The sequence below is a fragment of the Methanobrevibacter sp. genome (assembly GCF_017940815.1).
In the GTDB taxonomy this organism is placed as follows: Archaea; Methanobacteriota; Methanobacteria; order Methanobacteriales; family Methanobacteriaceae; genus Methanocatella.
This window is the reverse complement of the sequence record NZ_JAGAXX010000025.1, coordinates 1-46,380: the sequence shown is the minus strand read 5'-3', so window position 1 is coordinate 46,380 and position 46,380 is coordinate 1. Positions and strand designations below refer to the sequence as shown.

General features: G+C 37.2%; 48 protein-coding genes, 1 tRNA gene and 1 pseudogene. 19 read left to right on the top strand and 31 right to left on the bottom strand.

Annotation, left to right across the window (positions count from 1 at the left end):
* Positions 1 to 971, bottom strand: a 971-nt coding sequence (locus ILA26_RS03650; RefSeq protein ID WP_292894164.1) for an SIS domain-containing protein, incomplete at its 3' end; no start/stop codon positions are given.
* Positions 972 to 1,045: 74 nt separating this feature from the next.
* Here ILA26_RS03650 and ILA26_RS03645 point away from each other — a divergent pair.
* Complete coding sequence (locus ILA26_RS03645; RefSeq protein WP_292894162.1) at positions 1,046 to 1,681, top strand: DUF447 domain-containing protein; 636 nt, start codon at positions 1,046 to 1,048, stop codon at positions 1,679 to 1,681.
* Here ILA26_RS03645 and ade read toward each other — a convergent pair.
* The 4 genes from ade to ILA26_RS03625 form a co-directional block, all read right to left on the bottom strand.
* Positions 1,678 to 3,393 carry an adenine deaminase gene (gene ade / locus ILA26_RS03640; protein ID WP_292894160.1) on the bottom strand — a complete coding sequence of 572 codons (1,716 nt, stop codon included), beginning with the start codon at positions 3,391 to 3,393 and terminating at the stop codon, positions 1,678 to 1,680. The two genes, ILA26_RS03645 and ade, sit on opposite strands and share 4 nt — an antisense overlap.
* Entirely contained in the window at positions 3,394 to 4,617 is a 1,224-nt protein-coding gene (locus ILA26_RS03635; protein ID WP_292894158.1) for a TIGR00300 family protein, read from the bottom strand.
* A 134-nt stretch (positions 4,618 to 4,751) separates the two neighbouring features.
* Complete coding sequence (locus tag ILA26_RS03630; protein WP_292894156.1) at positions 4,752 to 5,222, bottom strand: hypothetical protein; 471 nt, start codon at positions 5,220 to 5,222, stop codon at positions 4,752 to 4,754.
* Between the two features lie 42 nt (positions 5,223 to 5,264).
* Positions 5,265 to 5,717, bottom strand: coding sequence for a hypothetical protein (locus ILA26_RS03625; RefSeq protein ID WP_292894154.1), 453 nt, complete (start codon positions 5,715 to 5,717; stop codon positions 5,265 to 5,267).
* A 137-nt stretch (positions 5,718 to 5,854) separates the two neighbouring features.
* On the opposite strand from ILA26_RS03625, the gene ILA26_RS03620 reads away from it, so the two are divergent.
* The gene (locus tag ILA26_RS03620; protein ID WP_292894152.1) at positions 5,855 to 6,133 is read left to right on the top strand and encodes a winged helix-turn-helix domain-containing protein; all 279 of its coding nucleotides are present in this window, start codon (positions 5,855 to 5,857) and stop codon (positions 6,131 to 6,133) included.
* A 42-nt stretch (positions 6,134 to 6,175) separates the two neighbouring features.
* Here the strand turns inward: ILA26_RS03620 and ILA26_RS03615 are convergent, their stop codons facing one another.
* From ILA26_RS03615 to ILA26_RS03595, 5 genes are all read right to left on the bottom strand, one after another.
* Positions 6,176 to 7,513: an NCS2 family permease gene (locus ILA26_RS03615; RefSeq protein WP_292894150.1), complete on the bottom strand. Its 1,338-nt coding sequence runs from the start codon at positions 7,511 to 7,513 to the stop codon at positions 6,176 to 6,178.
* A gap of 324 nt (positions 7,514 to 7,837) precedes the next feature.
* Complete coding sequence (locus ILA26_RS03610) at positions 7,838 to 7,972, bottom strand: hypothetical protein (protein WP_292894148.1); 135 nt, start codon at positions 7,970 to 7,972, stop codon at positions 7,838 to 7,840.
* A 260-nt stretch (positions 7,973 to 8,232) separates the two neighbouring features.
* Positions 8,233 to 9,099, bottom strand: a complete 867-nt coding sequence (speB, locus tag ILA26_RS03605) for an agmatinase (protein WP_292894146.1) — start codon at positions 9,097 to 9,099, stop codon at positions 8,233 to 8,235.
* 38 nt (positions 9,100 to 9,137) lie between these two features.
* On the bottom strand, positions 9,138 to 9,533 hold the full coding sequence (locus ILA26_RS03600; RefSeq protein ID WP_116592239.1) for a translation initiation factor IF-5A: 396 nt from the start codon (positions 9,531 to 9,533) through the stop codon (positions 9,138 to 9,140).
* Between the two features lie 143 nt (positions 9,534 to 9,676).
* Entirely contained in the window at positions 9,677 to 10,027 is a 351-nt protein-coding gene (locus ILA26_RS03595; protein WP_292894144.1) for a hypothetical protein, read from the bottom strand.
* 102 nt (positions 10,028 to 10,129) lie between these two features.
* Here ILA26_RS03595 and ILA26_RS03590 point away from each other — a divergent pair, with 102 nt between their 5' ends.
* The 8 genes from ILA26_RS03590 to ILA26_RS03555 all read left to right on the top strand — a co-directional run bounded on the left by ILA26_RS03590 (position 10,130) and on the right by ILA26_RS03555 (position 17,864).
* The gene (locus tag ILA26_RS03590) at positions 10,130 to 10,588 is read left to right on the top strand and encodes an arginine decarboxylase, pyruvoyl-dependent (RefSeq protein ID WP_292894142.1); all 459 of its coding nucleotides are present in this window, start codon (positions 10,130 to 10,132) and stop codon (positions 10,586 to 10,588) included.
* 5 nt (positions 10,589 to 10,593) lie between these two features.
* A complete protein-coding gene (locus ILA26_RS03585; RefSeq protein ID WP_292894140.1) occupies positions 10,594 to 12,453 on the top strand; it encodes a bifunctional NADP phosphatase/NAD kinase in 1,860 nt (619 codons plus the stop codon).
* A complete protein-coding gene (gene cfbE / locus ILA26_RS03580; RefSeq protein WP_292894138.1) occupies positions 12,446 to 13,864 on the top strand; it encodes a coenzyme F430 synthase in 1,419 nt (472 codons plus the stop codon). Before ILA26_RS03585 ends, cfbE begins: the two co-directional genes overlap by 8 nt.
* A gap of 110 nt (positions 13,865 to 13,974) precedes the next feature.
* Entirely contained in the window at positions 13,975 to 14,844 is an 870-nt protein-coding gene (hemC, locus tag ILA26_RS03575; RefSeq protein ID WP_292894136.1) for a hydroxymethylbilane synthase, read from the top strand.
* Between the two features lie 14 nt (positions 14,845 to 14,858).
* Positions 14,859 to 15,815: a Gfo/Idh/MocA family oxidoreductase gene (locus ILA26_RS03570; protein ID WP_292894134.1), complete on the top strand. Its 957-nt coding sequence runs from the start codon at positions 14,859 to 14,861 to the stop codon at positions 15,813 to 15,815.
* A 9-nt stretch (positions 15,816 to 15,824) separates the two neighbouring features.
* A complete protein-coding gene (locus ILA26_RS03565; protein ID WP_292894132.1) occupies positions 15,825 to 16,436 on the top strand; it encodes an orotate phosphoribosyltransferase-like protein in 612 nt (203 codons plus the stop codon).
* Positions 16,437 to 16,535: 99 nt separating this feature from the next.
* Positions 16,536 to 16,907: an HIRAN domain-containing protein gene (locus tag ILA26_RS03560; protein ID WP_292894130.1), complete on the top strand. Its 372-nt coding sequence runs from the start codon at positions 16,536 to 16,538 to the stop codon at positions 16,905 to 16,907.
* A gap of 9 nt (positions 16,908 to 16,916) precedes the next feature.
* Positions 16,917 to 17,864, top strand: a complete 948-nt coding sequence (locus ILA26_RS03555; protein WP_292894128.1) for a DUF6569 family protein — start codon at positions 16,917 to 16,919, stop codon at positions 17,862 to 17,864.
* On the opposite strand, the gene ILA26_RS03550 is transcribed toward ILA26_RS03555, so the two are convergent.
* From ILA26_RS03550 to ILA26_RS03520, 7 genes and pseudogenes are all read right to left on the bottom strand, one after another.
* Positions 17,847 to 19,520, bottom strand: a complete 1,674-nt coding sequence (locus ILA26_RS03550; protein WP_292894126.1) for an N-6 DNA methylase — start codon at positions 19,518 to 19,520, stop codon at positions 17,847 to 17,849. The two genes, ILA26_RS03555 and ILA26_RS03550, sit on opposite strands and share 18 nt — an antisense overlap.
* Positions 19,510 to 20,079, bottom strand: coding sequence for a restriction endonuclease subunit S (locus tag ILA26_RS03545; protein ID WP_292894124.1), 570 nt, complete (start codon positions 20,077 to 20,079; stop codon positions 19,510 to 19,512). The genes ILA26_RS03550 and ILA26_RS03545 overlap by 11 nt, the downstream gene beginning before the upstream one ends.
* Positions 20,080 to 20,190: 111 nt before the next feature.
* Complete coding sequence (locus ILA26_RS03540; RefSeq protein ID WP_292894122.1) at positions 20,191 to 20,532, bottom strand: hypothetical protein; 342 nt, start codon at positions 20,530 to 20,532, stop codon at positions 20,191 to 20,193.
* Positions 20,533 to 20,940: 408 nt separating this feature from the next.
* Positions 20,941 to 21,468, bottom strand: a pseudogene (mtrA, locus tag ILA26_RS03535) (tetrahydromethanopterin S-methyltransferase subunit A); the annotation flags it as partial.
* Positions 21,469 to 21,528: 60 nt separating this feature from the next.
* Positions 21,529 to 21,819, bottom strand: a complete 291-nt coding sequence (locus tag ILA26_RS03530) for a hypothetical protein (RefSeq protein WP_292894120.1) — start codon at positions 21,817 to 21,819, stop codon at positions 21,529 to 21,531.
* An 85-nt stretch (positions 21,820 to 21,904) separates the two neighbouring features.
* Entirely contained in the window at positions 21,905 to 22,423 is a 519-nt protein-coding gene (locus ILA26_RS03525; protein ID WP_292894118.1) for a nitroreductase family protein, read from the bottom strand.
* A 194-nt stretch (positions 22,424 to 22,617) separates the two neighbouring features.
* Positions 22,618 to 23,037, bottom strand: coding sequence for a cupin domain-containing protein (locus ILA26_RS03520; RefSeq protein WP_292894116.1), 420 nt, complete (start codon positions 23,035 to 23,037; stop codon positions 22,618 to 22,620).
* Between the two features lie 254 nt (positions 23,038 to 23,291).
* Here ILA26_RS03520 and ILA26_RS03515 point away from each other — a divergent pair, with 254 nt between their 5' ends.
* Complete coding sequence (locus ILA26_RS03515; protein ID WP_292894114.1) at positions 23,292 to 24,056, top strand: 4Fe-4S binding protein; 765 nt, start codon at positions 23,292 to 23,294, stop codon at positions 24,054 to 24,056.
* Positions 24,057 to 24,194: 138 nt separating this feature from the next.
* A complete protein-coding gene (locus tag ILA26_RS03510) occupies positions 24,195 to 24,485 on the top strand; it encodes a hypothetical protein (RefSeq protein ID WP_292894112.1) in 291 nt (96 codons plus the stop codon).
* Positions 24,486 to 24,492: 7 nt separating this feature from the next.
* On the opposite strand, the gene ILA26_RS03505 is transcribed toward ILA26_RS03510, so the two are convergent.
* Positions 24,493 to 24,897, bottom strand: a complete 405-nt coding sequence (locus ILA26_RS03505) for a PaaI family thioesterase (RefSeq protein ID WP_292894110.1) — start codon at positions 24,895 to 24,897, stop codon at positions 24,493 to 24,495.
* Between the two features lie 104 nt (positions 24,898 to 25,001).
* Between ILA26_RS03505 and ILA26_RS03500 the strand changes: the two genes are divergently transcribed.
* Entirely contained in the window at positions 25,002 to 25,478 is a 477-nt protein-coding gene (locus ILA26_RS03500) for a GNAT family N-acetyltransferase (protein ID WP_292894108.1), read from the top strand.
* A 196-nt stretch (positions 25,479 to 25,674) separates the two neighbouring features.
* On the opposite strand, the gene ILA26_RS03495 is transcribed toward ILA26_RS03500, so the two are convergent.
* The 7 genes from ILA26_RS03495 to gdhA form a co-directional block, all read right to left on the bottom strand.
* On the bottom strand, positions 25,675 to 28,323 hold the full coding sequence (locus ILA26_RS03495) for a PEP/pyruvate-binding domain-containing protein (protein ID WP_292894106.1): 2,649 nt from the start codon (positions 28,321 to 28,323) through the stop codon (positions 25,675 to 25,677).
* Positions 28,324 to 28,369: 46 nt separating this feature from the next.
* Entirely contained in the window at positions 28,370 to 29,851 is a 1,482-nt protein-coding gene (locus tag ILA26_RS03490) for a glutamate synthase-related protein (RefSeq protein WP_292894104.1), read from the bottom strand.
* Entirely contained in the window at positions 29,852 to 30,925 is a 1,074-nt protein-coding gene (locus ILA26_RS03485; protein WP_292894102.1) for a Coenzyme F420 hydrogenase/dehydrogenase, beta subunit C-terminal domain, read from the bottom strand.
* 11 nt (positions 30,926 to 30,936) lie between these two features.
* On the bottom strand, positions 30,937 to 31,590 hold the full coding sequence (locus tag ILA26_RS03480; RefSeq protein ID WP_292894100.1) for a tributyrin esterase: 654 nt from the start codon (positions 31,588 to 31,590) through the stop codon (positions 30,937 to 30,939).
* 15 nt (positions 31,591 to 31,605) lie between these two features.
* Complete coding sequence (locus tag ILA26_RS03475; protein WP_292894099.1) at positions 31,606 to 32,523, bottom strand: glutamine amidotransferase; 918 nt, start codon at positions 32,521 to 32,523, stop codon at positions 31,606 to 31,608.
* A gap of 285 nt (positions 32,524 to 32,808) precedes the next feature.
* Positions 32,809 to 34,146 carry a type I glutamate--ammonia ligase gene (gene glnA, locus ILA26_RS03470; protein WP_292894097.1) on the bottom strand — a complete coding sequence of 446 codons (1,338 nt, stop codon included), beginning with the start codon at positions 34,144 to 34,146 and terminating at the stop codon, positions 32,809 to 32,811.
* Between the two features lie 375 nt (positions 34,147 to 34,521).
* Positions 34,522 to 35,856, bottom strand: coding sequence for an NADP-specific glutamate dehydrogenase (gene gdhA, locus ILA26_RS03465; RefSeq protein ID WP_292894095.1), 1,335 nt, complete (start codon positions 35,854 to 35,856; stop codon positions 34,522 to 34,524).
* A gap of 508 nt (positions 35,857 to 36,364) precedes the next feature.
* Here gdhA and ILA26_RS03460 point away from each other — a divergent pair.
* Positions 36,365 to 36,601, top strand: coding sequence for a hypothetical protein (locus ILA26_RS03460; protein WP_292894093.1), 237 nt, complete (start codon positions 36,365 to 36,367; stop codon positions 36,599 to 36,601).
* Here ILA26_RS03460 and prf1 read toward each other — a convergent pair.
* Complete coding sequence (prf1, locus tag ILA26_RS03455) at positions 36,598 to 37,842, bottom strand: peptide chain release factor aRF-1 (protein ID WP_292894091.1); 1,245 nt, start codon at positions 37,840 to 37,842, stop codon at positions 36,598 to 36,600. The two genes, ILA26_RS03460 and prf1, sit on opposite strands and share 4 nt — an antisense overlap.
* A 108-nt stretch (positions 37,843 to 37,950) precedes the next feature.
* Here prf1 and dusB point away from each other — a divergent pair, with 108 nt between their 5' ends.
* Positions 37,951 to 38,928 carry a tRNA dihydrouridine synthase DusB gene (gene dusB / locus ILA26_RS03450; RefSeq protein WP_292894089.1) on the top strand — a complete coding sequence of 326 codons (978 nt, stop codon included), beginning with the start codon at positions 37,951 to 37,953 and terminating at the stop codon, positions 38,926 to 38,928.
* Here the strand turns inward: dusB and ILA26_RS03445 are convergent.
* Positions 38,917 to 39,882, bottom strand: a complete 966-nt coding sequence (locus ILA26_RS03445; RefSeq protein WP_292894087.1) for a hypothetical protein — start codon at positions 39,880 to 39,882, stop codon at positions 38,917 to 38,919. The genes dusB and ILA26_RS03445 overlap by 12 nt on opposite strands.
* Before the next feature lie 102 nt (positions 39,883 to 39,984).
* Between ILA26_RS03445 and ILA26_RS03440 the strand changes: the two genes are divergently transcribed.
* A complete protein-coding gene (locus tag ILA26_RS03440; RefSeq protein WP_292894085.1) occupies positions 39,985 to 40,500 on the top strand; it encodes a zinc ribbon domain-containing protein in 516 nt (171 codons plus the stop codon).
* On the opposite strand, the gene rimI is transcribed toward ILA26_RS03440, so the two are convergent.
* Positions 40,474 to 40,926 (bottom strand): ribosomal protein S18-alanine N-acetyltransferase, encoded by a 453-nt coding sequence (gene rimI / locus ILA26_RS03435; protein WP_292894083.1) that lies wholly within the window; start codon positions 40,924 to 40,926, stop codon positions 40,474 to 40,476. The genes ILA26_RS03440 and rimI overlap by 27 nt on opposite strands.
* Before the next feature lie 111 nt (positions 40,927 to 41,037).
* Here rimI and ILA26_RS03430 point away from each other — a divergent pair, with 111 nt between their 5' ends.
* From ILA26_RS03430 to cobK, 3 genes are read left to right on the top strand one after another with little or no spacing between them, the layout of a single operon-like run.
* Positions 41,038 to 41,427, top strand: coding sequence for a UPF0146 family protein (locus ILA26_RS03430; RefSeq protein WP_292894081.1), 390 nt, complete (start codon positions 41,038 to 41,040; stop codon positions 41,425 to 41,427).
* 4 nt (positions 41,428 to 41,431) lie between these two features.
* The gene (locus ILA26_RS03425) at positions 41,432 to 43,840 is read left to right on the top strand and encodes a calcium-translocating P-type ATPase, PMCA-type (RefSeq protein WP_292894079.1); all 2,409 of its coding nucleotides are present in this window, start codon (positions 41,432 to 41,434) and stop codon (positions 43,838 to 43,840) included.
* Positions 43,837 to 44,622, top strand: a complete 786-nt coding sequence (gene cobK / locus ILA26_RS03420) for a precorrin-6A reductase (protein WP_292894077.1) — start codon at positions 43,837 to 43,839, stop codon at positions 44,620 to 44,622. The genes ILA26_RS03425 and cobK overlap by 4 nt, the downstream gene beginning before the upstream one ends.
* Before the next feature lie 18 nt (positions 44,623 to 44,640).
* On the opposite strand, the gene ILA26_RS03415 is transcribed toward cobK, so the two are convergent.
* The 3 genes from ILA26_RS03415 to tuf form a co-directional block, all read right to left on the bottom strand.
* A tRNA-Ser gene (locus ILA26_RS03415) sits at positions 44,641 to 44,724 on the bottom strand.
* A 35-nt stretch (positions 44,725 to 44,759) separates the two neighbouring features.
* Complete coding sequence (rpsJ, locus tag ILA26_RS03410; protein ID WP_042691424.1) at positions 44,760 to 45,068, bottom strand: 30S ribosomal protein S10; 309 nt, start codon at positions 45,066 to 45,068, stop codon at positions 44,760 to 44,762.
* 66 nt (positions 45,069 to 45,134) lie between these two features.
* Positions 45,135 to 46,376: a translation elongation factor EF-1 subunit alpha gene (gene tuf, locus ILA26_RS03405; RefSeq protein ID WP_292894166.1), complete on the bottom strand. Its 1,242-nt coding sequence runs from the start codon at positions 46,374 to 46,376 to the stop codon at positions 45,135 to 45,137.
* Positions 46,377 to 46,380: the final 4 nt, after the last annotated feature.

Sequence of the window (46,380 nt, the reverse complement as noted above, 5' to 3'; positions counted from 1 at the left end):
TCTTCACCATTGAAATGTGCTAGATAATATACAAACCATTCAAGAGGAACCACCAATACGAATGGAGATAAGAGATTATCCACATCAGCATAGTCTTTCAATTCATAAATGATTGATTTCAATTCCAGATTTTCAGAAAAGTCAATTGCCTTATCAGTAATTTCATCTGATTCAAACCCTGATTTTAAAATAATAATCGGAACATCCTTTTCTGCCCTTTCAATCAAACCATGTCTGAATTCAGCAGAATATTCAGGACAAGCATGCTTGATTGCACCTTCCATGAGCATGGTCATTGCCAACTTGTAAGCAAGACCGAAGTTAGGGCCGCTTCCTAAGCAGTAGAAAATGTCCTCTTTTTTAAAGTTCTCTGCAAGAAGCCTGTTGTCAAATTCAGTGGTTTTTAATAGCTCTTCAATAATGTCAGGCAGTTCAGACAATTGCTTCAATAAGTTGTCCTTTCTTTCATAATCTGAAGCTGCAAATAATATCTGATATAAGCTTGCAAGTTGAGTGATGTATGTTTTGGTTCCTAAAATAGCTGTTTCTGTTTCACATCTTGTAACAATTGGAGTTTTAGCTTCTTTAATCATTGAACTTTCAGGTTCATTTGAAATGGAAACAGTGTGAATATTAAATTCGTTAGCTTTTCTAAGTGCTGCAAGAGTATCTGCAGTTTCACCGGATTGTGAGGTGAAAATTGCGATTGAATTTTCATTTTCAACCAATTTCTTGTTGTAGTAGAATTCATAACCTGCATAGACTTCAATGTCTATATTAGTACTGGACATCCTAATTGCATCCCTAACACTGTAACAGGTTGAAATAGAACTTCCACAACCTACCAAATAAACTTTAGAAACATCTGAGACTAATTTTGACACTTCATCCATAGTGGCTTTTTCACTTTCAAAAGTTTTTCTTAATGAATCCGGTTGCTCCATCATTTCATCATACATTTTGTACTTCATAAGCTTAAACTCCTTAAAATTAAATATTATAATTTATATATTGTTAATTAATATATAAAAAGGTTTTTTAAATAATGATTAAAATGAATGAGGATTTAACATTAATTGGAATGGAAAAAGGTAGACAATACGAGACAATCATTTCCACCAAAAATGAAGATGGCAGTAAAAATGCCGCACCAATTGGCGTGATTTATGCAGGCAATGACAAGATAATCATCAGAATTTTTAAGGGAAGTCACACCTTGGACAATATCATTCGTGAAAAAGAGTTTATAGTCAATATCACCCATGATCCCGAGCTTTACACCATATCAACCCTTGGAAACCTACCACAAGATTACTTTGAAGATGACGGTTCAATAAAATGCATGAAGGCATTTTTCAAATGCGAGGTAATCCGCTTAACTGAAGCAGTCAAGCAAAGCGACCCCATTAAAAAGAAGGATGAAGCTATTGTCATAAAAGCAAAAGTTACTGATATGACCGTGAAAGAGGATGTTCATGCATTGAACAGAGGATTCGGATATGTCATTGAAACATTGGCCAATTACACCCGCTTTGACATAGTTGGCGATGATCAAAAAGAAGAATACATAAAAAAATTTAAAGAAGCAAATAGAGTTGTCCTCAAAGTCGGAACTAAAGAAGATATAAAATCCATGCAAATAATAAAAAAAGAATTGATGAAAAAAGGGTACGAACCCTAATTTCTTATAACATCCATAAATTCAAAACTGTCGCCGTCAAACAGTCCCTTATCTGAAATCTTGATTGATGGAATGACCAATAACGCCATGAACGCCATTGTCATGAATGGCGCTTCAAGCTGACAACCCAATGCCTTAACCATCTCATGCAAATCGCCCAGCTTTTCAGCAACTTCATATGCATCCTCATTTGACATGAGCCCCGCAATAGGAAGAGGCAGTGAATCTTCAAAGTCAACACTGTAAATGGCAATTCCACCCTTATTTTCAATTACCTTATTGACTGCTTTCGCCATCCTGTCCGAATTATATCCAACAACGATTATGTTATGTGAATCGTGAGCAATTGATGAAGCAATGGCTCCCTTTTTCATTCCAAATCCTTTGATGAATCCATTTGCAACAGTATTTCCACCATAACGTTCAACTACCGCGATCTTTAAGACGTCATGGCGAATATCAGTTTGAACCACACCATCCTTAACAGGGAGTTTTGCAGTGGTCTTTTTGGTCAGCAAATCACCGTCAGTGCACTCGATTACATTGACTTCGCATTCATCGCCATCATAATATATCTCAAAATCCTCAGGTGTTTTTTTAGACACGTTCATTGTATTTTTAGATTCAAATTCAGGGACATCAAATAAAACATTTTCACCGTCGAAGACACATTCCCCACCGACATATGTTGCAAGGATATTGCAGTCGTAAATGCTGTCAACTATTACATAGTCCGCCTGAGCACCCTCGACAATGGCTCCGCAGTTTAAATTATAATGGTATCCCGGATTGATTGTCACCATATGAATGGCTTTTAAAATGTCTATTCCTAAACTAACTGCTTTTTTAACGGAAGCATTCAGATGGCCTTTAATCAAATCATTTGGATGTTTATCATCACTGACTATGAAATCAAACAGTGGGGAGTAAATCTTATTTTCAAAAATATCCCTGAACAGGAGATTCAATGCCCCCTCATATTCAAGTGCTCGACGACCATCATCTATATTGAAAAGACCTTCCATATCCATGGCAGATGAACCGTCACGGACCATAATTTTCATACCTTTTACCTTTTTCTCAAGAGCTTCGAGAATATTGCTGCATTCGTGGTCAGTGGATATACCTTGAGCAAGATATTTATCCAAATCTTCGCGTGAAACCAATGGTGCATGACCGTCAATCGGCTTTCCGTATTTTTTTGCTAGGTCCAGTTTCCTAATTACTTCCTCATCACCATTTATAACGCCAGGATAATTCATCATCTCTCCCAACGCCACGATTTCATCCTTTTGAAGCAAATATTCAATATCATCCGGACCCAATGTTGCTCCTGAAGTCTCAAATGGTGTGGCAGGCACACATGAAGGTGCTGCGAAATAGAAATTGAAAGGAACCTTGTTTGCATTGTCAATCATTGCCTCAATTCCTTCAATCCCCAATACATTACCTATTTCATGAGGGTCGCAAACAACAGCAGTGGTACCATGGCGAACGGCAATTTTGGCAAACTGTGCCGGTGTAATCATACTGCTTTCAATGTGAATATGTGAATCAATGAATCCAGGAATCATAAGTCCCTTAACATCCAAAGTGGAATTTTCATTAATGGTAATTGGAGTGACTTTCTTATACAATCCATTTTCTATAGTGATTCTTGCCGGATAAATGGTGTCTGTCACCACATCAAGAATAAAAGCAGTAAATGACATCTAATCATCCTCATTTAAAGCATTGTAGAGAAGCGGTAAGAATGTACCGATATCTGTAACGATACCTACCACTTGAGCGCTTCCCCTATCGGATAATTTGGTTACAGTTGATGGGTTGATATCTACACAAATACTTTTAACTCTTGAAGGGAGCAAGTTACCAGTTGCAATTGAATGAAGCATAGTGGCAATCATGATAACCATGTCAACCTCTTGAGCGTAGTGTCTCATCAATTTTTGCGCTTCCACAGTGTCTGTAATGACATCAGGCAAAGGGCCGTCGTCACGAATTGATCCTGCTAGAACAAATGGAACATCGTTTTTGACACACTCATACATGATACCTCCAGTCAGAGTACCGTCTTCAACCGCCTTTTTAATGGAACCTGAATTGTTGATTCTGTTGATTGCCCTCATGTGGTGTGTGTGGCCGTGAGCTACAATCTTACCTGTTTCAACCTCAATACCCAATGAAGTTCCGAACAGGTTTGATTCAATGTCGTGGGTGGCCAATGCATTACCTGCCATGATGACATCAATGTAACCCTCCTTGACAAGTTGCGCCAAGTATTTACCTGAACCGGTGTGGACAATAGCTGGTCCTCCGACAATACCTATTTTTCCACCTTTAGCCTTGATTTCCTTCATCTCATCAGCAATACCATTGATGAGATTCATTAAAGGCTTTTCAGATGAAACCTCACTGTTCATGAACTCAAACACTTGCTGCTCATCACGTGACCTTTGAGGAGGTGTTACCCTGACACCGTCAAGCCCTACAACGATTTTATCGCCTGCTTTGACATCAGCAATAGGCTTTACAAAAGCCCTTTTAGCTTCCTCATCAACAACTACCAAACAGTCCATTTCAATCTCTTCAACAGGTATCCAGTTCCCACCGTAAAAAATATGGGTGACGTGATTGGATGATGAATAAAAACCTTCAGGAGCAACCTTATCCTTGGTTGATGCAACAAGATTTACCTCTTTAATTTCATCAATAGCTGCACCAAGCACTGACAATTCATCCAAAATTGATTCTAACAATTCGGGAGAATCAGCAGAAACTTCGATTTTAGCGTGACTTATGTCTGATTTTTTACGTCCAACATCGATTTCTAAAATATCAAATTCTCCGCCTTTATCCATAATAATACCCATTGTTTTGGTTAAGGTCAATGAGTCAATAATATGGCCTGAAAGCTCAATAGTTCGTTTATTCATAACAATATGCTCCATTTTTAGTTAATATTATAACTATATTTTCGGTGATATTTAATGGTATTGTTATGGTTAAAAAAGAGAAAAAAATATAAAAATAGATTTATAAATAGAATTAATTTAAAAATTGCTTTCCCTTATCTTATTATTTCCTCAAGCAGTTGATTATATTTCATAAAATTATCCCCATATTTGTCATAAACATATGGAACAACAATAGAAACAACTTTGCCATCTGCAATATAAACGAATTCCACATTCTTGTTTAGGTCCATTTTATAGAATCCATCTTTGCCAGCTATATTTTGTTGTTGATATCCTTTTTTAATTAAATTATTATTTATTATTGAATCCTCAACTACTTTATTATCCACTGCAATATCAACGGTATCTCCAATCTCAGTATTTTTATAAACCATATTCGCATATGTTTCATCAATGTCCGCCTTTACAGGATTATCAACATCAAATCCATCAGGCAAATGGAAATTAACCCCATTAACAGTAACATCATTTCCTCCACCAAATATCCACCAAGCACTGACACATGATACAGATGCAATAACTATAACAGACATCATAATGATGAAAATAATCTTTTTATTCATTATCCCACCTTAAAAAAGTAAATTAAGTAAGCAATTGCTCACTTATTTAAATTCAACACTATTTATCGCTTCTTTGATATTAACATCAGAACTCTGAACAATTAATACTTGTGTGTCATCTTCTGAGGATACCAAGTATCCATGATCAGTAGTACCCTCATAAATCCAAGTAGGAATGCCCTCTTCAACTGAAACTGTGTTATTTTCTTTTATTAAATTTAAAGCAAAATCAGTGGTGTTATTATTCCCATTTGTATGAGTAGTATTCAAATAGTCCAAATAAGCAAAAAGTGATCCGTCTGGATTTGGAATTGCATATATAGTATGATTTACACTAATTCCACCTTGCTGTTCAGCAATTTCACCATTTTGAGCATCAGGCACATCCATTTTGAATTGACCAAAATCATGAGATACAAAATCTTGTGCAGACACGCCAGCAACGGTAAAAACTGCTATTAAGACGATTAAAAAAGCGAATATTTTTTTATTCATATCTTTTCCTCCATACTTTTTTACAAAATCAAAAATTTTGTAATAATAAGTTTATTAAACACATAATATAAACATTGCTATTAGCATGCTAATATCATATACATATCTATTAAATAGCCAAAACTAAATTCTTAATCATGAGTAAAAAGGACGATATGAGTATTGTATCTCTACTAGCACGTTCCAAAAAAAGAATTAAAGTGCTAAAATCACTGGAAAAAGAAGATAAAATTCCCTCAAAAATCAGCAAAGACATTAACGATAACAGCAACCATGTTTCCAAATACCTAAAAACACTTAAGGACGCAGAGCTGGTTGAATGTCTAAATGAAGATGACAAGAGATACAGATTTTACAGCATCACAGAAAAAGGCAAATATTATCTTAATAAGGTAGAAAAAGATTATAACGACTAATTTAAAAAAAATAAAAAAAGAGATAGACTCATTGTTATGAGTCTAAAGTCCGAAGAACAGGTAGATTATAAATACAATAACCATCAACCAGATAGCCCAACCTAACTCTTTTGCTTTTCCACTAGCTAAGCTTGCAACTGCGTAAACTACGAATCCCCAAGCGATACCTAATGAAATGGAGTAGGTTAAAAGCATCATAACAATGGTCATGAATACTGAAGATGCAACAATTAAGTTATCCCATTCAACTTCTTTTAATTGTCCGATCATCAAGATACCGACAATAACTAATGCTGCACAAGTAACAGGAGAAGTGAATAATCCTAATACTAATGGAGCGAAGAATATTGATAAAATAAATAGGATACCAGTGATTACAGCGGTTAATCCAGTTTTACCACCTAAACCGATACCGGTTGCACTTTCAACGAATGCAGTTACTGTACTTGTACCGAATATTGCACCGACAATACCCCCGACAGCGTCAGCCAAGAATGCATTTTCAATACCGACAGCCTGACCGTCTTCATCCATAAATCCACATTGTCTACCTAAAGCCATTAAAGTTCCTGTTGTATCGAAGAATGTTACGAATACAAGTGAGAACAGCATCATGATCAAGTTTGGAATGTTATTGAATAATGATCCGAATCCTTTGAAACATGCAGCGAATAATGACAAGTCGAAACTAGTGGTAATGAATTGTGCAGGAACGGTAGGCATTAACATGTCTCCAGTTCCGAATCCAACTGCAGTGAATATTACACCTATGATAGCGGTGATAACCAATCCAAGGAACACTGCTGCAGGCACTTTTTTCACATATAAGACCAAGGTAATGATGATACCAAGCAATGCGAGAAATGCTGGAGCGTATGTGAGTGCTCCCATGGTAACGAAAGTAGAAGGATCAGATACAATAATTCCTGCACCTTTAAGACCTAAGAATGCCAAGAAACAACCGATAGCTGCACCGATACCTAATTTCAAATCAAGAGGAATAGCATTCAGGATAGCTTCCCTTAATCCTGAAATTGTAATAATTAAAAAGATTACACTTGAGAGCAATACAGCTGAAAGAGCAGTTTCAATACTGTTTCCCATTCCCAAAATGATGGTGTATGTAAACAGTGCGTTCAGTCCCATACCTGGAGCTAATCCGACTGGATATTTAGCAACTAGCCCCATGATTATACAAGCAACACCAGAAGCAACTGCTGTTGCGAAAAATACTCCTGTAACAGGCAATCCACCATCACCCAATATGACTGGGTTTACACCTAAAATGTAAGCCATAGCAAGGAATGTTGTGATACCTGCAAGGATTTCAGTTTTAAAATCAGTTCCATTTTCCTTAAATTTAAAAAAATTGTCCAACATATAACACCTCTTACGAAATAATAAATTTCGTTAGATAGTACCATATTTGTATAATATAACTATTAAATTTGTCTAAATTCCATTTAAAATAAAAGAATATTACCTTACAAAACGAGCCGAGAATTAATGAAAAAAGAAACAAAATATACAAAAATTAATAAATAAACTACAAAACAGTCATGAAATTCATTAATAAATGTAAAATAAGTAAAACATCAATACACAATTTCCGATATTGGCATATTGGAAAATAATCCAAGCCCAGACAAGATTATTTCCATATGGAAAAAATGGCAATAAAATACAAAATGGTAAAGAATCTAGTTATTCTTTATCATCATCATTATTGAGGTCTAGAATGTCTTTAACCATATATGCACCTACAAATGCTTGTGTCAATCCTTTATAGGCAATTCTTTCAATAGGGTTTAAAGTCCATACTTTCTTATCATCAGTCATGATTTTACCTCAAATAATTATTTAAAATAAGTTATATATAAATCTAAGCATTTTAAAATTAGTTTAACCTAAAAAAAGTCATAAAATTTAGTTAAACCTAAATCAAATGAAAAAAGAATAGAATGAACGGATATGAATTGACAGGAATACTATTTGTAAAAAAAGAATAGTTCGTCGAAAATAAAATTAATTGATTGAAATGAAACAATATTTCAGCAAAAACAATCAAAAAACACATTATTTAAATTGAAGTTTAACAATTATTCAATCAATGTTAAGAAATCATAAATTATTTTGGCAGCAACGACTGCAGTATGGTCTCCCAACCTATCGCTAGCGGTTTCAACAACATCAAAACCAACGACATTTTTATGACATAATGTCTCAAGGATTGTTTCAATTTCGGATATGAACAAGCCCCCAGGAGTAGGATTTCCAACGCTTGGAGCAATAGCTGGGTCTATTACATCCATATCAATTGAGATATAAATCGGACCGTCAATGTTTGTCAAATAATACTCAATCGCATCCATATGCTTGTGGACATCCTTATTCTTGAATGTCTGAATGTTATAGGTTGACTTTACGAATTCCTCCTCATCAGCGGATGATGACCTTATTCCAATTTGAACAAGATTCACACCAGCCTCATGAGCCCTCCTCATGACTGCGGCGTGAGAGTATTTCTCACCGATGAATTCGAATGCAAGATCCCTATGAGCATCCAAATGAATGACCGTTAACTTTTCATGTCTTTTTGATAATGCTTCAATAGCTCCGATTGAAGCGGAATGCTCACCACCAATTATTATTGGCCTAAGATTCATATCAAGCAATTCATTAACTGTGTCTTCGATTATGCCACATGTTTTTTCACAGTTTCCAGGAACAACATTGACATCGCCAAAGTCATAAAAAATAGTGTTCAATTCTTTATTAAAAACAGTATTGTATTTTTCAAACCCAAATGATGCCTCTCGAACAACAATTGGTCCTAAACGTGAACCGGAATGATAAGAAGTAGTGCTGTCAAATGGAACTCCGATTATCCCAAATGAATTTTCAATTATTTCATCATTTTCATGAGAAAATGCAAATTTCCATGGTTCATAAGTATTTAAAAGCATAATTAATCTAAAAAAAAAGGAAAATAAAAAAAGAGAACTTATGATCCTCTAGTTCTCATTATTTTCATATTTCCCATTGCAACAATGTATTCAACTTCTCTACCTTCAGTGATTTCATCTTTTAAGTCTTCAGGCATTGGTAAGTCGATGGTGTCATAGTTTTCCATGTCCATGATTTGTACATTGTCACCTTGGATGGAGATAACTTGTCCTAATCTTTTGTCGATAATAGGAATATCTACTTTGTTATCTACAGGTTTAACTAAACTTCTTTTTTGATTATCGAATACACCAACTGCTTCGATTCTTGCTTTAGCAGCTCCGTGTTTACCAGGAGATGAAGTGGTGTAACTGATAATTTTACAAGCTTCTCCTCCTAAAACGATATATTTTCCAACTTTTAATGTTTTAATTTCTACAACTTTTGTTGACATTAATTTTCCTCCATTTTAATAAAAACCGGTTTTTAATCATATAATAAGGAATATTATAGATTAATATAAACTATCTTTTCCATTTTATATAAAGTATTCGTTTAGAGGAAAAAGTGGAAAAAAAGAAAAAAAGAAGTTATTAATTAAACTAATGTTGCACCAGTGTTGTATGAGTAAAGCCATAATGACACGGCAGCCAAAACCAAAATGACCAGCATCCAAACAACAATGAAAATTTTTTTGCCGTCTCTTTCGCCTTTTATCAAATAGCTTTCTCCCTTCATGTCACTGGAATGATTTTTATTGTTCTTGTAAAAATCATCATTCCTCAAGTAGGAATAGAACATACGGGCCACGAAATAGAACACTACAACAAATATCAGTCCGATGTATGGAATTGAACCAAACATCGCAATAATTGAAGATACAATCAGCATTAAAAGCATGAACATACATGCAGATAGAATTAATGAAATTGGTTTATTGAAAATCATTATGTACACCTAAATTTATTTAACATTTTATTATTTAAATAGATGATGCATTCATGAATAATTTAATTTAATATAACAACCAAATTTAAGATTAGTGATAAAATGAAAATAGCGATTGTATCCGGAAAAGATGAAGGACCTACAAAATTAAATGCATTTGACAATGCCCTAAGCAATGCAGGAATAGGGGATGTCAACCTAATAAAGGTATCCAGCATGCTTGCAGGAAATGCAGAAATTAAACAATTGCCAAAACTTAAAGCAGGAGCTATGGTGAACTGTGTCTTATCTGAAGTCACTTCAGACAATCCAGGTGATGAAATTACCGCAGTCATAGCTGCCGCCATTGGAGAGGAATTAGGTTGTGTTGTTGAAACATCCGGAATTAATGAAAACTACGAAGATTTGGTTGATGAAGCCCAAATGATGGTCAAATACATGATGAACAAACGAAATGTTGAAATCAAAGACATAATTATTGAATCATCCACAACAACCGTTGAAAACATCGCATCCGTTGTTGCATCAGTAGTTTATCTAAACGATGAAATAATTGAGTGATAATCATGAATGCTCGTGACAAACAAATAGCAACAGACTTATCTTATGAGATTATACGAGAAGTAAGCAGAGCAATTCGCCCGTATGTCGGAAAACCAGAATCTGCCGAAAAGGTGAAAATAGGTGCAGACGGTACCCCAACCTCATTAATCGACATAATTGCAGAAGAAAAGATTATAAACATCCTGAAAAATGCGCCAGTGCTTTCATACATTGTTAGTGAGGAAATTGGTGAATTGAAACTTGGTAAGGGAACAAAAAGAAGCATTGTCCTAACTCATGAATTGAGACGCCAGGATTTGGAGGAAGATGAGATTCCAAAATTCATATTTCTAATCGATCCGGTTGATGGAACAAACAATGCTATCAAGGAGATTCCGGCATTCGGAATATCAGTGGCAGTTGCAAACGTTTGTCAAGGAAGATTATCTACATTGAATGATGTTGAACTTGGATTCATAAGCAGTTTTGCAAACGGCAATTTCTTTGAGGCTGAAAAGGGAAAAGGATGCTGGCTGAATAATAAAGAGGTCAAACCGAGCGACATCATAAACATCAGCGACATGACTCTTGGAGGATTTACCAAAAGTGGAACATCACAGGCTTCCAAACTAGTAGATAACGCTCGTCGTATGCGTGTTTTAGGCAGTGTAGTTTTAGAATTGTCATACGTTGCAAGCGGAAGATATGATGCATTTCTTGATTTGAGGGGAAGCAGAATAATAGACATTGCAGCATCAAAATTGATTCTTGAGGAAGCGGGATGTATCATCACCAACAAATACGGCCAAAAGCTCAACAATCCATTAAGCATTTATGAAAAGACAATCGTGGTTGCCGCAAACAACAAGATATTGCACAAGCAGATGATTGACATCCTAAATGACAACCAGACAGATTTCATCGGAAAGGTTGGAGTCATATCAAGAATCGACCAAACAAGACCCATAATATTCTCCGCAAAGATTATCGATTACCTTTTAACCAACGGACGAGAAGTTTGCATTGAAAACAGATTGGCTCACAAATTGACAGAATTAAAGGAAAATCCTGAACTGAACAAAATAATAGAAAATACAAAAGTAGATTATCCGGAAATTGCACATCTGCTTGACGATGTAAATTTCAATATTGATTTCAAACAACTTGCTGAGCCAGTATTCGACTTTGACTGCGACATGGCAGTGATTCTTGGAGGGGATGGAACACTCCTAAGGGCTCAAGGCAAGATGAAACCTGAAATACCTATATTTGGAATAAATATGGGAACCGTTGGATTTTTAACAGAAATTGAAGCAAAACATACCTTTGAGGCATTGGATGAAATCCTTAAAGGAAATTACTATAAGGAAAAAAGGACCCGTCTTGTAGTGTCACACGAAAACAACCAGTTCACTGCAATGAATGAGGTTGTTGTCATGACAGACAAGCCTGCAAAGATGCTGCACTTTGAAATACAGGTGGATGGAGAGACTATTGAGGAAGTTCGAGCTGATGGACTGATTATTTCAACACCAAGCGGGTCAACAGCCTATGCAATGTCTGCTGGAGGACCTATCGTTGATCCTAAAGTTGCAGGATTCATCATAATACCTATATGTCCATACAAGCTTGGAGCAAGGCCGTTTGTTGTATCTGACAATAGTGAAATAACAGTGAAACAGCTGAAAAAGGGTAAAACTGCAGTGTTTGTAATGGATGGCCAAATAAGCGAAGAAGCCGAATATGAAGAGGAAATCAAATTCAAAAAATACGACAAGGATGCCTACTTCATAAGAACCTCAACAAAATATTTCTATGAAAAAGTTAAGGACAAGTTGAAAGAAGGCGGAATAAATCCAAGTCCACGGTGCAATAATGAATAATCTGGTTATCGATTTAACACATGGCGGAGTGAAAATAGCCACCAGTTTAGCCAAACAAGGAAAAAGTGTCTTAGCATATGACATCTACAATACCTTGAAGGATGATGACGCTGAAATGCTTAAAAGATACAACATCAAATTAATCCGATTAAGCGACTTGAAGGATTTTGAGGGAGATATGACCGTGATCTATCCCATCCATTTGCCTTTGAGCACAGACGAAATTGCATCATACAATCCCGATTTAGATTACACTTTCAAGACACATCACGAATGCATCAGGGACATTCTGGAAGGTTGGGGAGAGGACATCCCAAAAATTGAAGTGACCGGAGTCAAGGGAAAGACAACCTCAGTCTTTATGCTAAAAGAGATATTGATTGATAAAAATCCGCTGATCCTATCCAGCTTAGGCGCATTATTATATGAAAACAAAAGGGAAATCATTTTAAAAAAGAACATTTCGATAACCCCTGCCAACATCAAGGAAAGCGTTGACCTTGCCTATAAAATTGCAAATCCTATTTGCGAAATTGCAGATGGAATTGTCGAAAGTGAAAACCTGAGGAAATATGAATCCACCATTTTCGAATCATCCCTTGGAGTCAGCGGAATTGGAGATGTGGGACTTCTTTTAAATATCGTTGAAAATTATCCGATTGCAAAGTCAAGAAGCGATGCTGCAACCGCTAAAAAGCAGATTTTCAGATGCAAGTGCGTTTGCATTCAAAAGGAGGCACTTGATGAATATTACAGTGATGTAATTCATGACAAGACCAACAGCTTTTCAACCAATGACCCATCAGCAAATCTTTTCGCAAAAAGCGTTGATTACAATCTGGACAAAACCAATGTGGAGATGGAGTACAACAATGTAAAAACCATCAATGACAAAACAGTCAGCGGAGAAATTTCACTGAAAACATTTGCGCCAGGACCGCATCACATTAACAACGTCTTGGGAGTGGTCTTGACCTGCATCAGTCTAGAAATCCCAAAAGAAAAAATCATTGAAAATATTGAAAATTATAAGGGCATTCCAGGCAGAACCAATAAAAAAACAATGAAAAATTCAATAATTATAGAAGAAATTAATCCTGGATTGAATACGGAAGCCATCAAAGAATCCATAAACATGATCAGTAATCTAGATGATTATTATGTCTCCATAGGAGGAGATTACGGAATAACCTGTGAAGAAATCGATGAAGAAAAATTAACCGCCTTTTTAAATACGCTTGACAAGGAAATCATATTAACCGGCGATTTGGGATTGTCAATTTCATCAAGATTAGATAAAAAATATGATTTTATTGAAAATGCTTCTGAAATTTATGATATGGCCATAAACAATAATAAAAACCTTCTTTTCATATACCGGTCAGATTATCGTAAAGTTTCACAAAGATGAATTTTTGTAAAAATTGAAACATTTAATAAATATTAATTGCAAAAATTAAAAATGTAGCAAAATATTGTAAGTCGACTTACGATATAATTTTGAAAACCTGGAGATAATACATGATTGTAGGAACACGCGGAAGTCAATTGGCACTAGCTCAAACAAATCAAGTTTGTGCAGCTTTATCCAAAATTACTGGCGAATCTATTGATGTTGAAGTTATTAAGACAAAGGGAGATAAAATTACAACATCCCAATTGTATAATATGGACTCAAAAGGCCTGTTCACCAAGGAATTGGATATTGCCCTTTTAGATGAGGAAGTTGATTTCACAGTGCACAGTTTTAAGGACTTGCCTACTGAACTGGATGAGGACTTGGAAATTGTTGCAGTTCCAAAACGTGAGTCTCCAAATGAAGTTTTAATCTCCAAAAAAGGCTGGGACGAATTAGGTCCAGGTTCCAAACTTGGAACAAGCAGTCTTAGACGAGAGGCTTTTTGTAATCATTACAATAAGGAATTTGAACTTAAACCAATCAGAGGAAATATTGAAACTAGAATCAAGAAAGCCCTGGAAACTGATTTGGATGCTACCATTATGGCACAGGCAGGTCTTAAAAGATTAAACCTAACACAATACATCAAAAATGTATTCCCTGTGGATTATATCACTCCCCCTGCAGGTCAGGGAGCATTGGCAATCATTACAAGGTGCGACTCTGATGTAAAAAACTCAATATCCAAATTAAATGATTATATCTCAATGCAAGAGGTACTTGCTGAGAAAAAAGTGCTTGAAGAACTTGGAGTTGGATGCCAATGGCCAATTGGAGCCATAGCACAAATGAAAGATAAAGAATTTAATATTTATTCAATATTATTAACTAAAGAAGGAGAAATCCTTAAAGAGCAAACCGAAAAGGGATCTGTTAAAAATGCGATTGAACTTGGCGGTCGCATTGGAAGACTTTTCGAGGATTATGTTTAAACGGAGGAATTAGATTGAAAACTGTTAACGTAGGAGTTATTGGAGTAGGTGCGATGGGTGAGAACCATGTTCGTGTCTACCACAAAATGGAAGAAGCAAATTTAGTTGCTGTAAGTGATGTAAGTGAAAGAGCACTTAAAAGAATCGAAAAGAAATATGGTGCTAAAGGTTTCACAGAATACAGTGAATTACTTTCAAACCCGGAAATTGAAGCTGTAAGCGTATGTGTACCAACCACATTCCACCATGCAGTAGTGATGGAAGCCATCAAACATGGAAAACATGTTTTAGTTGAAAAACCAATTGCATTTACATTAAATGAAGCAGAAGAAATGATTGCAGCTGCTAAAGAAGCTGGAGTTTTACTCGCTACTGGACATGTTGAAAGATTCAACCCTGCTGTTCAAAAAGCTAAAGAACTCATTGAGGACGGAGTTATTGGAGACATCGTTTCCGCATTCGCAAAAAGGGTAGGTCCACTCCCACCTAGAATTAAAGACGTAGGTGTATCAATCGATTTAGCTATTCACGATTTAGACATCATGAACTATTTATTTGAAGAGGAAGTCACACAAGTTTACGGAACCATGAACTGCAGTTTTGATGACAGTGAATTTGAAGACCACGCAGAAATCATGGTCAGTTTTGACAATGAGTCTACCGGAATAATTGAAGTAAACTGGTTGACCCCATACAAACGTAGAGAATTGGAACTCACAGGTACTGCAGGAATCATATCTGTTGACTACATCAAGCAAAGTATTGAAGTGTATGGTAAATTTGCTCAAGATATCCAAATTAAACATGAAGAACCTCTTAAAAGTGAATTAAAATCATTCTTAAACGCAGTGATGAATGGTGAAGAACCAGAAATTACCGGTGAAGATGGACTTAAGGCTCTCAAGATGGTTATTGCTGCTAATAGATCATCCAATGAACATAAACCAATCAGTTTTGAAGAACTCGAATAAGGTGATAATGTGAAACAAAAATTAATTGCAAAGGCTCAAGAACTCAGACAACATGGATTCACCACTGGAGAAATCGCTGACGAATTGAACGTCAGTATGGACACAGCCAGATGGTTAACACTTCAAAAAGCTACTGAAGAAAAAATCGATGCCCCTGTTGATTTTGCTATTAACTGGAAAAGCATCGGAGGAAACTCAACTCGTTTAAGTTATGTTTCAGGCGCTTTAAGTGACATGGCATTATCACATGGAGACGCCGACACCGTTGTTGGAATTGCAGTTAGTGGAATTCCATTTGCAACCGTAATGGCTGACTTTATGGAAGACATGACTGGATTAGATACTTCATTAGCTATTTTCCACCCAAACAAACACAGAAAAGACGCTGATTCAACTGACGATGAAGGTACAATAAGTACCAACTTCGGAAGCGTTGAAGGCAAAAAAGTGGTTATTGTCGATGACGTAATCACCAGTGGAAAAACCGCAAAAGAAGTCATCCACACCGTAAAGGATCTTGGTGGAGAACCAACTTGCGTTACCGTATTAATCGACAAAACAGGACTTTCCGAAATTGAAGGAATTCCTGTAGAATCCCTAATTAAAGTTAGTAGATTATAATTCTACTACTAATTTCTCTTTTTATTTTTAAACCTAAACTACATTTAATCACATATTTTTATATAGTTTAACACACAATATATTCACAAGGTGATAATTTTGTACATAACTGTAATTGCATTTGAAGACATGCATGGGGCAAAACCCCTCAAATTAGAAGGGATTATCAAATTAGTAAAAGAACCTGACAACAAATATGACGCTGAAGCGATATCCTGTGAAATGAGACACTTCGGAAAAATAGGATACCTTGCAAACAGTACACATAGCGTTATTAAAGGAACAATGAGTTCAGGCAGATTATATGATAAGATAACTGATGAATACTTTGCTAAAATCAAATTTATAAACGGCAAGCTTGCAATAGCAAAGGTATTGGATTCCGATGAATACATCGCAGAAATTGAAAATCCTGAAAGCGATGTCCATTACCTAAGCGAAAATCCATCAGAATTGGAACTGAAATACTAGATGATAAAAATGATAAGCATTGGAAATGACATTAGCATAAATCCTCAAATAGAATTCCTGGAACCCCAAGTAAACAATAACATCGCAATAATCCCACTGAAAACCGAAAGGAATTATATTGACATCCTAACACTCAAGAAAGGTTTTGAATTGGGCCTTGTTGAAGTCAAGGAATGTGAAACCTCACAGGTGAACACCCTAATCGTCAAAAACAAATCAGTGACCCCCTTGATTTTAATCGATGGTGAAGAGGTTGTTGGAGGAGATCAGAACAGAATAGTCAACTCAACCATACTGATTGACGCCAAAAGCGAGATGAAGGTCCCAGTCAGCTGTACCGAAAAAAACAGATGGGGATATAAAAGCGAATTCAAGCAATCAAACTATATTGCAAACTACAGGACAAGAGTGGCAAAGGAATGTGCATCAAGGGACTCCAATCATTTCCAGGATGTAATCTGGTCATCCATCGACGAGCTGGAACATGCAAATTCATTCTCTTCAAGTACCGCAGCAATGGAAGAGAGCTATGAAAACCTTAAGGTGAACCATAACCAGATTGTCGAAGGATTCAAAATCGTTGATGGGCAAAATGGTGTTGTGATCATCATAGACGGTGAAATCAAGGGTTTTGAAATATTCCTAAACTCAGAGATATACAAGGAATTCCATGCAAAGATTTTGAAAAGCTATATTATTGATGCAGACATTAACGAAAAGGCATTTCCAATAGATGTTGACGCCGCCGAATATGTAATCAACAATGCCTGCAATTCATCATTTACAAAAAAAGAAAGCGAAGGGCTTGAGGAAGGATACATCTTTGAAAATCAGGAAGGGATTGGAACAATGTATCTTTTTAAGAATAAAGTCATACACTGGTCCTACTTCAAGAAAATAGAGGATAAAATAAATGATGAATTAATTGAGGATACCATATTAGAATCTGATATCTAACTCATCCATCATTTTTTCTATTTTTAAATTTAATTTTTTGACGTTTTCATCAATTTCCCTTTTTTCTGAGGCAAGGTTTTCAAGCTTTATGAAATCCCCCTCAAAAGTGTCGACATATCTTGAAACGGACAGGTTGAAGTTGTTTTTAATTACCTCATCGATTTTTACAACATTGGAAAACTTTTCAATTGTCAGCTTATTGGTGAAAACATCCTTCATCTTATTTATTGTTTCATTTGCCAAAATCAGATTTCTTCTAAACAGTCCCGGGAACAGCCTATCGCCTTTCTGTGTCTTGAACTCTTTTGACATGTCTATGAACAGGACATCATCGTTTGATCTGTTTTTCTTAAACACAATCACGACTTCAGGCTTTCTCCTTCCCAACTCTTCGGGAATGCTTATTATGGTGTCAATGTAATTTTTTTCATAAACTAGATATTTTCTAAGTATCTGGAGGGAATTTTTGTACAAAAAGTTCTGTGAAATGGATATTGCCATTATTCCATCATCATTTAGGGCATCTATGAGATTGATTAGGAATAAAAACTCATTATCCTTCAATGATTCATACTCCCCAACGAGGTCATCCTTGGAGTCCTTTTCGACATCAATCTTTTCAAGGAGGTTTTCCAGAGCACTGTTCAATGCCGAATCCTTTGAGAATGAGTCGCTGTTCATGCCGAACTTCTCAAGCAGCATGTCCTCAAGTTCATTGCGCTTGTTCCTTTTTGCCATTTCGAAACTCTGATTCTTGTTGGCGGAATAATAATTCTTGATGGATACTGGAATTTCTGAGAGAATAACATCAAATGATGCGCCTTCAATATCAATTGACTGCTTTGCATCCTCATTTTTGAACACAACATGGTCCAGATAAAAGATATTGATAAAGAACCTTGCTATCGTATAATAATAGGTTAGCTTATCCTCTTCCTTACCGAAATATGTCACTCCTGTTTCACACAAGTCTGAAAGACTCATCAGAGAGGATCCGTCTTTCATGAATGGATCGTAAGCTGTCCTGATGGATGTTTTTTCACAGGCAATCAGTGTTGATAAGATTTGTGAGATGTATTGTGGATTTGAATCTATATGCATTAGTCTGGAGGCTGAAATCAAATCGAACACTTTTCTAAACTCGAATGCATTTTCAAACAAATCAAGTTTTGAAATTGCATAGATGACTTCCTTGATTGCCAAATCCATTTCGTTATCGAATTCATATTCCTTAACGCTCAATTCATCTTTTAATGTTTTAAATAATGATTCAAAATATTGCTTGTCCTTGCTGTTTTCATCGAATTCAATGTTTTCGGAAAATACTCTAAAGAACATTGAAAGGAAGAATCTGTCAGAATAGTTATTGTTTATTACCTCATCGATGAACGCTTCAGGCCTTTTGATGTGATATCCAAAGAGGTGCATGGCATCCTCCTTAAGCATCTCATGCTGATATTCATCACCGTACGCCTCATCAAGAGTCATTTCCTTATCCTGAAGCACCATCATAAAATGGTCCTTTAGGTTATCTGAGCAATATTTGTATAAGAATGTGTATATTATGATATAGTCGATTTCAGAAGGCAGGTTGAATCTTCTTGACTTGGATATGAGGTTTTTCAGGATTTTATAGTTTTTTGATTTATATCTCATCGTCATCTCCCCACAGTTCGTTCAATATTGCCTCTTTTAGATTGCGGTCATATGTGACCTGGCGAAGGTCCTCATGGATCTTGTCATTGATGGTGTTCAAAAGCATCCCATATTTCAATTGGGTGTCATAGTCAGGCACAATCAGTTCCAGTTGCTTGATTTCCTTAAGTGATGTGTGAGGAATCTTTTCGCTGCTTCCCAAATCATGAAGCTGCTTTCTTATATGGGCATTAGTGAGCAAGTGTGCTATAAAATCAGGATCATAATCTTTTTTTAGCCTTATGATAGCAATCCTATCGCTTACAACCAGTCCCTCTTCTTTAACACATACTACATCATATGGATGGGGCATTTTCATCAGAACATCGTTCTCTCTTGTGAAGTATCTTTCCTTAATGTTGCTCTTAAGGCTCAATTCATCAAAGTCAGATAGCTCCCCATCCTTTTTGATGGACCTTTGAACGATGACCCGGAAGTTATCTCCAGTCTCATCCAAGTAACGTCTATAGGACAATCCTGAGAATATTTCTGCCATATCTTCTAGTTTTACTTTTTTCATTTTAATCCCTTTTAAAATGAGTTATTAGCTTTCAGTGAAAGCTAATGTTCAATTGTTATGTAATGGTGGGGTGGAATGAGCATTAGTTTTTGGTGGTGGGCCAAAAACTAACTATTGGTACAGTGGATTTGAATCTTCAATGAGTGGTGTTTCATCAGAAATTTCTGATGGCTCTACTTTTTCGGCAGAAACTCCTCCGATTACTCCAACACTTTGGATGTTGTCTTTCAACACGGCAGTGGAAGTTAATCCGGAACCTTGTGGAGACAATACGAATAAATCGAGGAATGTATCATCTTCTCCAACGATGAAAGCAGGTTCAATAGGTTCGGAGGATTTGGTTTGCACCTTAATTAAGATGTGTTTTGCCTCATTTTCTCCTTCAAGGCCAATTTCATTTCTGATGTTCTGATCTAAATCTCTTACTTTTTCGCTCCAATTAATCACGTTCATATTATTACCTCTTTATTTTTTTATTTCACCTTAAAATACAATGGTGTGGATTTTTTAGAAATTATATTTCTTGGTTGATGCATTTTTTTAAAGATTATGCATTGTTGCAATCATATTTAATTATTCATAGTATTTAAACTTAACTGTTTATATTGTATTTTTTTAAAAATTACATTTTTTCGACTGCAAATTATAATATATTTTAAGTAGTATATAAATGTTTTGCATTTTTTAAAAAAATGCAAAAAAGCACATGTGCAAAAGGGTAGTGCCTACAAAAAAATGACAATGCAAATTAAAATAACGATGAAAAAATTCACCTAAAAAATAGTAAAATAAATAAAAATATAAAAAATAGATTAATCTGAGACACTATGCCTCAGATTCAGCTTTTTCCTTTTTCTTATCGACAATCTTTAATTTTTGCTCTTCCTCGTCAACTTCCATGACAATCGGTTCAGCTTCAAGAGCCCCAGGGTCCTTTTCAACACACTCATTGATTTTAGATTGGATGGTTCCAATGTCTTCTGTGTCGATTAAGTCCACAATCTCCAGTTGTTGCTGGAATCTTTCAACACCTTCGAGAGGAACGTTTTCAACGAAGGGAATCGCACCGGTTGCACCGATGATTTTCTTTTTCTCAGGGTCCGCACCGTTTTCATGCAAAGCCTTGAAACTTTGACCTGTGATGTGACCTTGCACTTCCGCACCTGCCAAAATCAGGAATCTGATGTTCGGATTGGAAATGATATTCGCAACTACCTTTTCTATTCCCAGATTTTCTGTTTTACATGGTCCTGCAATAGCAGCTCCTGACAATTCCGCCTCAATATGGGAAGCTAAAGTAGTGACTGCAACAGGACTTTCCGGATCTCCAACAATATAGTCGCCACTGATTACAGGCCAACCATCTGCAGGAGCTTTTTTATCAACCATACCTAAATCCTCCTAATTTCTAATTGAGTTTATATTTGAAAGAATATTTAAATATTGTTATCAGTAGTATAATTCGGAAGGTTTTCCTATGTATTCGAAGTCATCCTTGTTGTCGAGGTACTTAACACCTATGACCTTTTCGTCGGGGAATCTTGTGACAACACTCATTCCGTCATTTACGTCAATGACAATGACTTTTGTGTTCTTTTCGCCGACAGCCTGAATCCTGATAATGTCATCGTTTTGCAAAAGTTCAGGATTTTCAAAATCATTGCTTATGTCGGTTGAATACCAGTGTTGTGGCAATTTTACTCTTATTCCTAAATCATCTAATAAATCTTTAACGTGCATTTTCATTCCCTCTCAATAATTTCTATATAAAAATAGATAAAGAATGTATTTAAATATTTTGTCACTATTCAAGGGTGCAAAGTGACTAAACCAGAAAGTGGACTTTGGACTTGTCCACATCATCCATGGAATGTGCCTTTGGAATGTCATCAGAATGGCCCAATGCTAATATTCCAACAACCCTATAGTGATCATCTATTTTTATTATGTCCCTAACAACTTCCTCGGCATCCCTGCCTTCCCTGCTGCGCAGGTGTATCTGGACCCAGCAGCTACCCAATCCCAACTCAGTGGCCATCAAGTGCATGTGAGTCAATGCGATTGAGGAGTCTTCAATCCATGTGTCTGCTATCAATGTGTCTGCAACAACGACAATAGCCTTGTCGGCACCTCTGATTAAATCAGCGCCATGGTCCTTTGATTTTGACAATTCATCCAAGGTTTCCCTTCTCTCGACAACCATGAAGTTGCATGGCTTGCGGTTCATGCTTGTTGGGGCAAGAAGTGCAGATGTTAGAATCTTATCCAGTTCATCCTTTGTCACCGGTTCACCATTGAATTTCCTTGTGCTCCTTCTCTTGAGCATAACATCTAAAAGTTCCATAGATATAGTATGTTTCATCAAATATTTAAAAAAATAGTATTGTAATGTAGATTGCCATAAAAATATATTTTGAAAATCAAAAGAGCATGAAAATATTGAATTGAGAATAAAAGAAAAATGATAGTTTTAGGTTAAGATATCATTTTAATTAATTGGATTATTAAAATAAATAATGGAAAAAATATAGTGAAAAATTATAATTTTTCATAGTATTCATCACTGACCTCTTCCAGCCATTCGTTTGAAGTCTCTTCACCTGAAACCTCAATGGCAATGTGGCTGAACCAGGAGTCCTTTTGAGCGCCGTGCCAATGCTTTACATTAGGCTTGATTTCAACGACCATACCCGGCTTTAGCTCTACCGGGTCACAGCCCTCTTCCTGATACCATCCGTTTCCAGCAACACAGATGAGAATTTGTCCACCGCCACTTTTTGCATGATGGATGTGCCAGTTGTTTCTGCATCCTGGCTCAAAAGTGACATTTGCTATGAATAATATGTTATCCTCAAAATCTACCAAAGGATTCAAGTATGATTGGCCAATGAAGTATTGTGTGAACGCATCATTAGGCATTCCCTTTCCAAAAATATTTTTGCTATCAAAATCAGACATGATAATTCACCATAAATGTTGAGTTATGCAACAATCAATGTTGTATAAAAAAAATTCGAAGCTACGGCAGTGCAACTTCGAATCAAGATTTTTCACGACTTGTTAATTAGTCACTTAATACTTATTATATTCATACCTTATAAATTAAATGGTTTTGAAAAAATTTCAAAAAAGAATATATGAAACGTAAAGTAACCATTCACTCACCAAATCATTAAATACTCAAAAAATAATGCTAATTCAAGGTGATTAATATGATGAACTTTGAAAAACTATCAAAAATATATTTCAGTCCCTCAGGAACCACTGAAAAAATAGTGAATGAAGTCGCAAAGAACTTCAACATGAACCGAGAGAACTACGACCTGTTGAGTTTTGATGAGTCAAAAACATTCACAGATGAACTTGTAATCATTGGAATTCCGGTTTTTGACGGAAGAATTCCAAAGCTTGCATGCAAAAGGCTTTCCAAAATCAAAGGAACAGATACAAAAGCCATTGTTGTTCTGAACTATGGAAACATCAACTACGGTGACGCACTCCTTGAGCTAGTGGAACTTTTAAAAGAAAACGATTTCCATATTGTCGGCGTTGCAACAACAGTCAGCCAGCACTCCCAATTCAATGAGGTGGGAAGCAACCGTCCCGATGCCAGCGACATGGAAAGAATCAACGAGTTTTCACGAAAGGTCATTGAGAAGCTAAACAGCAACACCCAAAACGAGATCTTTGTAAGCGGATACAAGCCATTTCCAGATTACAAGACTCCTGATTTCAGCGTGTTGTGTGATGAGAACCTCTGCATCGAGTGCATGGACTGCGTTTACACATGCCCCGAGGAGGCAATATCCGAGCTAACTCCGACCGAAACAAATCTTGACGACTGCACAAGATGCACAACATGCATCAATGTCTGTCCGGAAAATGCAAGATCCTTTGGCGGAGACACCTATCAGTCAGAACTTGAAAATGCAATTTCAAACAGCCTCGAGAGAAACGAGGTGGAATTTTTCCTGTAAAGCACAACACGTGCTTTACAATATTATTTTTTGATTAAAATTGTTAATACCAATATTAAATTGTTTTAAACGTATAATGAATAAATTTAAAAGATATGAACTCAATAAAATCTAATTGCAAGAATAATTGGTGAAAATATGCAAATTAAAAGCAATATTGATATTGGAAACATTGGCAGAATGGCAGAAATAGCTGAAATATATGAAACCACCAGACAGACAGAAAAATCAGAAAAATACCATGAACTCATAATACATATATGCGACAGGCATCCGAAAAATGAAAGAATGCTGGAATTTAAGATAAACTCCCTCAATCACTTAAAAAAACAGTATAAATCCCTTGAAACCACAAGGGAATTGCTAAACTTAAACTCCTCAAACATTTATGCTCTAATAAACATTTCAGAATATACTATGAGCAATTAAAGAGTTTTTAAACTTGTAACTTAAAACCGGTTCCAATAAACTGGGCAACGTCACGACCGGTGTCATCTGAGATATCCACATTGACAATGGATGATGTCCTTCCGCTTTTGCGGCATGTTGCCTTAGCTATCAGCTTGTCCCCTTTCGGAGCGGACAGGTAATGGATGTCAACTTGCTGAGCAACAGTCAATTGGTGAATCTGGTTTGAAAGAACTGCGAAAGCGAAGTCGCCTAAGGTAAATATAACTCCACCCATAACTCCACCGTAAGCGTTTCTGTGCTCATCGGTTAAAACCAAGCTGCAAATAGCTTCATCTTCAGTAATCTCATCCAATGTGATGCCTGTATTTACAGCATATTTGTCCTTGTAGAAAAATTCTCTTGCCTCTTCTAGTGAATTGAAATTAGCCATATTTTTACACCCAATATTAATTTAGATTGTGTGAATAATTAAAATTTTTGATGATTGTTCAACCAACACAACAAATATTTAAGAAAATATCAATAATTAATTACATGGCAGAATTAACATTTAAGATAGCTGAAAGAGATGAATCTGAGTTAATATTAGAATACATTAAAAAGCTTGCAGATTATGAAAAAAGACTTGACGAGGTAATTGCAACACCTGATGATATTGAAAAATGGGTTTTTGACGAAAAACAGGCAGAGGTAACCTTTGCACTTTTAGATGGTGAAGTAATAGGCTTTGCATTATACTTCTTAAGCTTTTCAACATACATAGGAAACGTGAACATGCACCTTGAGGACCTCTTCATCGAACCGGAATATCGAGGAAACGGTTATGGCAAGGCACTTCTAAAGGAATTGGGAAAAATAGTTCTTGAAAGAGGCTACGGTCGCTTTGAATGGACATGCCTATCCTGGAACAAGCCAAGCATTGACTTTTACCTGAGCATCGGTGCCGAGCTGAAGGATTGGGAACTGTTCCACTTCAAGGGTGAGGCCCTGGAAAAATTCGTTAATGAGTAATCTCATTATTTAATTTTATTTTATTAAAAAAAAATGTGAAAAACAACCCTATCGCAAAATAAACTCAAAAACACAATAGGGCCATCTATCACATCGGAATTTTGTCATACTTGCTTTTATTTGAAAAATCTTTTTTAAAAAAAGAAATATTGCAAATAAAAAGGCATATGTCCCACCCAACCCAACCTAAATATTTTCAATCATTGAAAATACACATTGTTTCATCCTTGTTCATGTCATGATAGAATTCCGCATTGCTTCCGTTGAAATCTATCACCTGAACCATATCATATATCTCCTCATCCAGATTCGGATCAATTTCCTTCAGGATATTCTGATAATCAAAGACCATATCCCTGTTGAATTCTATTTTTTTCTCGTTTTCAAATAATGCCCCGTAGTATATTTCCGCTTCGACCAGATCCTGGAACATGTGGCTTCCGAAAGACAGTTCAGGCATATATCCAACTTCACTGTACGATTCTTCCAGAATTGCAGAAAAATGACTGATGTCCGCAAAGACAACTGGAATTCCCAATTCGGGAGATGATGTGCCTATTCTTCCAGGAACAATTAAGATAGCCGTTTTGTCATTGTTTTTACAGTAGCTATTTACGTTATTTATTACGCGAGATATTGAACTCTTCTGGGCATAGGGATACTCATAATACTTGTGAGGGTCAACATAACAGATTGCATCAATCTTATTTTTACGTGACATCCCCATGGAGGATTCCTTGATATGGAAGAAGACATTTTTATCTTCAGGCATTTCAATAGCCTCATTGTTTGTTGAAACCTGAAGAGGGCGGCACTGCAACAGGTTTATGTTGAAGGAATTGTCCTCAGCAACATTAATTGTATACTCTATGTCAACAGGATAGTCATATGCAGTTTCCAGAGTACTTAAAATTTCTTTCATCACTTCAATGAACTGCTGATTTCTTACAAGACCCTCACAGTTGACAAAGACAATTTCACGGCGCTGTCCCCGTTCGCGAAACATGCTTTCGGCTTCACGGTCATGTTCTATGAGAACCTTTTTTGCATATCTCGGAAGGACATCCAATCCGTCATCAATGCGAATGTCATGCAGGCTCCTGTTTTCCAAATCGATGACGTCCAAATAGTGTTGGGAATATCTGTGCTTTTCCTTAATGTCTTTCATCATGGTCAATTCAGGCTTATCAAGATTGACAATTCTAGGATAATCCTTTTTTGTCCTGTCCACAGCCTTTGTACCAAGACCCATTACAAGCCTCAACATTCCCTTGCCGTTATCCATATCAGGAAGCGGGGAATACGGGCTGTATGAAAATCCAACACCTGCAGCAGTAGGGAAAAGATAATCGCCGCAATATGAACCTGAAACCCTCTGAACCAGAAGGGCCATCTGCTCATCGGCGTCATCCAAATCATTTAATTTCCTGTACTCCAATGCTGAAATGTTCATGGTACTTGCATAAACCACTTTCACAGCATCCTCAAAAGCGGTAAGACGCTCCTCAAGACTTCCCCGGTTTACACAGAACACTGACTCATATTTGCCTGCAAACGCATTTCCATATCCGTCCTCAAGAAAACTACTTGACCTAACTATAATCGGATTTTGTCCGAAATAATCAAGGATATGAATGAATTCCTTTTTGATTTCCTCTGAAAAGACACCATTTTTAAGGCCTTCCTCCAGCTTTTTGCCGTATTCATAATATCCCTCTTCAGTTCTCTGCTTTACCCTGAGGTCCCACAAGTCATTTGACACTATATAAGTATAAAACAAATCAGAACCTATATAAAACGAATCATCAGGTTCAAATACATTGTTATATAATTCCGGACAGTTTTTTTCAATGATCTTTCTTGCAAGAAGCATTCCGCAGGATTTACCGCCGACCAAACCACTTCCTACACGGCGATCGTAAATGGTAGTGTAATCCTCAAATGTGAAATATTCCTTGATTTTGGAAAGCATCTTCTCATCCTTGGTCATCATGAGCTCGCAAATCTTGTCACATTCTTCATCGACATTTTCACCTTCGCCATGCTTCATCCTGACCTGAAGCATATATCTTTCCCAACTGTCCAAAATCTGACCGTTCTGATATTTGTCAGAATCATTGACGGTCTTATAATACTTGCTGACTTCATGGCCATCCTGCAGAACCTTGACGGAACCGGTTTGGGGGTTGAACTTATGTCCCAGAAACATGGTCTGGGAGTATCTGTTCCACACCTTCAATGGAGAAACATAAACCTCATCAGCGGAATTTGAATATACATTCAAAAACAGCTGTGTTGTTTCACGTATTTTTGCTATGGCATCATAGGAGTGTCTTCCCCTAATGATTGGGAAAAACGCCACAGTATCAAGCTGGAAAAGAAACGGACATGTCACCCTAAAGAAATTACCCATCATCAAATCGGTTGACCATACAGCCTGAAGGTCGCTTAGGCAGTCAAATACATAAAATGCATCAAAGCCTTCCTTTTCTATAATCCTATGAACTTCCAGCGTGAATGTCTCGAATTGGTTATATGGATTAACCTGATATATCTTAATCCCATCACGTTCAATCATGCAAAACTCCTTATCAGAGTCATTTTGCTCAATTTCAAGTAAATCAAAATCCTCCTCGGTCATTTCTATCAATGGAGGGTGATTAGCAAATCGAATATATATCAAGTTTCTGTTGTCCTCTTTTGCTTGCTTTATATAGGGATCGGCAAAGTAGGAAAATTCATTTAGATTAGTGACATTCCACACTACATTATCTCCTAAACGGATATTATCCAAAGCATTGTCCAGTCCCGGAATTCCTGATTTAATTCTATCGAATGCTGCCATAACAATATCTCCTAATCATTAATTAACTTTAACATGAATCTAAATATTAACCTCTAACCATAGGCACACCTGTCAGTTGTGAAGCCTCAACAGTCAATGCCACGAGGTCCTGACGCTCAAGCTTTTCTATGTCAGTGTTTCCTGCCTGTTGAGTTAAGGAGGTAACTTCCTGAGTCATTGCTTCAATGTAATTTGCAACTTGCTGACCTTTTCTTATAGGATCCAATCTTCTTCTAAGCATCCTGTCCTGTGTTGCAATTCCTTTCGGACAGATTCCCTCAGAACAGCTTTGGCAAACCTTACAACCTATAGAGATCAATGCAGAAGTAGCTATATATACTGCATCTGCACCTAAAGCGATTGCCTTTGCAACATCGGCTCCAGACCTTATCCCTCCTGCAGCTACAAGGCTCACCTCACTTCTCAAATTAATGTCCTTTAGGGCACCATCAGCTTTTACAATAGCTTCAATGGTAGGGATTCCTGCATGTTCAGTAACCACTTCAGGGCCTGCACCAGTTCCCCCTTGCATACCGTCAACCACAATAATGTCCGCACCGGCCTTAGCAGCAATCTTTACATCCTGCTCAACCCTACCGGCTGCGAACTTAACGATGATTGGGACTTTCCAATCAGTGATTTCCCTTAGCTGGTCGATTTTCATGCCCAAATCCTCAGGACCGACAATATCCATGTGTCTTGCCGGACTTAATGCGGATGTTCCTTCAGGGATGTTTCTAACCCTGGCAACTTCAGCGGTTACCTTATGGGCAAGCAAGTGACCTCCCATACCGGATTTTGCACCCTGACCTATTTTGATTTCAACAGCTTCAGCATTGTTCAGATAGCTTGCAGAGACTCCAAAACGGCCTGATGCATATTGGGCTATCAACTTATCGGCGAAATGCCTTTCTTCAGGAAGCATTCCTCCTTCACCAGTATTTGCTATTGAACCCACTTTACTGCTTCCAATGGCCAACGCTATTTTTGCCTCCTTGCTCAATGCACCAAATGACATTGCCCCGATCATTATAGGAGTGTCAATCTCAATCGGATTTTCAGCAAAACGGTCACCCAGAACAACTGAAGTCTTGCAGGGTTCCCTGTATGAATCGATTGGAGGTCTTGATACCTGCGCAGGCAATATGCTCAAGTCATCAAATGTAGGTATCTTACGGGTCAAACCGCAACCTCTAACCTTATATGAACCGGTTTGGCTTTTGCGTTTAATTTCAACCATGGTAGAATTTGACCATACCCCTCGCCCTTCATCTGCAAGAGGCCTGACATATATCGCATGTGTCGGACACATTTCCTCACATATCTTGCACCCTACACAATTTTCCTGACGTATCGGAAGAGGCTCGTCATTGATTACCTCATAAACATCATGAGGACAATTCGAATAGCAGCTGTAACAGTTCTTACATGCTGACTGTTTAGGATTGTCACAAAGATACCAGCAGCAACCTGGGCGATTGTTGTTCTGTTTGCATATTTCTATCTTACGCTCAACAGTGAATGACATTTAATTCACCCCCTCTTCCATGTTTCTCAATGGCTTGAATACAGGGCAGACCGAATATTTTGTTCCCCCTGATTTTACGACCTCATCAATGGCACTTGTTATCTTTGCATATGGTTTCCATGCAAGGTGGTCCTGCTTGTCGACAATGAGCGCTTCGGTTACGATTTTATTTGACAATAGATAGTCCAGCAATGTTGTTACAATGGATCCGTCCTGACCTTGGGTATGTTTTAGTGATTTGACTGAAAGCACTTTGATGAACTCCCCTATTGGCTTTGAATTGTCATTTCTCAAATCTTCATGAATGAAAGTTCTCGGACAGACCCTGAAGCATAAATGACAATTTTGAGGGCAGTTTCCTTTCATTATCGGTTTGGTGTCGTCAATTGTAATCAGATTGTCCGGACATACATATTCGCATGCTCCACAAAGCACACATGCACCAACATCAATGACATTGGATTTCAAATCTGAGAAGTCGGACTCCAAAATGTCCTTGTTGATTGAACTGTCTGACTTGTCCCTCTGATACAGAACAGGACGTGCCAAAAATTCCCTTCTCTCAATATTTTCAAGATTTTTAGCAATCTTGTTTCCTGCAAGTCTGTTCAATAGATTGAATTGTGATTCATTGAGGTCTTTAGCTTTTATGAATTCCTGCTTTATTGCCCCGTTGACTATTTCCTCACCTTTTTCAGTTCTGATAATTAATGTTGACCAGCCATCCTCCGAACCTATGGAACCTATGGAAATGTCTGATGTTTCAGAAGTTAGTTCAACACAGATATTGCAGTTTTTCCTGATTATCCGTTTGGCCACAGACAGGGGAATTTTAACTGTTTCTTTAGTTTTCAATAATAGGAATACGAATCCTTTTTCAATTTGAAATTTTTCAATATCATCCATTTTCAAGCCATATTCACTCAAGAGACTTTCAAAGTATTTATATGAAAAGTTCTCCATACAAAATAATCCCAGCTTAACGTCAATAGGACTGTCAGTGTAATATTGCAGTTTGGATGCAGCCATAATTTCACAGGGTGTTCCAACCATTGCTATTTTGTGTTTGCTCATATTTTCAGCTCCTATTGCATATTAACAATTTTTTTAAAGTTTGTATAATCTATGTCTGTAAGTTCAAAACCGTATTTGGTTAGAATTTCCTTCAGCTCTTTTTGATCTTTAAGTGTGGTCTTTTCCATGACAGCATTTTTTCCTAAACTTTTAACGTCACCAAGGACATATATGGTTCCCCTCATGATTGATTCGCCAACGTCGTCAGTCACATCGCCAAGTATTATGAGTTTACCTCCCATCATGAGCAATCCGGTCATGTATCCACTGTTTCCACCAATTATAACGGTTCCTCCTTTCATGATTTCTCCGGTTCTTGAACCTGTGCTTCCTTTCACTATTACTGTTCCGCCATAGATTCCTTGTCCTGCACCATCACCTGCAGTGCCTTCTATAATCAATTCTCCTTTGGCCATGTTGTCTCCAGCAAACCAACCTGCATTTCCGGTTACGTGAATTTTTGGCCCATTAACCATTGTTCCCGCAAAATAACCTGCAGAACCATTGATTTCCACACATATGTCCTCAGTCAAACCTGCACACACATTGTGTCTTGACTCAGGATTGTTAATAATGAGCTTATCATGAAATGCAGCCTGTTTTTTTATGGTACGATTTAATTCCTTTGAATCCATATCCTTTGCATCAATAACATATTCTTTCATGGATAAACCCCCTCATTAAATTGTGTAAGCCCTAGTTTCACCTGGAGCGATTTGCTCTATCTGGTCTGAATCTATGACATCGTGCAATGCCATTTCCTCTGATGCTATGGCAAAAATTTCATCAGTTTCAGCCATGACCCCTGGCCTGAGGCCAAGCTTGTCCTTTGCAATACCTATGCCGTTAGGTGTTCCCACAAGTATTGAAAAAGGACCGTCCAAATCAACAACCGCATCATCCAAAGCTTCTTCCAGCTTATATCCTTGGTTAAGTTTGTCAGCCATATAATGAACAATGCATTCTGTATCGTTGAATGATTCAAATATATGGCCTTTTCTCTCCAATGGATCCCTTATTTTCCAGTAGTTTGTGATTTGCCCATTATGCACCACAGTTATGTCTGGAATTATATAACTTTGATATGGGTGTGCATGATACCTGTCCACACCACTTTCTGTTGCAAAGCGGGTGTGTCCGATTCCATGGGTCCCCATCCTGGAGGGAACGTCGAATCTTTCTGCAATGTCCTTTACCTTTCCGATATCCTTTATCATTTCAAATGAATGGGAACCGTTGATTACCCTTACGTTTTCGAGTTCATCTATTTCCCGTATACACGGTTTTAAAAGAGAATACTCATCCAATGCTATTTTACATTTATATACATCAGAATCACCAACGGACTCGATTAACTGTTCTTCATAAATCTGACTAAACTGAGTCAGAAGTGATTTTAAATTGTCTAATGTTCCTTTTCTCCTATTTACTTGAATGTTTAATTGATAATAATTTTCAGAAAAATTTAAACCCCCATAGATTGCATAACCTGCTGAATCCGGCCCCCTGTGCTGTAAAGATTCAAGCATTGAAGTTAATGCTTCCCCTACGTGGTGAGTTTTTTTATCCTTGTATATTACACCTGCTATTCCACACATCCTTATACCTCCATTTTAAATAATCGGAGAATACATGTAGATTAACTAAAAAAATAATTCCGATAATTCCTCATATGCCTTGAAAAAAATAATCATGAATTGCTAATCCTACATATGCCTTATAAATACTCCCAATACTAAATATGCCTTAAAACAATGTTTCAAAATTCCTAAAAAAAACATCATATATAAAAATAATTTAAAACTTAAAACCTCCGAAATTTATTGGCTGGCGACCACGGCAAAATCGGCATGGCCGCCAAGATATTCCGACAATATAATAACTTATACGTTCAAATATTCATCACGTTCATAATCAAATACCTGTATTCTGTAAGCATCCCATTCAGCCCTTTTTATGTTATAGAACTGATTGAATACTTTTTCCCCAAGTGCATTCTTGATTACGTCATTTTCATCCAATGCATGATATGCTTCCCATAGACTTGTTGGAAGACTGCTGATTCCTTTTTCGACTATTTCATCTTCGGAAAATGCAAAGAGGTTTTCTTCAGTAGGTTCACCAGGATCAATCTTATTGTCCATACCATCCAAACCTGCTTCAAGCAATACTGCAAATGCTAGGTAAGGATTACATGAAGGGTCAGCAGACCTGCATTCGATTCTTGTACCTAATCCTCTTGATGCTGGAATCCTTAACAGGGTTGACCTGTTTTTAAAACCGTAAGCTATGTAACATGGTGCTTCATAACCCGGAACCAAACGTTTGTAAGAGTTGACTGTAGGAGATAAGATTGATGACAATGCAGGTGCATGTTTCAGCAATCCTCCAATGAAGTACAATGCCTCCTGAGAGATTTGAGTTTCAGTGTTAGGGTCGTAGAAAATGTTTTCCCCATCCTTGAACAGACTTTGATTACAGTGCATTCCACTACCGTTGATTCCCAAGAACGGTTTTGGCATGAATGTTGCTTTGAAACCTAAATTATTGACCAATGCTTTGACTGCTTCCTTAAATGTTATGACAGCATCAGCTGTTTTCAAAGCGTCTGCATATTTGAAGTCCACTTCATGCTGACCTGCTGCAACTTCGTGGTGGCTCACCTCAACATCAAAATCAAGCTTTTCAAGACCCAGTACGATTTCCCTTCTGATATCAGTACCTTGGTCTAGTGGTTCCACATCAAAGTATTCAGCTTCATCCGCAGGTATGTAATTTCCATTTTCATCCTCAGTTATGATGAAGAATTCAGGTTCTGGACCCATATTAAATTGATATCCTCTTTTTTCTGCTAATTTTAAGGATTTTTTAAGTACTCCCCTTGGATCACCGTCATATGGTTTCCCATCAGTTGTGAAAATATCACATATGAATCTACTGGTACCTTTTGATTCAGGCCTCCATGGGATTGTTGAGAATGTGTTGATGTCCGGTTTTGCGAGAAGGTCACTGTCATTGATTGAAGCCAATCCTGCTACTGAAGAACCATCAAACAATAATCCATCATTTACTATATCTTCAACATCATCCGCCTTTTTAAGAGGCACCGCCATGCTTTTAGGTAATCCATGTATATCTGAAAATTGCAATTTCAGAAATTTTATGTCGTTTGCGTCGATTGTCTTTATAATTTGATCTAATGTTTTATCTTTTTCTGACATTTTTTCACTTCATTTGAATATCTTCTCCATTTAGTTGAGTTAATATGGAAAAATGGAAAACCATTTTGACTAAATGAATTTAATTAAATACTTCACCGGAAGGAAACTTCCTTCCGACTAATAGTATATAATCAAAGATATATAAATGTTTTGAAAAAAACATCTAAATGTAATTTAAATTATACATAACACGTACTTAATCTTCTAATGTCAGTTATTTTTTGCATATAATGAATTAAAATAAATAAAATCAAATCTAATAAGATTTAAATTAAAACAATGAAATAAAAAGTAAATTATCAAAAATGTGAATAGGTTATCTAAAAAAAATAATTAGCAAATAAATGATTAAAAAAAGAGAATAAAACAAGAAATCTATACGATTCCTTGTGCGTTCATAGCGTCTACTACTTTTTTGAATCCTGCAATGTTTGCTCCTGCTACGTAGTTTTTATCCATACCGTATTCTTCAGCAGCAGCTGCAGCATTTGCAAAGATAGTTTCCATAATGTTTTGAAGTTTACCGTCAACTTCTTCGAAAGTCCATGATAATCTTTCGGAGTTTTGTGACATTTCTAATGCGGAAGTAGCTACTCCACCAGCGTTGGAAGCTTTACCTGGTGCGAACAGTACACCGTTTTCTTGTAAGTATTCGGTTGCTTCAATGGAAGTTGGCATGTTTGCTCCTTCAGCAACAGCAGTTACGCCGTTTGCAACTAATGCTTTAGCATCGTCTAATAACAATTCGTTTTGGGTTGCACATGGTAATGCGATGTCACATTTTACGGTCCATACGCCTTTGCCTTCGTGGTATTCAGCGGATGGTCTTGCTTCAGCGTAAGCAGTTAATCTTTCTCTTCTTACTTCTTTTACTTCTTTGAGTAATTCTACGTCAATTCCTTCTGGGTCGTAAATCCATCCAGTGGAATCGGAACAGGTTACAGGGTTACCGCCTAATTGTTGTGCTTTTTCGATAGCGTAAATTGCTACGTTACCTGCACCGGAAACTGCGATAGTTTTTCCTGCAATATCAATATCATTAGCTTTTAACATTGCGTTGGTGAAGTATAATAAACCATATCCGGTTGCTTCAGTTCTTGCAAGAGATCCTCCGAAGCTTAATCCTTTACCGGTTAATACTCCTTCGTATAATCCTCTGATTCTTTTGTATTGTCCGAATAAGAAACCGATTTCGCGACCGCCTACACCGATGTCTCCTGCAGGAACGTCTGTGTCTGCTCCGATGTATTTGCATAATTCGGTCATGAAGCTTTGACAGAACGCCATGATTTCCCTGTCGGATTTTCCTTTAGGATCAAAGTCGGATCCACCTTTACCTCCACCAATTGGAAGTCCGGTTAAGGAGTTTTTGAAGATTTGTTCGAAACCTAAGAATTTGATAATTCCGACGTTTACTGAAGGGTGGAAACGTAACCCTCCTTTGTAAGGTCCGATAGCTGAGTTGAATTGTACTCTGTAACCGGTGTTTACTTGTACTTGACCGTTGTCGTCTACCCATGGAACACGGAATTTGAATTGTCTTTCTGGGTTTGTTAATCTTTCAAGAAGTGCGTTTTTTCTGTATTCTTCTTCGTTTTCTTCAATTACTACCCTTAAGGATTCTAATACTTCACGAACTGCTTGGTGAAATTCAGGTTCTGAAGGGTTTTGTTCTATTATAGTTTCAATTACTTCATCTACGTATGACAAAATTATTCCTCCAAATCGAAATTTGAATTAATTTTTAATTATATCATTAAAAGAGTTCTTACTTCATCAAGTAATTTTTAACAATATAGTTAATTATATGCATCTTCTAGTATTTAAATATTATTCAATATTTAATAGAAATATATTGATATTATTCATAAAAATTAATATAAATATTATACAATTTATAAAAAAATAATAAAAAAATATTAAATTAAATAAATCTTTTTAAAAATTTTTCTACAATTAACAATAAAAATAGGCAATACATAAACAAATGTCGGAAGTCATCTTCCACCAAAAATTTTCCGAAGACATGAAAGTTGCAAGTGTTCCAAATATCGGAACGAATCGCCCTCAAAATTAGAACAAAATGGAGAAATGCAAAAAAATATTAAACAAAATTATACAGTATTTTTAAAACCATATTCTTTTATATACCATAATTGATAAATTAATATTTAAAATACATCAAAAATCAATTTTTAATAAACAAAATGGTAAAATTATGATTAATAAAACACAATATGAAACATTGAAAGAGAACTACCTCTCAAAAAACAGGAATATGCATTCATTGTATGTGGAATTAAACAAAGAGATTGCCGTTTCAAAACAAGTATTTTTCAAGTTAATAAATCAGATAAGACAAGAAGAAGGATTAAACGAATTTTATACAAAAAAAGAAAAAAGAAAAAGTAATATTATAACACATTTGGACAAGTCTCCAAAATGTTATAACTAGTAATCAACATAATACCTGAGAATAGCTGCAATTCCACCGAATGCCCTGAAGATTTGCATACCTTCCTCAGTTTCAGTTGAAATGAATTCTACTTCAGTATTCATTTCCTCAGCCCGTTCAACAAACTCTTCAGCCAAGTCAATTGAAGACTCTTCTTTTAAGATTTCACCACAGTTAGGGCATTTCTCCTTGAGGTTGTCCGCTTCAGCCTGAGTCTTAACAGTGATCTCTTTTTCCTCACCGCAGCTAGGACAAACGAATTTCTTACGCATGCTTGTCAAGTCCTCTGATAAGAGCAATGTGTCAACAGCACCCATAATCAAGTTGTTTCTTACCTGGTTTTCACCATAGGAACATAAACCCTTATCCTTTCTTAACTCCTGAATGAATTTCTGAACGAGCTTTTTCTCATGCATAACGTCAAGGTTTTCCAAATCATCAGCAGCACGGGTAATAACCTCACGGATACCCTCTTCACCGGTGTAAGAGGTGTCCACTATGGAAATGACCTTGTTTTTAAGTTCATATTGAAGGTAGTCACCATCATAGAAGTCTTTTTTGGTAAAGCCCGGACCGCCTAAAATGATTCCTTTCAAGTCATCCTTGAGCGGAAGATAAGCCTCGTTCATGTGATCTCCAATACGTTTAAGGAATTGGTGAGCAAGGTCTTCGATTACACGGTCAAACCTTCTTTGTGATTGTCCCCCTGCCTTGTGCTTTCCAGGAACACCACTGGTCAAGTGACCGAGAATGGTTTCTTTCTTACCTTTCAATGTAGCGTAGGTAGCCTCATTTCTGTCGATAACAGCCACACCATAAACGTCATGCTCTTCAATCATGTATTCCAATGGCTCTACGAAAAACTCGTTGTTACATTTATACCAGTAGGTCTGAACAGGTTCCGGTGGCTCTATAATGTATTTTTCCATCTTTTCAGTACCCGGACCGCCTTTAGGAATCATACCTACAAATAAAACCAAACCGTTTTCAGGCGGTTGCCTGTATAGTTTTATGCTTTCTAAAATAACCGCAATAGCAGACTGTACATTTTTTCTTGTTTGTTTACTCTTAATGTTAGCACTCTGACCCATTTCATCTCTCATGTGCTTACCAACATCACTCAATTGCTTGGTTGGTGGAATATAAACGGAAACAAGCTCTGTACCTCTACCTCTTTTTTCTGATAATTCTTTTAAAGTTTTCTTAAATTCATACAATTCTTTTGATGATACGTTAGCCATGTTATCCCTATAATAATTAAATTAATATAATAGATATAATTATATAAATACAAATATAAATAATTAATGAAAAAACAGTGAAAATCCCCATTATTTAATGTGACTTTTATGAAATGGAAAATCGGAAATGTGAAAATCGACAATCAGGTTGTTCTTGCGCCGATGGCTGGAATCTGCGATTCATCGTTCAGAAGGATTGCCAAGTCAATGGGCTGCGGACTATTGTCAACCGAAATGGTTTCAGACAAGGCGATAATGTATGACAACTGGAAAACAAAGTCAATGCTTTTCATGACAGAATATGAAAGGCCAATCGCCCAGCAGATATTCGGCGCAGGTGTCGAATCATTTAAAATTGCTTCATCATTCATTGAAGAAAACATGAAACCTGACATCATCGACATAAACATGGGATGTCCCGTCACAAAGGTTGCCGTAAGGTCACAGGCAGGAAGCGCACTTTTAAAAAACCCCAAAAAGGTAAGAGACATTGTCAGTGCAGTGGTGGATACAGTGAACGTTCCGGTGACAGTCAAAATCAGAAGCGGATGGGACAATCGCTGCATAAATGCAGTTGAAATAGCAAAGATTGTTGAGGACTGCGGAGCATCTGCAATAACAGTGCATCCCCGCACACGTGAGGAAAGATACGGCATCAAGGCAAACTGGTCAATCATAAAAGAGGTCAAGGACACAGTTTCCATACCGGTTATAGGCAATGGGGACATCTTCACATGCTATGATGCAAAAAGGATGATTGATGAAACCGGATGCGATGCAATCATGATCGGTCGTGGAGTGTTGGGAAACCCTTGGCTCATCAGACAATGCATAGATTACCTTGAGAACGGAACAGAACCTGAAAGAGTCACAATGGAAGAGAGAATCGAAATGATTAAAAAGCATGCAGAGCTTTTAAGTGAAATAAGGCCTGAAAAGGTTGCCATGCACAAGATGAGAACCCATGCTGCATATTACCTCAAGGGCCGTTACAGAAGCGCAGAGATAAAGCCAAGACTGTTCAAGATGAACACCAAAGAGGAATTGTTCGACTTACTAGACGAATACGTTGAGCTAATCAAGTAGTTCCTCACCGAATTTTTCAAACAGCTCCAAGTCACCGCTTGCGATGGTGTTTATCTCCATCAAATCCATTCCAGTGATGTCCATGACTTCTCTTGCCATGTGAACGTAAGTGTCGGGATAGTCATTGTATCCGAAAATATGCCATATGACATCATTTTCAAAAACCATTTCCAAATACCAGTCATATCCTTCCAAGTCATCAGGGTCTCGTGCATTGGATTTTTTATGATACTCGTCAAAAATCCACATGTATACATGATATTTTTTCAATAGCTCCAAAATCAGCTCTTCATCAGAAGATGACAATTTCTTTTCAATGTATCCATCAACAGTATTCCTTTCAAAATTAATTATCAACCGAGGATTTGGAAGCTCATAAGGATAAGTCTGATAATGGCCGAATTCTATGGATTTTATGTTTAATTTATCATCTGAATAAATTCCATCTTTTTTAATATTATAATATAATGGAGTTGCAAGATGCTTTTGGTAATTCAGATGCAATACGTCAAAACCGAATGTCCTTATCAAAAGCTCGCCGAACCTGATCCAGTTTATGGGATAGTTGTTCTTGAAGCTGTATTCCTCATAATTGTCGGTTGAATAGATTATGACATTGCATGAATAGACCAATTCCAGCTTTTCAAAATAAGAAAATTTTTCAGATTCGAAATCCTCAAACAACCTTAAATTATCAAACTCATGCAAAAAATCGTCAATTTTTGAATCAGTCAACCTATAGATTTCGCTAGTCATCTTGCGCCTCAAGTCAACAAGTATGTCCACCCATGTATCGTCACAAAGAGGATTCTCCTTTACGAACTTGTCACCGCTTCCACGTTCTGAGATTTTATAGTATGCATTCTTGTTAACCAAATCTATTGTGAAACATTCATAATGGCGATTCAATCTTTTAAAGTTGAATCTTTGAGTAATTTCAATCTTTTCAATCATAAATATCCTTGATAATTAAATTGGTTTTTAAGACTAATATAATTTGATGTAAAACAAACATTTATTAATAATCATTAGTTAATTAATTAACTAAGTGATACTATGATTAGAAGATGCCCACAGTGCGGTACTGCAAGCGATGACATGTATGGTTTTTGTATAAAATGCGGACATGAATTTCCAAAAGTGGCTGAAAACGAGAATGCATGCCCATTATGCGGATTTCCAAATCCCGATGAAGCGGATTACTGCGTCAAATGCGGAACCCCATTAATATTTAAAAGCCAGTTTGAAGGCACACACAATGCAATGAACCCGATTGTCATTAAAAAGGAAGTTGTGAACAACGCCCAAGAGTATAAGGCAAACAGAACAAGCAAATGGTTAATTTTATTTGGATACGTATTCTCAATCTTAGGCGGAATCCTGGGATTGATTATTGCAATTTACCTGTCAACAAGAAAAGATCCGGTAGCTAAAAAACATGGACACATTCAACTGGCAATTTTCGGATTCTACATATTGCTCATCGCAATCCTTTTCGCAACAGGACACATGCCTGCCGATGCAATATCACAATACCAGCAGATGCTATCCGGAAATTTTACCTCTATTTAGGGGAATATACATTATGATGGCGCCGTCACCATCCTCATAGTATCCCGGAACCACCCTATCCACCTTAAAGTTAAATGTCTTGTAAAACTCGACCGCACCATGATTGTTTTCATTCACCTCAAGATATATTGCACTGATGTTTAAAAGTGACAGTATTGAAATCGCCTTTACCAAAAGCTGTGTTCCGGCACCTGTCCTGCGGTAGTTCTTGTCAACGGCGATTGAGATGATGTGGCCCTGATTTTCATACTTTATCCAGAAGATGACATAGCCTATGACATAGCCGTCCTCCTCAGCCACAAGAAAACCCACACCCATTTCATATAACTGCTGAAACATGTTGATACCATAGGATTGGTTAAAAGACATGTTTTCTATTTCAAAAACTCTTCTTAAATCATTCGGTGTGAATTTTCTAACAATCATACAAAAATAACATATAAAATACAAAGTATTTAATTCTAACTAATGTGTTCTAAAAAATATAATACAATATTTTAATACATTGTACAACGAATATTTATTTGAGGATTAAAAATGTGGGATGACTTTGCTGAATATATTCTAAAAGAGGTTGGCGATGAAAATGTGAAAATAGCTGAAATCGCCATTGGAAAATACGACAGGATAGCCGAAATATTATCATCAAAACAAAATATAACACTCATCAAGACAGATATCCTTCCGAAGGATTCGACTGTAATCAAGGACGACATCACAAAGCCAAATCTAGAACTGTACATGGACACTGACATCATATATTCAATCAGACCACCAAGCGAACTTCAACCGTATTTGGTCAAGCTTGCCCAGGAAATCGGATCACAGCTAATCATAAAACCGTTGACCAACGAGGACCTGAATACGGGCAGAGTCAAAATGAAATTAAAGAACTACAACAGAGCAAGCTTTTATGTATTAAGGTGATGTAATGGAAAATCAATCTACAGGTTTGACAACGCAGGAAGCAACGAAAAGGCAGAAGGAGCATGGATTGAACAGGCTTGATGAAAGAAAGCCAACACCCCTTATCGTTTTATTTTTCTCACAATTCATAGACATACTGATAGGACTTCTCATCATTGCGGCAATTGCTGCATATGCGATAGGTGACGTCATTGACGCATGCGTCATCCTGCTTGCGGTCCTTCTTAACGTGATAATGGGATTCATCCAGGAGTACAGGTCCAGAAAGGCAATGGAAAGCCTCAAGAATCTGGTCGTCAAAACAGCGATTGTCAAAAGGGACGGTGAAATCCAGGAAATCAGCTCAGAGGAACTGACAATCGGGGACGTAGTCATTCTTGAAGAAGGAGGCAAGATTCCTGCAGACCTTACACTGATTGAGGTCAATGACTTGAGCTGTGACGAGTCATCATTGACCGGAGAGTCCGAAGCCATCAAAAAGGAAACGGGCGAAGAGGTTTACATGGACTCCAACATACTTTCCGGAAATGCGGTCGGTGTTGTCAAGAATATAGGAATGAAAACAGAAATCGGAAAGATTGCCGAAATTGTCCAGGAAGAGGATGAGGACACCCCTCTCAAGACAAAGGTCGGAAATCTCGGCAAGACACTATCCATCATTTCCATAATCGTGTGTATATCCATTTTCATCCTGGAACTGCTTAAGGGCATTCCACTTGTGGAGACATTCATGACAGCGGTTTCCCTTGCTGTTGCAGCAATTCCAGAAGGCCTTCCTGCAGTATTGACTTTAACACTGGCATTGGGAATGTCACAGATGGCCAAATCAGATGCGATTGTCAGGAAATTGCTATCCGTGGAAACACTTGGATCATGTACCATAATCTGCAGTGACAAGACAGGAACACTCACTGAAAACAGAATGACTGTCGTTGACAGTTTCTACACAAATGAAAAGACCACATTGGAAATCGGAAAACTGTGCAACAATGCAATAATCCGCAATGACGAGGTCATTGGAGACCAGACCGATGGAGCAATCATGAAATTCTGTAAGGACGCAGACATCGACCTTGACAGAATTGATGAAATACCTCTTGACAGCAATCGTAAAATGATGACAACCATACATACACTAAACGGTGAAAGTAACATTGTTCTTACAAAAGGTGCTCCAGAAATAATTCTAGACAAATGCAAATACATAGACAATGACGGAAATGTTGAAATTCTTGATGCTAGAGTTAAGGAAAACATACTTAAGAAAATTGACGAAATGAGTGAAAAGGCATTGAGGGTAATCGGGTTTGCATACAAGCTTCAGGACGAGACAGACCCTGAAGAAAACCTGACATTCACAGGACTTCTCGGATTGATAGACCCTCCTAAAAAAGATGCCAAAAAGGCAGTGAGCGACTGTAAGAAGGCAGGAATCAAAGTCAAGATGATTACTGGAGATTACAAAAAGACTGCCTGTGCAATCGCAAGGGATTTGGGAATACTCACCGACGGAAGAGTCATAACAGGTGCTGAACTGGACCAGATGAGTCTCGAGGAGTATTATGAAATTGCAAATGACATCCAGGTTTATGCAAGGGTCAAGCCCACACAAAAGATGAAAATCGTGGAGGCATTAAAGGAATCCGGAAACATCGTTGCAATGACTGGTGACGGCGTTAACGACGCACCTGCACTCAAGAAGGCATCAATCGGTGTTGCAATGGGTGACGGAACCGACGTTGCAAAGGAATCCGCAGACATGATACTTCAGAACAACGACTTTGCAACAATCGTAAAGGCAGTCCGGGAAGGGCGTAAGATCTATGACAACATCAAGAGATTCGTCAAGTTCCAGGTGTCCACAAATGTCGGTGCGATACTTACCATTGTCGGAACATCACTGCTGTCACTGCCGCTGCCGTTCAATCCTGTTCAGTTGCTATGGCTGAATATCGTTATGGACGGTCCCCCTGCACAGACATTGGGAATTGAGGGGGCCGAAAGGGACATCATGGAAAGGCCTCCTGAAACCGGAGACATCCTGACACGAAAAACATTGACAGAAATCCTGCTTTCAGGTATTGTAATGGCAATCGGAACAATTGCAGTATTCTGGTATGAATTGAGCATCAATGCATCTGAGCAAAAGGCAATGACCGTTGCATTCACACTGTTTGTGATGTACCAACTTTTCAATGCATACAACAGAAAGGCAAATTCAGACAGCTCAAGTAAGTACTTGTACATAGCAATTTTGCTTTCATTCGTGCTTCAGCTGCTAATCATATACATTCCACAATTGCAAATCATATTCAGAACAACATCAATCAATTTAATGGAATGGGTGATGATTATAATTGTATCATTCACCATAATCATTGCAGATAAACTAATGAATAAAGTGATAGAATGAAGATATTTTTGCTTGGCGGAACAAAAGATTCCACAAACATAATCGAACACATAAAAGAAAACTATGACTCTTACATTTTAACAACCACCACAACAGAGTATGGTGCAAAACTGGCTCGTGAGGGTGGAAGCGATGACACCATTGCAAGGCCAATTCCAAAGGATGAGATAAAGGAAATGATTCTTAATGAAAAATTCGACATCCTAATAGATGCAACCCATCCATTTGCCAAACACATCACCCAAACCAGCACAAGCATTGCAAAGGAACTGAAACTTCCATACATCCGCTTTGAAAGACCCACCACAAATCTTGAAAACATCGACACTTCACATATCCATTATGTAGACTCATTCGATGAGGCAGGAAAACTGATCGAGAATGAGTTCACTGAAGGAAATGTCCTTCACTTTGCAGGAGCAAACACCATGGGAGACATCCTGAAATACGTTTCAGTTGACAGGTTCTATCCAAGAATCCTTAAGGTCGAAAGCTCCATTGAAAAGTGCAAGTCACTTAATGTTGATTCAAACCACATCATCCCCATGAAAGGCGCCGCAAGCCTTGAGGAAAACATTGAACTTATTGAAAGGTACGATGCAAGCGTGATGATTACCAAGGAAAGTGGCGAGATAGGTGGAGTAATCGAAAAGATAGAGGCTGCAAACGAGAAGGATGTTGCAGTCATAATGATTCAAAGACCAAAAATAGACAGTTTAGAAAAAAATGATATTGTATCTAACCTCGAAGAGTTAGACATTAAATTAAAAAGCTTTTTTTAAAAATAGATATAAAATAAACGCCGAGACTGGGATTTGAACCCAGGCGAGGATGACCTCACAGGATTTCAAGTCCTGCGCCTTACCAGACTAGACTATCTCGGCATATGAAAAGGAATATTTAGAAGGAATCTAAATATTTATCCTTTAAGTTCAATTTCAATACTTACATTATCAGGAACGTTAACTTTCATGACTTGTCTCATAGCACGTTCATCAGCTCCAATACCGATTAAACGTTTATGAATCCTGAGTTCCCATTTTTCCCAAGAAGCTTTACCTTCTCCATCTGGAGATTTTCTTGTTGGAACTACTAATTTTTTAGTAGGTAATGGAATAGGACCAGATAAGTCAACACCAGTTCTTTCAGCAATTTTTTTGAGTTGATCACAAACGTATGCTAATTTTTCTGGGTCAGTTCCAGTAAGTTTAATTCTTGCTTGATTCATGTATTATCCTCCAAAAAACAAAAGAAAAGAAAGTAAAAAGTTACTTTCTAATTATTGTTTACAAACTTATTTTGCTGAGGTAACTTTAAGACATAATCCTGCAGCAACGGTTTGACCCATATCTCTGATAGCGAATCTTCCCATAGGTGGGATTTTTTGAGCTTCTTCCATAACCATTGGTTTGGTTGGTTTAATTTGGACGATCGCTGCATCACCAGTTTTGAGGAAGTCAGGGGTTCCTTCTTGAGGTTGACCGGTTGCAGGGTCTAATTTAGAAGTTAATTCTAAGAAAGTACATGCAGTTTGGGAAGTGTGACAGTGGAATACAGGAGTGTATCCAACGGTGATTACACCAGGGTGTTGTAATACAACAACTTGTGCGGTGAATTCTTTAGCTACAGTAGGAGCATCTCCAGTGTGTCCAGCTACATCTCCTCTTCTGATATCGTTTTTACCTACACCTCTTACGTTGAATCCGATGTTGTCACCAGGTTCAGCTTCGTCGAATACTTCGTGGTGCATTTCGATAGATTTAACTTCTCCAGAAGCTCCAGCAGGTTCGAAGATAACGTTTTCACCTTTTTTCATGATACCGGTTTCAACTCTTCCTACAGGTACGGTTCCTACACCAGTAATGGAGTAAACGTCTTGAATAGGTACTCTTAATGGTAAGTCTACAGGTTTTTCAGGTGGGGTTAATTTGTCTAATTCAGTGATAAGTGCGTCACCTTTGTACCAAGGCATGTTTTCACTTTTCTCTTTGATGTTGTCCCCTTCAAATGCAGACATTGGGATGAATGGTACGTCAGCAGGGTTTCTACCGATGGATTTGAGTAATGCACCAACTTCTTCTTTTACTTCGTTGAATCTGTCTTCACTGTAGTTTTCCATATCCATTTTGTTAACTGCAATGATTAATTGTTTAATACCTAAAGTCATGGATAAGAACATGTGTTCTTTGGTTTGAGGCATTACACCGTCGTTAGCAGCTACTACTAATACAGCTGCGTCAGCTTGGGATGCACCGGTGATCATGTTTTTAACGAAGTCTCTGTGTCCAGGACAGTCTACAATAGTGTAGTCGTATTTTTTGGTGGAGAATTTTTGGTGAGCTAAATCGATGGTTACTCCTCTTTCCCTTTCTTCTCCTAATTTGTCCATAACAAATCTGAATTTGTCTTCACCTTCGTCTAATTGTTGTTCAGCGATTGCACCAGCTTTTAATAATAAGTGTCCAACTAAAGTGGATTTTCCGTGGTCAACGTGTCCAATAAATGCTAAGTTAAGATGTTCTTTTTCTTTTGCCATTATA

Coding starts and splice junctions, on each gene's coding strand:
- ILA26_RS03620 (WP_292894152.1), top strand. CDS start 5,855: ATGAGTAAAAAGGACGATATGAGTATTGTATCTCTACTAGCACGTTCC.
- ILA26_RS03510 (WP_292894112.1), top strand. CDS start 24,195: ATGCAAATTAAAAGCAATATTGATATTGGAAACATTGGCAGAATGGCA.
- prf1 (WP_292894091.1), bottom strand. CDS start 37,842: ATGGCTAACGTATCATCAAAAGAATTGTATGAATTTAAGAAAACTTTA.
- ade (WP_292894160.1), bottom strand. CDS start 3,393: ATGTCATTTACTGCTTTTATTCTTGATGTGGTGACAGACACCATTTAT.
- rimI (WP_292894083.1), bottom strand. CDS start 40,926: ATGATTGTTAGAAAATTCACACCGAATGATTTAAGAAGAGTTTTTGAA.
- ILA26_RS03520 (WP_292894116.1), bottom strand. CDS start 23,037: ATGTCTGATTTTGATAGCAAAAATATTTTTGGAAAGGGAATGCCTAAT.
- ILA26_RS03630 (WP_292894156.1), bottom strand. CDS start 5,222: ATGAATAAAAAGATTATTTTCATCATTATGATGTCTGTTATAGTTATT.
- ILA26_RS03645 (WP_292894162.1), top strand. CDS start 1,046: ATGATTAAAATGAATGAGGATTTAACATTAATTGGAATGGAAAAAGGT.
- ILA26_RS03490 (WP_292894104.1), bottom strand. CDS start 29,851: ATGTCATTCACTGTTGAGCGTAAGATAGAAATATGCAAACAGAACAAC.
- speB (WP_292894146.1), bottom strand. CDS start 9,099: ATGCTTTTAAATACTTATGAACCATGGAAATTTGCATTTTCTCATGAA.
- ILA26_RS03425 (WP_292894079.1), top strand. CDS start 41,432: ATGGAAAATCAATCTACAGGTTTGACAACGCAGGAAGCAACGAAAAGG.
- ILA26_RS03550 (WP_292894126.1), bottom strand. CDS start 19,520: ATGAGATATAAATCAAAAAACTATAAAATCCTGAAAAACCTCATATCC.
- rpsJ (WP_042691424.1), bottom strand. CDS start 45,068: ATGAATCAAGCAAGAATTAAACTTACTGGAACTGACCCAGAAAAATTA.
- ILA26_RS03480 (WP_292894100.1), bottom strand. CDS start 31,590: ATGAAAGAATATGTTATTGATGCAAAGGATATGGATTCAAAGGAATTA.
- ILA26_RS03445 (WP_292894087.1), bottom strand. CDS start 39,882: ATGATTGAAAAGATTGAAATTACTCAAAGATTCAACTTTAAAAGATTG.
- cfbE (WP_292894138.1), top strand. CDS start 12,446: ATGAATAATCTGGTTATCGATTTAACACATGGCGGAGTGAAAATAGCC.
- ILA26_RS03600 (WP_116592239.1), bottom strand. CDS start 9,533: ATGTCAACAAAAGTTGTAGAAATTAAAACATTAAAAGTTGGAAAATAT.
- ILA26_RS03495 (WP_292894106.1), bottom strand. CDS start 28,323: ATGGCAGCATTCGATAGAATTAAATCAGGAATTCCGGGACTGGACAAT.
- cobK (WP_292894077.1), top strand. CDS start 43,837: ATGAAGATATTTTTGCTTGGCGGAACAAAAGATTCCACAAACATAATC.
- ILA26_RS03500 (WP_292894108.1), top strand. CDS start 25,002: ATGGCAGAATTAACATTTAAGATAGCTGAAAGAGATGAATCTGAGTTA.
- ILA26_RS03595 (WP_292894144.1), bottom strand. CDS start 10,027: ATGATTTTCAATAAACCAATTTCATTAATTCTATCTGCATGTATGTTC.
- ILA26_RS03625 (WP_292894154.1), bottom strand. CDS start 5,717: ATGAATAAAAAAATATTCGCTTTTTTAATCGTCTTAATAGCAGTTTTT.
- ILA26_RS03610 (WP_292894148.1), bottom strand. CDS start 7,972: ATGACTGATGATAAGAAAGTATGGACTTTAAACCCTATTGAAAGAATT.
- ILA26_RS03545 (WP_292894124.1), bottom strand. CDS start 20,079: ATGAAAAAAGTAAAACTAGAAGATATGGCAGAAATATTCTCAGGATTG.
- ILA26_RS03485 (WP_292894102.1), bottom strand. CDS start 30,925: ATGAGCAAACACAAAATAGCAATGGTTGGAACACCCTGTGAAATTATG.
- ILA26_RS03505 (WP_292894110.1), bottom strand. CDS start 24,897: ATGGCTAATTTCAATTCACTAGAAGAGGCAAGAGAATTTTTCTACAAG.
- tuf (WP_292894166.1), bottom strand. CDS start 46,376: ATGGCAAAAGAAAAAGAACATCTTAACTTAGCATTTATTGGACACGTT.
- ILA26_RS03590 (WP_292894142.1), top strand. CDS start 10,130: ATGAAAATAGCGATTGTATCCGGAAAAGATGAAGGACCTACAAAATTA.
- glnA (WP_292894097.1), bottom strand. CDS start 34,146: ATGTCAGAAAAAGATAAAACATTAGATCAAATTATAAAGACAATCGAC.
- ILA26_RS03475 (WP_292894099.1), bottom strand. CDS start 32,523: ATGTGTGGAATAGCAGGTGTAATATACAAGGATAAAAAAACTCACCAC.
- ILA26_RS03555 (WP_292894128.1), top strand. CDS start 16,917: ATGATAAGCATTGGAAATGACATTAGCATAAATCCTCAAATAGAATTC.
- dusB (WP_292894089.1), top strand. CDS start 37,951: ATGAAATGGAAAATCGGAAATGTGAAAATCGACAATCAGGTTGTTCTT.
- ILA26_RS03615 (WP_292894150.1), bottom strand. CDS start 7,513: ATGTTGGACAATTTTTTTAAATTTAAGGAAAATGGAACTGATTTTAAA.
- ILA26_RS03585 (WP_292894140.1), top strand. CDS start 10,594: ATGAATGCTCGTGACAAACAAATAGCAACAGACTTATCTTATGAGATT.
- ILA26_RS03540 (WP_292894122.1), bottom strand. CDS start 20,532: ATGAACGTGATTAATTGGAGCGAAAAAGTAAGAGATTTAGATCAGAAC.
- ILA26_RS03440 (WP_292894085.1), top strand. CDS start 39,985: ATGATTAGAAGATGCCCACAGTGCGGTACTGCAAGCGATGACATGTAT.
- hemC (WP_292894136.1), top strand. CDS start 13,975: ATGATTGTAGGAACACGCGGAAGTCAATTGGCACTAGCTCAAACAAAT.
- ILA26_RS03460 (WP_292894093.1), top strand. CDS start 36,365: ATGATTAATAAAACACAATATGAAACATTGAAAGAGAACTACCTCTCA.
- ILA26_RS03430 (WP_292894081.1), top strand. CDS start 41,038: ATGTGGGATGACTTTGCTGAATATATTCTAAAAGAGGTTGGCGATGAA.
- ILA26_RS03635 (WP_292894158.1), bottom strand. CDS start 4,617: ATGAATAAACGAACTATTGAGCTTTCAGGCCATATTATTGACTCATTG.
- ILA26_RS03515 (WP_292894114.1), top strand. CDS start 23,292: ATGATGAACTTTGAAAAACTATCAAAAATATATTTCAGTCCCTCAGGA.
- ILA26_RS03525 (WP_292894118.1), bottom strand. CDS start 22,423: ATGGAACTTTTAGATGTTATGCTCAAGAGAAGGAGCACAAGGAAATTC.
- ILA26_RS03530 (WP_292894120.1), bottom strand. CDS start 21,819: ATGCACGTTAAAGATTTATTAGATGATTTAGGAATAAGAGTAAAATTG.